We start from the raw sequence: 51,854 nt of genomic DNA, 5'->3' as shown, positions 1-51,854 counted from the left end.
CCCCACAGGCGAAGCCGGAGCCGGGGCCTGGATCGCCCGGGCTTCCCGCGTCCGGGCCCCGCGCGCCCGCTCGCCGTCCGCGTCCGGTGCCCCTCCCCCGCCGTGTTCCTCCGTCTGCGGCACGGGCGCGCCCGGCGCCGAGCCCAGCACGGCCTGCGGTACCACGAGTACGGCCTGGACCCCGCCGTAGATGTTGGTCTGGAGGCGGACCCGGATGCCGTGCCGGCGGGCGAGCTGGGAGACGACGTAGAGGCCGATGCGGCCGTCGGCCAGCAGGCGGCCGACGTTGACCTGGTCGGGGTCGGCGAGCAGGTCGTTCATCCGGCTCTGTTCCTCGACGGGCATGCCGAGCCCGCGGTCCTCCACCTCGACGGCCAGACCGGAGGTGACGAGGTTGGCGCGCAGCAGCACCTGGGTGTGCGGGGCGGAGAACACGGTGGCGTTCTCGACGAGTTCGGCGAGCAGGTGGATGACGTCGGCGACGGCGTGTCCGCGCAGCTCGCCGTCGATCGGCGGCACCAGCTTGACCCGCGAGTACTGCTCGACCTCGGCGATGGCGGAGCGCAGCACCTCGGTCATGCAGACCGGGTTGCTCCACTGCCGCCGGGAGACCGCCCCGCCGAGCACGGCGAGGTTCTCGGCGTGGCGGCGGATGCGGGTGGCGAGGTGGTCGACGTGGAAGAGGCCCTTGAGGAGGTCGGGGTCCTCGATCTCGTTCTCCAGCTCGTCGAGGATCGAGATCTCGCGGTGCACGAGCGACTGAAGACGCCGCGCGAGGTTGACGAAGACCTCGAGCTTCTGTTCGCTGCCGGCCTGGCTGGAGAGCTGGGCCGCCCGGACGACGGCGTCGGCGGCCGCGTCGTGGGCGCGGGACAGGTCGGCGGCGAGCAGTTCGAACTCGTCGGCGTCGGCGGGCGGGCGGCCGCGCGTGGTGCGCCGGGGCGGGACCTCGCCGCGGCGCAGCATGTCGAGCAGGGCGCGCAGGTCGGCCGCGTCACGTGCGCTGTCCTGGCGCAGGGCGTCGAGGCGGTCGGTGACGGAGCGGGCGGCGCGGTCGGCGGCCACCGCGGCGATCAGGATGCCGGCGGTGGTCACACCGACGGCGCCGGCCAGCACGGCCCACAGGGTCGGGCCGGGCCGGGTGCCGGTGGAGCGGACGGCGAACAGCACGGCCGCGCAGGCGCTGAGGGCGACGGCGGTCGGGGGGAGCACGGCGAGCCGGAGGAGCTGGGGCCGTATGTGTGTCTCGGCCGGTGCGGGAGCGGTGCGGGCGACCGGTCGTCCGTGCCGTCCGCCCTCACGGCGGTCTGCGCGTGCGGCCGGTGCGCGGAGGTGAGACATCGGGGTCCTCGTACTGTGTCCGTCGGGCGTGGTGGTGCGGGGGGGTGCGCGGCTCGGGCATGCGCCATCGCGGTGTCGGTCGAGAGAGCCGGAAATTCGGCCGCACGTCGTCCGACGGACACTCACAGTAGTCGGCAACGCATCATGTGCGGTGGGCAGTTGACAAAGTCACCCGGCCAGGGTCCCGCTCTGGTATGAGGTCTCGCACGCAGGACCGATAACACGTCGACACTGTCGGTGCCGGAGTCGAAAGAAGTCGATCAGACCTGGTCACGGCCGGTCTTGAACAGAAGGCGAGGCCCCGGGAGTTCCTCACCCCCGGGACCCCGCCGTCGTACCGGCCCCCGACGGGCCGTCACACCCCCACCCCTCCACGGCGGCTCCGAGCCGTCCGACGGCTCCTCCTCGGCACACCCGAAACATCACTCTGCGTATCAGCGTTGGCTCGGGGTGGCGTGTCTCGGGGCAGGCTCCACGGGAGGGTCACCCCTCGTCGCACGGGTCGAGTTCGCCGCGCGGCCGGCCGCCGTCGGAGCCCTGGGGCGCGTCGACCGTGCGCCCGGACGCGAGGTCGTCGCCCACGGGCGCGCCGGACGGATCCACCACCGGCCCTCCCCCGCCGGCTCCGTCCGGCGCCCCTTCGGAGGTCCCGCCCCGGCGCGGCCCGGACAGCACCTTCACGATCGCCGCCCCGGCGGCGAGGCCGAAACTCCCCGCGTCCACCGCCGAGGCCCCCAGCCAGGTCATCGCGAGACCGGCGCCCGCGCCTCCGAGAGCACCGAGGACCACCACCTGATTTCCATAAGCCGTCCGGGACGGTGACGCTTCCTCGCCCACGAGTGCGGACCGCACCAGGTGCAGCATCATTTCGACCCGGGACCAGAGCCTGGAGGTCCTGCTCACCGATTCCTCCTTGCACGCCGACGGGAGTTCCCTCGCTTCATAGGAGCAGGCCACAGGGTGTCCCACCATCCGTCATGCCAAAGCCAGATGAAACCCGGCTCCTGAACAACTCGCGGTGGGACGGCGTATCACCAAGTTGGGACAATCACTGTCCCGGCTTGGCTTGGGACACCTATCCTGGTGGACGTTTCGGGACGCTGCCGGACAGCGTCCCCGAAGTCGGGGGAGTCAATGGATCAAGAGGCAGAGGGTCGTATCGATCCCTCTCCGGCCAACAGCAAAGAGGATCTCGCGCGTTTTCTGCGCATGCTCCGCGCCAGGGCCGACAGCCCTTCGTACCGGGATCTCGAGAAATCCGCCGCCGCCCTGGGAAGGGGACGGGCACTGCCCCGCACCACGCTCGGTGAGGTCCTGCGCGGACGCAGGTTCCCCAGCAAGGCCTTTCTGCTGACCTTCGTCGAGTTGTGCGGAATCCAGCCGGGCGAGATGCAGGCGTGGGAAAACACCTGGAATCGACTGGCGGTGCAATACAAGGTCACCGAGCCGACGGAGGGCCGTGAGGCGCACCCTCCGCAACTCGTCGTCCACACCAGGAAGCAGATCAGCGAACTGGAAGAACAGGCATCACAACTGCGCACCCGTCTGCGACACCAGAGCCAGGCCCTCGAACAGGCCGCCAGGGCGTGGACGGCCGTGGGCGCGGCGCTGCAACGCCAGGGCCACTGGGCGGAGGCGGAGGCCGTCTACGCCACCGTGGTCGAGTTGCAGCGGGTCTCGCCCGCCTCCGACGCCCAGGCCCTCGTCCGCGCGCAGCGCGGCATCGTGGAGGTGCTGATCGCGCAGGGCCGGTACGGCGACGCGGAGATGGCGGCGGAACTGCTGACCGGCGAGTGCGCGAAGGAGCTGGGCGCCGACCACTTCGAGACGCTCGGCGCCCAGCAGCTGCTCGCCGCTCTGCGCTCCTCGCCGCCCCCGGCGGCGGGCGCCGCGAGGCCGGAGCCGGCGGACGGCTCCGAGGTTGTGGTCCTGGTGGGGTCCGAGGTGGCGGAGCAGCGGCCTGCCCCGCCCGCCTCCCGAGGCCGGGTGGCGGGCGCGCTGCCCGCGATCTGGAACCTGGAGCCGCGCAATCCCGAGTTCACCGGCAGGGAGAACATCCTGCGCGCGCTGCGGCAGCGGTTCGGCCAGGGCGGCCCCTCCATGGTCCAGACGTTACGGGGGCCCGGAGGGGTCGGTAAGACCCAGATCGCCGTGGAGTACGCCCACCGGCACTCGGACGCGTACGACCTCGTCTGGTGGGTCGCGGCCGAGGACCCCTCGCTCGTCGGCGAGCAGATCGCCGCGCTCGCCGTCGAACTGGGGCTCGTCGAGCAGGGCACCGACACGGCGACGGCGGCCGCCGTCGTGAAGTCGCAGCTGCGCGGCCGGGACCGCTGGCTGATCATCTTCGACAACGCCGAGGAGCGAGCGGCCGTCTCCGAGTGGTTGCCCGGCGGACCCGGGCACGTGCTGATCACGTCACGGGCCGGTGGCTGGGAACGCGTCGCCGCCACGGTGCCGGTCGACGTCATGGGGGAGTCCGAGTCCGTCGCCCTGCTCCAGGCCCACTGCCCCGAACTCAGCCGGAGCGAGGCGGAGTCGCTGGCCGAGGAACTGGACTACCTTCCCCTCGCCCTGTGCCAGGCCGGCGGTTTCCTGGCCGAGACGGCCACCGAGGTCGGCGACTACGTCCAGCTGCTGCACACCCACCCCGCCGCCCTGCTGAGCGAGGGCGAGGCGGGGGACTACCCGCGGTCCCTGGCCGCGGTGATCGGGCTCAGTCTCGACCAGCTCACCCGGGCCGACCCCATCGGGCTGACCACCGTGCGGGTGTGCGCCCTGCTCGCCCCCGAGTCCATTCCGGTGCGCTGGCTCATGGCGGTGGACGACATCACCGCGGGCGACGACGAGGCCCTGGCGCCGCTCGCCGAGGTCGCGGGTGACGAGATGCTCCTGCGCCGCGCCATCGGCACAGCCGTCCGGTTCGGCCTGGCCAAGAGCAACCGCGACGGCGTCCGGCTCCACCGGCTCGTCCAGGGGGTGATCCGCGATCTGCTGCCCGCCAGCTCACGGGAGCGCATCCGCCGCCACGCGCGCGCCCTGCTGGTCGCCAACCGCCCGGGCGACCCCGAGGACCCGGCGACCTGGCCGGAATGGGCCCGCATCGTGCCCCACCTGCTCGGCGTGGAGCCGACCACACCGACCGACCCGCACCTGCGCACGCTCTCCTGCGACACGTCGTGGTACCTGATCGAGCGGGGCGACGCGGACGCCGGAGCCCGGCTCGCGCGCTCCCTGCGCGAGGCCTGGCTGCGCGACCTCGGCCCCGACGACGTGCATGTCCTGTGGGTGACCCGGTGCCTCGCCCGCGCCCTGCGCGAACAGGGCCGCTACGAAGAGGCCCGGGTCCTGTACGACGACACGCTGCCGCGGTACCGGCGTGTCCTGGGCCGGAAGCACACCGACACCCTCCGGCTGGCCCACGGCTCGGCGATCAACCTCAGACTCCTCGGACGGTACGAGGAGGCCAGGGCCCTGCAGGCGGCGACGCTCGACGCGTACCGCCAGGTCCTGGGCGAGGACCATCCGCACTCCCTGCACTCCGCCAACCACCTGGCGGTCGACCTCGGCACACTGGGCCACCACGACGAGGCCAGACGGCTCCACGAGGACACGCTGGCCCGCTACCGGCGCGTCCTGGGCGACGACCACCCCGACACCCTGCGGTCGGCGAACCACCTCGCGGCCGACCTCATCGCCCTCGGCGAGTACGCCGAGGCGCGGGCGCTGGACGAGGACACGCTGGAACGCTGCCGGCGCACCTTCGGCGAGGAGCACCCCTACACGCTCCGTGCCGCCGTCTCCTACGCGACCATCCTGCGCAAGCTGGGGCGTCTGCAACCGGCCCTGGCTCTCCAGGAGACGACGCTCGCCCGCTCCCGCCAGATCCTGGGCGCCGACCACCCGCAGAGTCTGCGCGCCGGGCAGGCCCTGTGCGAGATCCTGCTGCACCTGCACCGGCTCGACCGCGCGGCGGAGCTCCAGGAGGAGACCGTACGGCGCTATCGGCGCGTGCTCGGCGACGATCATCCGGAGACGAGAAACGCGGTGGATCTCCTGGAAAAGATCAGCGAACGTCGTACACCCGGGCGGAAAAAATGACCATGCCGCGGCGACGAAAAGCGGCCGGATTCCGCCAATAATGGTCACACCGATAGCCAGACGGCGCGCGGCGCACTTACGATTGTCGGGGCGTCAACTTCCGATCATTTCGCGAGAGTGAATGGGCGAGCACCGGAAACAGCGGTATCCGGTGCCACGGATAGCACACACCGGATTCCGGTTCGGGGGAGTTCCGTGCACTTCCATGCCCGCTAGTAGCGTGCCTCCCGTCATGTCGTCCCGAGTAAGGAATGAGTCATGCCGGATGTCAAGATCGCGTTGGCGACCACCAGGCCGCGTCCGGAGATCAACGTCGATCACGACATGCCGCTGCTTCTGGCGGCCCTGAACGAGGAAGGCGTCAAGGCCGTTTCCGTCAACTGGGACGACCCGGAAGCCGCGTGGGAGGAATTCGACCTCGTGGTGATCAGGTCCACCTGGGACTACACCTGGCGGTCGGTGGAATTCATGGAATGGGTGGAGCGGGTCAGTTCCCTGACCACTCTTCTCAACCCGCCGTCCGTGGTGCGCTGGAGCGCGGACAAGTACTATCTCTCCCGCCTCGCGGAGGCGGACGTCCCGGTGGTGAGGACCCACTACGTCGCGCCGGGCACGGAGCCCGCCCTGCCGGCCTCGCACGAGTTCGTCGTGAAACCCGCGGTCGGAGCGGGCGCGCGCTACGCGGCCCGGTATCAGCCGGCCGACCGCGACACGGCCCTGCAGCAGATCCGCCGCATGCACGGCGAGGGCTTCACCGCGATGGTCCAGCCCTACATGACGGCGATCGACTCGAGCGGCGAACGCGCCCTGGTCTTCTTCGACGGAGCCCTGCTGCACGCCATCCGGAAGAACGCCGTACTGGCACCGAACGTCCCGTTCGACCAGCGCAAGGTCGCCCACCCGGGCCTGGAGCCGTGGAACCCCACGCAGCACGAGGTCGAGGTCGCCCGGAGCGCGCTGTCGGTGGTACCGGACGGACAGCGCCTGTTCTACGCGCGCGTCGACATGGTGGACGACGAGAACGGCCGGCCCACCGTGATGGAGCTGGAACTCGTCGAGCCGAACCTCTTCCTCGCGGTGCAGCCCGATTCCCTGCCCACCGTGACACGCGCCATCGTCGACACCGCCGTACGCGCCAGTGAGCTGAAGGACCGTCAAGTAGCGGAATCGCGCTGAGAGATCGCGCCACAACGGGGAGGGCAGCGGTGGTCACGGCCGACGAGTCGCACGATGAGGCTGCTCTCCCCTATCGCTGTCCGGCGCACCTGGGAGAACCCCCGCAGTTCCCGGTCCTGCGCCAGGGGCCGGGCATCGACCGCCTGCCCACCTCCACCGGGGACAGCGCGTGGCTGGTGACCAGCCACGACGGCGTGAGGACCATGTGCGGTGACCCGCGCGTGGGCAAGTCGCACGCGGATCCCTCGCGGGCGCCCCGCCTGTGGGACGCCGCGCTCATGGAACCGCAGAGCGGTCACGCGGACGAGTTCGCGGTCCACTCCCGCTGGCGGCACACGCTGTCACGGCACTTCAGCAGCCGACGTGTCGCGGAGCTCAGGCAGCACGTGGAGGAGGTGCTGGGGCGGATCGTGGCGGACCGGCTCGCCGAAGGGCCGCCGATGGACGTGCGCACAGGTCTGGCCCAGCCCTTCGCGGCGACGGTCATCTGCGACCTCCTGGGACTTCCGCACGCCCTGCGGCCCGCTCTGGTCGCGTGGTCCGACACGGCCCGCGCACACGGCATGGCCCGGGAGGCGGCCGCCCGTCGCGGCGCCCTCCGGCAGCGGATCGACCGGGCACTCGACGACGTCCGGGCCGAGGCCCGCGACTCCACGGCGGACGACACCCTCCTCCAGGACCTGGCGCTCGCCCGGCCGGAAGCCCACCGGCTCACTCGCGAGGAGTGGGCGGACGCCGTCCTGGACGTGTTCCTCGCCGGCTACGACACCATCTCCACCCGCATCGTCCACGGCACCGCCTACCTCCTCGACCATCCCGAGCAGCTCCGGGCGCTCACGGGCGACCCGGCGCTGATACCGGGGGCGGTGGAGGAGATCTTCCGTCTCGCGGTGCCGGGCGGCAGCTGGATACCCCGCTACGCGCGCACCGACATCCCCCTGCCGCACGCCACGGTCGCGGCGGGCGACCTGATCGTCCTGTCCTTCCAGTCCGCCAACCGGGACGAACGCGTCTTCCCCGACGCCGGGCGCTTCGACATACACCGGCACCCCAATCCGCACATCGCCTTCGGGCACGGCACCTTCTACTGCCTGGGCGCCGCGCTCGCCCGGCTCGAACTGGGCGTCTACCTCGCCGCACTCGCCCGCTTCCCGGGGCTCGGCACGGCGTCTCCGGGGCAGCGGCACGTACTGGCCGAGGCGACCGTGACGGGCGGACTCGAGCACCTCCTGACCACCTGGGACACCGACGGCCCCGTCTGATCGTCCGGCACCGTCGGTGCGTCACCGCTGTCCGGCGCCGTCGCGCGTCACCAGCGTCTCGGAGGACGACCGCGCGCCCGGCCTCGGACCGTCCGGGCACGGACCGTCCGGGCACGGACCGTCCGGGCACGGACCGTCCGGGCACGGGCCGCCCGGGCACGGGCCGCCCGGGCACGGGCCGCCCGGGCACGGCCTCTCCGCTCAGCCCGCCGGCACCGCCTCCGGGGTCTCGCCGCCCTCCGCCGCGCCCTTCGAGCCGTCACCGTCCGTGTCGGCCTCGGGCGTCGCCACCACCTCGACCAGGGGCCGCCAGCCGCCCGCCGGGGCCAGTGCCACGTCCCGCCACCACGGCTCGGCCGGGACGGTCCCGGTGGTCGGCTCGAAGGGCTCGCCGGGCCGGGGCAGCGCGAGGGGCGCACCGGCCGCGCGCGCGGCGGCCAGGGTGCCCTCACCGGGTTCGGCCCACGCGTGCGTGGCGAGGTTGAACGTGGCCCAGTGGATGGGCAGGAGCACACCCCCGGGGCCGCCCTGGAGGTCGAGATGGGCGCGCAGGCCCTCCTCGGGCGTCATGTGGATGTCGGGCCAGAGCTCGGAGTACGCGCCGATCTGGATCATCGTCGCGTCGAACGGGCCGTGCTCGGCGCCGATGTCCCGGAAGCCCTCGAAGTAGCCGGTGTCACCGCTGTGGTAGATGCGGTGCTCGTCACCGGCGACCACCCAGGAGGCCCACAGGGTGTGCTGGGTGTTGCGCAGTCCGCGCCCGCAGAAGTGGCGGGCCGGGGTGGCGGTGAGGGTGAGTCCGCCGACCTTGGTCGCCTCGTGCCAGTCCAGCTCGCGCAGCCGGTCCGCGGACACGCCCCAGTGCTCCAGGTGGGCGCCGACCCCGAGCGGGACGGCGAACAGGGTGTCCGTGCCGGCCAGCGCCTTGATCGTGGGCATGTCCAAGTGGTCGTAGTGGTCGTGCGAGATGACCACGACGTCGACCGGGCCCAGGGCGGCGAGCGGGAGCGGGACGGGGTGCAGCCGCTTGGGGCCCGCGAAGGGGAAGGGGGAGCAGCGCTCGCCCCAGACCGGGTCGAACAGCACGCGCTGCCCGTCGATCTCCGCGAGCACGCTGGAGTGGCCCAGCCACGTCAGACGCAGATCAGTGGCGGGCGGCTTGGCGAGGTCGGCGACGGTGGTGGCGTGCACCGGGACCGTGCCGGCGGGGGCGCGGCGGGGGCGGGAGTCCTTGTCGAAGTACGCCTTGGCGAAGTCGAGGGCGGAGCCCGAGGGGCGGGTGCGCGCCGGGCCGCCGGGGTTCTGGAAGACCCCGTCCTTGAAGTGGGGCGATCTGCGGATGCGCGCCAGGCGCTCACCGCTCGGGTCCGCGCCGAAGGCCTCGGGCTGCAGCGCGCGGAGCCCGGGGCTCAGGGTACGGAAACCGGCCACGGTACCTCCAGGTGGAGTCGCTGAGGATTCCCATTATGGTCGGCCCGGGCGGCGGCGCCGGACCGCCCCCCGCCTCCCGTCCCGGGCCCCCGCCGCCCCGCGCCGACACGGCGGCCCGACCGCGAACTCGTGGGCGGGCCCCGGCTGTTTGTGGACGCGAGGCGCTCCGATCGCTCCCGTCGACGACGTCGGCGCAGGTCGCGGGCCCTGTGTAGGGTGACCGCGTGGCAAGAGTCCGGTTGAGTGTGGCCGAGCGGCGCGAGGAGTTGCTGAAGGCCGCCATCGAGCAGATCGAGGCGCGGGGCGTGGCGGCGGTCAGGATCGCCGACGTGGCCGCGTCGCTCGGCGTGAGCAACGCGCTGGTGCTCTACCACTTCTCGACCAAGGAGAAACTTGTCGCCGACGCGTTCGCGTACGCCGCCGAGGACGACCTGACGCGCCTGCGCGGGCTGCTCGGCCGCCGCACCACCGCCCTGCGCCGGCTGCGGTCGGCCGTGCGCTGGTACGCGCCCACCGGCCAGGCCAAGGGCTGGCGGCTGTGGATAGAGGGCTGGGCGGTGTCCCTGCGCGAGCCCGCCCTGCGCGACGTCGCCCGCCACCTCGACCGGCAGTGGAAGGCCGCGCTCACCGAGGTCATCGCCCAGGGGGTGGCAGCGGGCGAGTTCCGCTGCCCCGACCCTTTCGGCACCGCCCTGCGCCTGACGGCCCTGCTCGACGGTCTCGCCGTGCAACTGACGTCCTACAAGGGTGCGGTGTCCCGGGCCCGGGCCCGGGAGTGGGTGGACGAGGCGCTGGCCCGGGAACTCGGGCTGGAGGCGCGGGCGGTGAGCGTCCAGGGGCGCTGAGGGCCGCGGAGGGGCGCGGGCCGGGGTGCGCCCCTGGTGGACCCCGCCTCAGTCCAGTTCGTACACCGCCGTCACCGTCGCCGTCGCCCGGATCAGACCCGTCGCCACCGGTACGCCGGCGCCGATGGCGACGGCGTCCACGGCCGCCGGGACGGGGCGCGGGTGGCCGGCGGCGTCCTCGCTGAAGGAGACGAGGCGGCCGAGACGGTGGCCGCTGAGGCGGGCGTACTGGACGGCCTTGGCGTGGGCGTCGTCGTGCGCGGCCTGCCGGGCGCGGGCCTGGAGCGGGGCCGGGTCGGAGACGCCGAACGAGACGGAGTTGATCCGGCCCGCCTCACCGGCGGCGTCGGTGATCGCCTGGAGCACGGCCCCGGTCCGCTTCACCTCGCGGACCGTCACCGAGAAGGACTGTCCGGCCTGGTAGCCCGTCGGACGGGAGGTGCCGTCCGTGGTGTCGTGGACCGGGCCGAGGGTCACGTTCTCGGTGCGGATGTCGCGGTCGGCCACCCCTTGGGCGCGGACGGCCGCCAGCAGCGCGTCCGCCGCCCTGGCCTGCGTCTCGACGGCCCGTTGCGGGGTCTCGGCGACGGTCTCGACGCCCGCGGCGACGACGGCGAGGTCGGGGGCGGCGCTCGCGCTGCCGTCGCCGGTCACGGTGACGGTGGCGGGGCTGGGCGCGAGGCGGGCCGGAGCCGCGGGGCGCGCCGCCAGCGCGGTCGCGGTGGGCACGGCGACGGCCGGGAGGCCGAGGGCCAGGAGGGTCACGACGGCGACGGCGGCCGGTGTGCGGGGACGGCACATGCTGGATCGTTCCTTCGGGCGTGGGCGTGGGGGCGACGTACGGTCATCCCAGCACCCGGCCCGGTCGGCGCGGGGGCGCCACTCCCGCAGGCTCACCTCACCGGTCGAGCACTGGCGCCCGCCCACCACACGGACCGAGCACGCCCGCCCGCCTACGGACCGAGTGCGCCCGCCCACCTCACGGGCGGAACGCGGCCGGCCGGCGGCACGGGGCGGCCGGCCGCGCTCCGCCGGGGCTCACGCCACCGAGGCGATCCATGTCCTGATGTCGTCCGGCGACAGCGCTCCCTTGGCGGTCACGTGGTCGCCCGAGGACTCCCCGCGCAGCCGGCGACCGATCCACGGCACCAGGAACTCGCGCGCCCAGTGCACGTCGTCGCGCCGCACCTCGAGGGTGCCGCGCGGCGGGAGCGGCGGCCAGGACTGCTCGGGGTCGGCCGGCACCTCCAGTCCGAGGACCTGTCCGGCGCGCAGCGCGACGCGCGTGTGCCCCTCGGGAGAGAGGTGGAGCCGGTCGTGGTCCCAGGCCCGGCGGTCCTGGATCGACTTCAGGGACCACAGGTCGAGCACCGGGCAGCCGTACCGGTCGGCGACCGCGCGCACATGCCCGTTGTAGGTGGCGATCTTGCCGCGCAGGTGCTTGAGCACCGGGATGCCGCGCGTGTCGAAGCCGGTCGTCACCATGACCGTCCCGGCCACCGCGGTCAGTGCGGCGATCGCCCGCTCGAAGCGCTCGGCGACCTCGTCCGGGTCGGTGCCGGGACGGAGGATGTCGTTGCCGCCCGCACAGAAGGAGACAAGGTCGGGCGCGAGTCCGACGGCCTGGGGAAGCTGGTCCGCCACGACCTGGTCGAGCAGCTTCCCGCGCACCGCCAGATTGGTGTACCGGAAGTCGCCCTCGGGCCGCCGGTCCGCGAGGAGCACCGCGAACCGGTCGGCCCAGCCGACGAACGCCCCGTCGGGGCCGGGGTCGCCGACGCCTTCGGTGAAGCTGTCCCCCACCGCCACGTACGACCCGATCACTGATCTGCTGTCACTCTTCGAATCGTCTGCCACAACAGTGCATGATTCACCTTCGAATGTGACTTACGCGACCGTAGGAAGGGGTTGACGGGCGGTGAGATAAGCCACTCCTAAAGAATTCACCAATGTGGGAATAAGGTCTGCCGTCAGCCGTGTCGACGCAGTGACCACACCCGGAAGTCGCTGATCCGGAAGTGGCTCCACGTGGTGCGGAACGCGAAGTGCCCCGCGGTGTACGGCTCCGGGTCGGTGTAGTCGAAGACGAGCCGCCCGTTGTTCCACCACCGGACGGTGGAACCGTCGGAGACGATGCGGACGTGGTTCGGCTCGTTCGCCACCAGCAGCGGCTCGGTGTAGTCGTAGACCAGCGGCCGGACCCCCGCCTGGCCGACGTAGCGGCGCAGCCGGGTGGTGGTGTTGGTGTTGGCGCCGTAGCCGACGTAGTACGTCTTCAGGTGGTCGTACTCGGCGAGCGCGCCGTTCCTCTCGGTGGCGAAGAGGTCGTCCGGGGAGCGGGCGTCGACGGCGTTCCAGAAGTTGTTGAGATCCGAGACGCGGTCGTTGGCGCCGCCCGCTGAGACCGGCGTGGCGGTGTACTCCAGGACGTACGGCCCTTCGAGCCGCTGCTTGAACCAGATGGTCGCGCCGGCGGGCACGTCGACCTCCAGGGTGCCCCGGGAGGCGGTGACGGTGCCGCCCTTCTCCAGTTCGACGGCCCACTGGCGCAGACCGTGACGGAAGTCGTCGTGGGCGATCAGGCGGCGGTGGCGGGGTGCGGCGCTCGCCTCCGCGGCGGGGGCGAGCGCGGCCAGGGCCGCACCGGCGGCCAGGGCCCCGAAGGCCCTGCGGGAAGTGGTCACGGGAGAGGGCTCCTTCAGGGGGTCGTGACGTGGGGCGCGGGGACGCGGCGGGTCTCGGTGCCGAGGTAGTAGTCGGTGTACGTCGACTGGAGATAGCCGCGCACGGTCCAGCCGAGGCGGTACCCGGGGTTCTGGGCGAGCGTGTAGAGGCGCGTCTTCGTCGGCTCGGTGGTGGTGTACAGGCGCAGGGCGGTGTGGTCGGCGGTCTCGGCGAGGATCTCCTCGCGCCAGTCGCCGAGGATGTCGCCGTAGAACGGGGTGGCGTTGCGGGCGCCGGAGACGACTCCGGACGGCTCGAAGATCTTCGTGCTGGTCTGGGTCGCCGGGTCCCACTTCTCGACGTACGTGTAGTCGAGGTTCTCCGACGCCTTGTCGCCGTCCCACCAGATGCGGAAGTTGACGCTGGGCGTGGTCGTGGAGACCTTGCCGTCCTGGACGTTGTAGACGCCCGCGCCCGGCGCGGTGACGTCGGCGGTGGACGTCCAGTACTCGTAGCCGGGGTGGTCGGGGTCGATGTCGCCGGTGCTGCCGCGGCCGACGTCGATGTCGGTGTCGTTCACCCAGTCGGCCGGGTGCTGCCCGGTGACCAGGCGCTCGCCGGTGTCGGCGTCGTAGTAGTACCAGGGGAAGTTCGGGACGACGCCCAGCTCGGCCTGCTGGATGGCGAAGCCCTCCAGGCCGGGGCGGTCGGGGTCGAGGTCGGCGATGTGGAAGCGGTCGCCGTGCCCGGCGCCGTCGACGACGTAGCGCAGGGTGCCGTCGCTGTTGACGACGTAGTTGCCGTCGGCGATCTCGTCCCGGCCGTCGCTGTCCACGTCGACGGTGCGGATCTGGTGGAAGCTGGTCGCGCCGCTGTCGGAGGGTACGACGTACTTCCAGCGGCGGGTCAGGTCCGTGCCGTCGAAGTCCCAGGTCTGGAAGAGGATCCGGAAGGTGCCGCGCTTGGCGCCTACGCGGGTGACCAGCTTGGTGACCAGGCTCGGGTGGACGCCGTCGAGGTAGGCGATGCCGAAGTGGCCGCCGGAGGGCCCGTCGGCGACGAAGTCGTCGGGGACGGGCTGCCGGGTGCGCTCGGTGCCGGTGGCGCCGTCGATCACGGAGACGAACTGGTTCGCGGGCGAGGCGGCGGTGACCCGCCCGCCGTCCGCGAAGGTGGTGCCGTCGGCCGTGTGCACCAGCACCTCGGCCTTGCCGTCGCTGTCGAGGTCGTACACGGTGACGTTGTCGTCGTTGCGGTAGCCGCCGATCGCGGTGGATCCGCTGATCGCGGCGGGCGCCGGGTCGTTGGCGCCGTTCCCGCCGACCTGGGTGTAGGAGCCGGGGCCGAGGTCGACCCGCCAGAGCCGCTCGCCGGTGAGGGTGTAGGCCTCCAGCAGGTCGGACCTGTCCCGGGTCTGGGAGAGCCGGCTGACGACGAGCTCGTAGCGTCCGTCGCCGTCGAGGTCGCCGGGCCAGGCGTGCTGGACGGTGTAGCCGTCGGCCGCGGCGAGCGGGATCTCGGCGTATCCGTCGGCGAAGTCGAGGGCGGCGGAACTCGGCCGCTGCTCGTGCCCGTTGACGACCGCGCGCACGGTGTAGGTCCCCGTGCCCGGGGAGTCGTCCTGGTAGGTCGTCGACTTCCTGATCGGCTCGCGGTTGAGCCGGCGGCCGTTCTTGTACACGTTGAAGGCGATGGCGTCGCCGTAGCGGGCGTACTCGGTGCCGAGCAGGCGCCAGCTGAGGAAGGTGCCCTCGCCGGACGGTACGGCGACCAGGCCGCGGTCGAGGTTCTCGACGATCCGGCGCGGCTGCTCGGCGGCCTGGCCGGCGGGCGCGGAGAAGAGCCCGGCCAGCAGGGCGGCGGCGGTGACGGCGACGGCGACGGTTCTTCGGCGTCGGGTGGGGTTCACTTGTGGTCCTTCACGATGAGAGTGGTCGCGTGGTCGGCCACCCCGCGACGGCCCGGTTCGCCGTCCACGGTGCCGAACGACGTTCGAGGGATCGGACATGCGGAAGGGTCGCGGAAACCGCTTGCCCCCTGACGGGATCACTGTGTCCCGACTTCGTCCCCGCTGTCGACGGTCCGGCGGGACCTGCCATACGACCGCAACACAGTGATCATGAACGCGCAAAGACACCGAAGGCCGGACCCGGGGGAACGGGTCCGGCCTTCGGTGGCGTGCCGGGCGGGTGGTCGTGCGAGGGGTCAGCCGACGGAGACCCCGTGCGCGCGGAGGTAGGCGACCGGGTCGATGTCCGAGCCGTAGTTCGGCGTGGTGCGGATCTCGAAGTGCAGGTGCGGGCCGGTCACGTTGCCGGTCGCGCCGGACAGGCCGATCTGCTGCCCCGCGGAGACGGTCTGGCCGGCCGAGACGGAGAGCGAGGACAGGTGGGCGTACTGGGCGTAGTAGCCGTCGGCGAGCTTGATGACGACCTGGTTGCCGTAGGCACCGCCCCAGCCGGCGGAGACGACCGTGCCCGCGCCGACGGCCTTCAGGGAGGTGCCGGTCGAGACGACGAAGTCGACGCCGGTGTGGTAGCCGCTGGACCACATGCTGCCGGACATCCGGTACGGGGTGCCGATGGCGGCGCCCGCCGCGGGGAGGACGAAGCCGCTGGAGGCGGTGGTGTTCTCGGCCGACTGCGTGGTCGACTCGGCGGAGGAGCCGGAGGAGCCGGAGGACTTCGCCGACGTCGAGGACTGCGTGGACTTCGACGACTGCGACGTCTTGGAAGACTGCGACGACTTCGACGAGGAGGAGGAACCGGACGACGTGGACGGCGACTTGGTGGTGCCGGTCGTGGCCGCCTTCTCGCCGATCGACAGCTTGAGGCCCGGGTGGATCAGCGACGGGTTCGCGCCGACGGCCTCACGGTTGTCCTCGTACAGCTCCTGCCAGCCGCCGCTGACGCTCTGCTCGTCCGCGATCTTCGCGAGGTAGTCGCCGGCCAGCACCGTGTAGGTCCGGGTCTCGGTGGCGGACTTGGTGGCGGACTTGGCGTCGGCGGTGGCCTGCTGCGCGGCCGGAGCGGCCTGGACGGCCTTCTCCGCGACGGAGGAGACCGACTGGGCCGCCGACGGGGCCGGTGCGGCATGGGCGCCGGCGGCACCCATGAGCGGGAGGGCGAGCGCGGCTCCGCCGGTTCCGGCGACGGCGATGGAACGGGAGAAGCGCGGGGTCTTGGGGCGGCGGTGCTTACCCTTCGCGGGCATGGCGAATTCCTCTCCGGCGCCTGCGAGGTGAGCTGTCGGGTGCGGGCTGGAGATGCCCGGCCGTGCCGAGGCACGGCTTTACCCCTAGCCGTTCCGGAGACCGGAACAGGCGGTACTACCTGTGGGTCCCCCGCTCCTGCCACGTACGGGTGAGTGTGTGCGGGCTCCGAGCGGCGGCAGGATTGGGCGTCCGTCCGGATTGGTGTGGAACGTAAGCGACCAAGACGCACAGGGACAAGCAGAGGTTGCGCTGTTCACGCCTTTCTCTTGATCCTCTGTGAGAATTCCCCGTCACTTTCCGTGCACCACGGCGCCCGGACTTTTCGCAATACCCCTGAGAAACACCTTGATTACGTGAGCATGACGGGCGACGCACCGTCACGGATATGACGCTCCTCACGTGACGCGTATCCAGGGGCCCTTATGTGAGGGCGAGTTGTGATGAAGGAATCCAATCCGGACAGAACTCTCAGATGCGACGCAGTCGGATAACCGCCGCATCGAGGTCGCCCCGCAGCCCGGTACGCAACCCGTGGTGCAGCAGCACCGCCCCGCGGTGCACTTCGCCCGTTTCAAGACATTCGTACGACTCTGCCGGGTTCAGGCCGCGCAGCCGCAGCGCCGGTGCCGGCTCGCCGTAGCGCTGCGCCTGGAGCCAGGCGAGGACGACGCTCTCGTCCCCGCGCACGTACTGCACGGCGCTCAGGCCGCCCTCCGGCGGCCGCAGCCGGTACAGGTCGCCGTGCTGCACGAGGGGCCGGATCTCCTTGTAGAGCTCGACCCAGCCGCGCGCCTCGGCGAGCTCCTCCTCGGTCCACTCGGAGAGGTCTCCGCCGACGCCCAGCACACCGGCCATGGCACTGACGAACCGGAAGCGCAGCGAACTGGTCCGGCCGTTGAGCTGGGTGTTGGGGCTGTCGGTGACCCAGGCTGCCATGATCCGCGCCGGGTGCACCTGACTGAAGCCGTGCTGGATGGCGAGCCGGTCCAGCGGGTCGGTGTTGTCGGACGTCCACACCTGGTCGGTCCGGCCGACGATGCCGAGGTCGATCCGCCCGCCACCGCCGGAGCAGGACTCGAAGGCGACGCCCGGGTGAGCCGCCCGCAACCGGTCGAACAGGGCGTACAGGGCGCGCACATGGTCGACCCAGAGCCGCTGCGGGTAGGGGTCGTCCGGCCAGCCGGCGTCGGTGAAGCAGCGGTTGAAGTCCCACTTGACGTAGTCGATGGGCGCGCTGGACAGGAGGGTGTCGAGCTGCTGCCAGAGGTACTCCTGGACGTCCTCGCGGGCGAGGTTGAGGACGAGCTGATTGCGGAACTCCGTCCGCTTCCGTCCGGGCTGGAACTGGACCCAGTCGGGGTGCGCCCGGTAGAGGTCGCTGTCCGGATTGACCATCTCGGGCTCGACCCAGATACCGAACCGCATCCCGAGCCCGTGGACCTGGTCCGCGAGCGGCTTGAGGCCGTTCGGGAAGCGGTCGGGGTTGGGGCTCCAGTCGCCGAGCCCCGCGTGGTCGCCGGTGCGGGCACCGAACCAGCCGTCGTCGACCACGAACAGCTCGACGCCGATGGCCGCGGCGCGACGCGCGAGGGCCGCCTGCTGCTCCTGCGAGATGTCGAAGAAGGTGGCCTCCCAGGAGTTGAACAGCACGGGCCGGTCCCGCTCGGCGTCCGGGATCACGTACGCGCGCTGGTAGGCGTGCCAGGCGCGGCTCGCGCCGCCGAAGCCTGCGTCGCTCCACAGACCGGCGAAGAGCGGCGTGGTGAAGGACTCCCCCGCCGCCAGCCGCAGCAGGCCCGAGTCGTCGTACCCGGCGCCGCCCGTGATCTGCACCCGCGCGTCGGGCAGTTGGGCCACGGCGATCCGCCAGGAGCCGGACCAGCCGAGGGCGCAGCCGTAGACCTCGCCGCGCTCCTCGGTCGCGTCGGTGTCCAGGGCCACCCAGGGCAGGTGCTGGTGGCCGGTGTGGCCGCGGCGGCTGCCGATGACCTTCTCGCCGTAGGTGAGGGGGGCGCGGGTGAGACGGGACTCGGCGGCCCAGCGGCCGTGCAGCTGGGACAGGCGCCAGCCGTCGCGGTCGGGCAGGGTCCAGGTGGCGGAGTCGGCGCGCAGCAGCTCCAGGGGCTCGTCGCCGTCGTTGCGCAGGGTCGTCCAGCGCTCCACGACGTCGTCGCGCATCCGGTAGTGGAGGGTGACGGCCAGACCGGCGTCCCGGAAGCACAGCCGCAGTTCGTCGCCCTCGGTCTCGTGTCCGGTGAAGGTCCACTCGGTTCCGCGCCGGCCGACGGTGCGCACGGACAGGGCGGGGCGGGCGAAGCGGGCGCCGCCCTCGACCGGATACTCCTCCCGGCCGTCGAGCGGGGACTCGAAGGACCAGTAGTCCGGCAGCGGGCGCACGGCGAGCGCCTCGGCGTCGGCGAGGGCGAGCCGGGGGCCCCAGTGCAGGTGCACGAGCTCGTCGGCCTCGGTGACATGGACGGCGTAGCTGCTGTGCGGCCCGGAAAGGAGCCAGGTACGGCCGTCGGCGGCGGACTCGGGCATCACGATCTCCCACTGATTCGAACAGGTGCGATCAAGCACCAACATCATCAGGGGCCGGTGTCCCGCGGAGCAACGCCTGTGGAAAACCATTCGGGGCCACCGGGGACGCCCGCCTGTGGACAACCCGTTGGCCCCGGGAATCCTTACCGTATGGTCGGGGAAGTGTTCCGTCGGCCACCCGAGCCGCGCCGAGCGGGACCGACGACCGGAGGAGCACCTGTGACGCAGCAGATCCCGTCGACCGAGCCCGAGCTGGCCGGTGTGCGCAACTTCCGGGACGTGGGCGGCCTGCCGACCGTCGACGGACGCCGGGTGCGTCACGGCGTGCTGTTCCGCAGCGGCCACCTCGCGCACGCCACCGACGAGGACACCGTGTTCCTGTCCTCCCTCGGTCTGCACACCGTCTTCGACTTCCGCAACGCGGCCGACCAGAAGCTGGAGGGCCCGGACGTCGAGCTGCCGGGCGTGCGCAATGTGAACCTGCCGCTGTCGGACCCCGCGGACGGCGCCGAGTTCTGGAGGATGGTCCGCGACGGCGACATCGAGCAGCTGCGCGCCATCCTCGCGGACGGCCAGGCCGCGGACCGGATGATCGTCTCCTACCGCACGATCATCAAGGAGCGCACCGCCGAGCACTCCCAGGTGGTGCACGCGCTCGCCGAGGACAGCGTCCCCGCCCTGATGCACTGCGCGGCCGGCAAGGACCGCGCGGGCCTGTCCATCGCGGTGACACTGCTCGCCGTGGGGGTCGAGCGGGAGGCGATCCTCGACGACTACCTGAAGTCGAACGCCACGCACCGCCGCTACAAGGTGCGCCGCAGCGGCACCTCCCCCTCGGCCTACTCCCCCGAGGTCATGGAACTGCTCAGCCCCCTCTTCGACGCCCGCGCGGAGTACCTCACGGCCGCGTTCGAGACCGTGGAGGAGACGTGGGGCGGCGTGGACGCCTATCTGGAGCAGGGCCTCGGGCTGACCCCGGCGACCCGGGAGCGGCTGCGCGAGCGCCTCCTCGACTGAACCCCGCCGCCGGGGGCTCCTACTGGTTGCCCCTACTGGTTGGCCCCCACCTCGAAGAGCAGCCAGATGAACGCCGCGACGACGTGCCCCACCGCGATGTAGATGATCAGCCGGATCCAGAGGCTGCGCGGGAAGCGCTCCTCGATGTCGCTCATGGCGTTCCTCCAGAGGTCGGGCCCAGGCACAGCGCGGCCGTCGGGCTCTGCAACAGGGTGTGGACGAAGAGCAGCTCGACCCCGTCGGGGTCCTCGGCCGCGATGCGGTGCGGGGTCAGCGAGTCGAAGTGCGCGCTGTCGCCCGCGCCGAGCAGGTGCGTGGTGTCGCCGAGGCGCAGCCGCAGCCGCCCGGTGAGGACGTACAGCCACTCCTCGCCGGGGTGGACGCGCACGATGTCGCCCTGCGAGCCGTGGGGCACCCGCACCCGCAGGGCCTGCATCCCGCGCCCGGGCGCCCCGGCCTGCCAGTACGTCCAGCCGCCCGCCGCCGTCGGTTCCATGTCGGCGGCACGCAGCACGGCGTCCCGGTCGGCGACCGTCTCGCCGAGCAGCTCCGAGACGGTCGTACCGTAGACACGGGCGAGCGCCAGCAGCATCGGCAGCGAGGGCTGTCGCCGCCCGGTCTCCAGGCGGGAGAGGTGGGCGGGCGACAGGCCCGCGGCGCGGGCGGCGGTCTCCAGGGTGAGGAAGGCGCGGCGGCGCAGGGCGCGCAGCTGAGGCGCCACGACGGACAGACCGTCGGCGGGCAGGCCGTCGGCGGCGGTCTGTCCGCCGACGGGCGGGCCCCCGGAGGCCGGTCCCTCGGCGGGCGGGCCCTCGGCGGGCGGGCCGTCGGAGGCCGGTCCCTCGGCGGGCGGTCCCTCAGAGGCCGGTCCCTCGGCGGGCGGTCCCTCGGCGGGCGGGCCCCCGGAGGCCGGTCCCTCGGAGGCCGGTCCCTCGGCGGGCTCGGCTCCGGGCTCGGAGGCGGGAGAGCTCATGACTCCATTCAGCCCGGCTTTTGCCTGTACGGCAAATTTGTTGCCTCAGAGGCAAAGCGCCCGCCTCGCGGGGCCAGGAACCACGCTAGCGGTTGGCCACCGCCTGCTTGATCAGCGTCTTGCCGAAGTCCCACACCAGCCCGCCCCCGGCGTGCGCGTCGTCCATCACCTCGGTGAAGGCGTCGACGAACCGGTCCACCTCCTCCTCCCCCACGATCAGGGGCGGAATCAGCTTGATGACCTCGAGCTCGTCGCCGGAGACCTGGGTGAGGATCCGGTGCCGTCGCAGCAGCGGAACGACCACCATCTGCGCGAACAGGCCCTTGCGGGCGGCCTGGAGCATGGTCCAGCGGCCGCGCAGCTTCAGCGACCTGGGCCGGCCGAACTCGATGCCGATCATCAGGCCCCGGCCCCGGACGTCGGCGAGCAGCTCGTACTTGTCGATCAGCGCCGTGAGCCGGGATTTCAGCAGCTCGCCCGTGGCGCGGGCACGTGCCACGATCCGCTCGTCCTCCATCACGGACAGCACCGCGAGGCCCGCCGCCATGGCCTGGGCGTTGGCACCGAAGCTCGCCGAGTGGACCAGCACCCGGTCCATGGACGAGTAGACCTTCTTGAAGATCCAGTCCTTGCCGAGGGTGGCGCCCACCGGCACATAGCCGCCGGAGAGCGCCTTGGCCACGCACACCAGGTCGGGCTCGACACCCTCCTCGTGCTGGTGGGCGTAGAAGTCGCCGGTCCGGCCGAGGCCGGTCTGCACCTCGTCGGCGATGAGCAGCGCCTTGTGCCGGTGCAGCAGTTCCTGGGCGGCGCGCAGATAGCCGGGCGGGGCCTCGTGGACGCCCTTGCCCTGGATCGGCTCGACGATCAGGGCGGCCACGTCGCCCTTCTTCACCTCCCGCGCCAGGGCGTCGAGATCGCCGAGCGGCACGGCGGTGTCGGGCAGCAGCGGCGCGAATCCGTCCCGGAAGCCGGACTCGCCGTTGACGGACAGGGAGCCGGTGGTCAGCCCGTGGAAGGCGTGGTCGCAGTACAGGACGCGCGGCCTGCCCGTGGCGTACCGGGCGAACTTCAGCGCGGTCTCGACGGCCTCCGTCCCGCTGTTGCCGAAGAACACCCGGTCCAGATGCGGGCTGTGCGCGAGGAGTCTCTCGGCGAGCAGTCCGGGCAGGGGCGGGCAGTCGAAGCGGGTGAGGTCGGCGAGCTGCGCGTCCAGGACGTCGTGCAGCGCCTTGCGGACGACGGGGTGGTGGCGGCCCAGGCCCATCACCCCGAACCCGGCGAGCATGTCCAGGTAGTCGTTGCCGTCCGCGTCCCAGAAGTAGGCGCCCTCGGCCCGCTCGTAGACCTTGTCGAAGCCGATGGTGCGCAGCACCCGCGGCAGTTGGTGGTTGAGGTACCGGGAGTGCAGCTCGTAGCGCTCGGCTCCGCGCTCGGCCAGCAGGGCGCCGAGGTCGAACTCCTTGGTCATACGTCGTTCTCCTTGCCAGGGCCGGCGTGCTGCCGGACGGGGTCCTCGGCGCCCTGGGCGGCCAGGCTCGCGCCGATCCGTCCGGCGATCTCGACGGGGGTGAGACCGATGTCGGCGAGCACCTCGGCGCGCTTGGCGTGGGCGAGGAACTGCTCCGGGATGCCGAACCGCCGTACGGGGACGTCGACCTCGGCGTCGCCCAGGGCCAGCGCCACCGCCGAACCGACGCCGGCGGCACGGCTGTTGTCCTCGACGACGGCCACCAGGCGGTGTGCGGCGGCGAGGCCGGGCAGGGCCGGGTCGACGGGTTTGACCCAGCGGGGGTCCACGACCGTGCAGCCGATGCCGCGGGACTCCAGCAGCTCGGCGGCCTTCAGGCACACCGGCGCCATCACGCCGACGGCCACCAGCAGCGCCTCCGCCCGTGCGGCGCGGTGCAGGACGTCCATGCCGCCCACGCGGTCGATCGCCGGGATCTGCGGCCCGGCCGACTCCTTGGGGAATCGGACCAGGGTCGGCGCGTCGTCCACCGCCACGGCCTCCCGCAGCTGCGCGCGCAGTTGGCCGGCGTCGCGCGGGGCGGCGATCCGCAGGCCCGGGACGACCTGGAGGACGGACATGTCCCACATGCCGTTGTGGGACGCGCCGTCGACGCCGGTCACGCCGGCCCGGTCGAGCACGAAGGTCACCCCGCAGCGGTGCAGGGCCACGTCCATCAGCAGCTGGTCGAAGGCGCGGTTGAGGAAGGTGGCGTAGACGGCGACGACGGGGTGCAGGCCGCCGGTCGCCAGGCCGGCCGCGCTGACCGCCGCGTGCTGCTCGGCGATGCCGACGTCCCACACCCGGTCCGGGAACCGCTCGGCGAACCGTCCGAGTCCCACCGGATGCAGCATGGCCGCGGTGATCGCCACGACGTCGTCGCGCTCCTCACCGATGCGGACGATCTCGTCGCCGAACACGGACGTCCAGGACGGGCCGCCGGCGGGTGTGAGCGGGGCGCAGGTCAGCGGGTCCATCGCGCCGACGGTGTGGAAGTGGTCCTCCTCGTGGGCGAGGGCCGGTCCGTAGCCGCGGCCCTTCTCGGTGAGGCAGTGCACCAGCACCGGCCCGTGGAAGCGTCTGGCCCGGCGCAGCGCCGACTCGACGGCCCTGACGTCGTGCCCGTCGATCGGACCGACGTACTTCAGGCCGAGGTCCTCGAACATGCCCTGCGGGGCGAAGGCGTCCTTGAAGCCCTTCTTCGCCCCGTGCAGCGACTCGTAGACGGTGTGCCCGACGACGGGTGTGCGCAGCAGGACGTCCTTGCCCCAGGCCAGGACCTTCTCGTAGCCGTCGGTGGTGCGCAGGGTCGCGAGGTGGTCGGCGAGTCCCCCGATGGTCGGCGCGTAGGAGCGCTCGTTGTCGTTGACGACGACGATCAGCGGCCGGTCCTTGGCGGCGGCGATGTTGTTCAGCGCCTCCCAGGCCATGCCGCCGGTGAGCGCGCCGTCCCCGATCACCGCGACGACATGCCCCTTCTCCCCCCGCACCCGGCGGGCCTTGGCGAGCCCGTCGGCCCAGCCGAGGGCGGTGGAGGCGTGGCTGTTCTCGATGACGTCGTGCTCGGACTCCTCGCGGGAGGGGTAGCCGGACAGGCCGCCCTTGCCCCGCAGCTTGGAGAAATCCTGACGTCCTGTCAGAAGTTTGTGGACATAGCTCTGGTGGCCGGTGTCCCACAGGATGCGGTCGACCGGTGACTCGAAGACCCGGTGGAGCGCGATGGTCAGCTCCACCACGCCCAGGTTGGGCCCGAGGTGACCACCGGTCCTGGCGACCGCGTGCACCAGGAACTCCCTGATCTCGTCGGACAGTTCACCGAGTTCCGCCTCGGACAGCGCCTTCAGGTCGCGTGGTTGCCGAATGCTCTCCAGGATCGTCACGCTCGGGCCCCCTTCGGTCCGTGCTGGTCACCTCACGGTGACGGCCGGCTCCCCCGCCGCCGCGCCGTCCCGTTCCATCTGTTCGGCGATCTTCATGGCCTCCTCGATGAGGGTCTCGACGATCTTGGACTCGGGGACGGTCTTGATGACCTCGCCCTTGACGAAGATCTGGCCCTTGCCGTTGCCGGAGGCGACGCCGAGGTCGGCCTCGCGGGCCTCGCCCGGGCCGTTCACCACACAGCCCATGACGGCCACCCGCAGCGGGACCTCCATGCCGGTCAGGCCCGCGGTGACCTCCTCGGCCAGCTTGTAGACGTCGACCTGGGCGCGGCCGCAGGACGGGCAGGAGACGATCTCCAGCCGCCGCTCCCGCAGCCCCAGGGACTGGAGGATCTGGATACCGACCTTGACCTCCTCCGCGGGCGGCGCGGACAGCGAGACGCGGATGGTGTCGCCGATGCCCTGGGAGAGGAGCGCGCCGAAGGCGACCGCGGACTTGACGGTGCCCTGGAACGCGGGGCCCGCCTCGGTCACGCCGAGGTGGAGGGGGTAGTCGCAGGCGGCGGCGAGCTGCCGGTAGGCCTCGATCATCACGACCGGGTCGTTGTGCTTGACGGAGATCTTGATGTCCCGGAAGTCGTGCTCCTCGAAGAGGGAGGCCTCCCACAGGGCGGACTCGACGAGTGCCTCGGGGGTCGCCTTGCCGTACTTCTGGAGCAGACGGCGGTCGAGCGAACCGGCGTTGACACCGATCCGGATCGGGGTGCCGTGCTCCTTCGCCGCCTTCGCGATCTCCTTGACCTTGTCGTCGAACTGCTTGATGTTGCCGGGGTTGACCCGCACGGCCGCGCAGCCGGCCTCGATCGCGGCGAAGACGTACTTCGGCTGGAAGTGGATGTCGGCGATGACCGGGATCTGCGACTTGCGGGCGATCGTCGCGAGGGCGTCGGCGTCGTCCTGCGTGGGGCACGCGACCCGCACGATCTGGCAGCCGGACGCGGTCAGCTCGGCGATCTGCTGGAGCGTGGCACCGATGTCGGACGTACGGGTCGTCGTCATCGACTGCACGGACACCGGGGCGTCCCCGCCGACCGCCACGGAGCCGACCTGGATCCGACGCGACACGCGCCGCTCGGCGACCGGCCGGACCGGCACCTCGGGGACGCCCAGGGAGACGGCGGTCACGGGGTCACTCCCGGTTCCCGGAGACCGTCTCGCGCATCGCGCGCAGCGACTCCTTGAGCGAGCCCATGGTGGCGAGGACGGCGGTGGGCTCGTAGCCGCAGTGCGCCATGCAGTTGGCGCACCGCGGGTCCTTGCCGCGGCCGTACCGGTCCCAGTCGGTCTTCTCGATGAGTTCGCGGTACGTCGGCACGTACCCGTCGCTCATCAGGTAGCAGGGGCGCTGCCAGCCGAAGAGGGAGTAGTTGGGGATGGCCCAGGCGGTGCAGGGGAAGTCGACCTTGCCCTCCAGGAAGTCGAGGAAGAGCGGCGAGTGGTTGAGCCGCCAGCGGCGGCGGTTGCCGCCCGCGAAGGCCTTCTTGAACAGCTCGCGGGTCTGCTCCACGCCCAGGAAGTGCTCCTGGTCGGGCGCCTTCTCGTAGGCGTAGGCGGGCGAGATCATCATCTCGTCGACCTTGAGGTCGTCGTTGAGGAAGTTGAGCACCTCGACGATGGTCTGCGGGGTGTCGGTGTTGAAGAAGGTCGAGTTGGTGGTGACCCGGAAGCCGCGGCGCTTGGCCTCCTTGATCGCCTCGACGGCCTCGTCGAACACGCCCTCCTTCGCCACCGACTCGTCGTGCCGTTCCCGCAGCCCGTCGATGTGCACGGCGAAGGCGAAGTAGGGGGAGGGCGTGAACCGGTCCATCTTCCTGCGCAGCAGCATCGCGTTGGTGCAGAGGAAGACGTACTTCCTCTTCGCGACCAACTGCCGCACGATCTCGTCGATCTGCGGGTGCATCAGCGGTTCGCCGCCGGCGATCGAGACCATGGGGGCGCCGGATTCGAGCACCGCCCCCACGGCCTGGGCGACGGGCATGCGCTGCTTGAGCACTCCCGCCGGGTGCTGGATCTTGCCGCAGCCCTCGCACTTGAGGTTGCAGGCGAAGAGCGGTTCCAGTTCTACGATGAGCGGGAACTTGTCCCGCTTGCGGAGCTTCTGTTCAGCCAAGTACGTAGCGACCTTGATGGACTGGCGCAGCGGCATGGCCATCTGGCTCACCTCCGGGGGAGCAGCACACTACGGTGCCATTCGAAGAATGCAGGCAGGACGGAGCGAAGGACACGGAAAGCCGATATTCCACCGCGCACCGTGCCGATCCGGACGAGTTCATGTTCAGGAGCGTCCACGACCACCCGGACAGCCGCAACCGGGCGTGTGCCCGCCCGGACGGCGCTCAGGAGCGTGGCCGCCGACTCCATGTCGACCGCGATCGCGCCGGTGGCGAGCAGGTCGGACCGCTCGGGACCGCGCACGACGTGGTCGGAGCCGGTGACGGGCCCGGTGTGCACGGTGCGCCCGGGCAGGGTGCGCGCGAGTTCCTTGACGAGCAGCTCGGTACCGACGCACGGCACACCGCCGCGCGGGTCACGGGTCTCCTCGGCGACGACCAGGTCTCCGGGGTGCATGCCGGGGGCGAGCCCCGCGCAGAAGCCGGTGGCCAGCACGGCCGCTCCGCCGAGCACCGGGTCGGTGAGGATCCGGGTGACGGACCGCTCGGCCGCCCTCGGCCCCATGCCGGTGCGCAGGACGGTGACCGGCCCGCCCGCTCCCGACCGGTCGCCCATGCGCAGGGCGAGGTGTTCGATGCCGAGCGCGCAGGCGATCAGCAGCGGGGCGGGAGCGGGCCGCGCGTTCATCAGCCCCCCTCGGCCTCGACGGCACCCGGTGCCTTCGGGGCGAAGGGGTCCCCGTGGACGTACCGGCCGAGCGCGGTGAGCGGGAACACCTGCCGGTAGAGGTGGTAGTTGATGGAGAAGTCCCACGGGAAGCCGGTGCCGGTGAACTGGGGCTCGTCCCAGGAGCCGTCCTCCCGCTGGGTGTCGGCGAGCCAGGCGACGCCCCGCCGGACCGCCGGGGACTCCCGCTCCCCCGCCGCCAGCAGCGCCATCAGCGCCCACGCCGTCTGGGAGGCGGTCGAGGCGCCCCGGCCGCTCCACCGGCCGGCGTCCCGGTAGGAACGCAGGTCCTCGCCCCAGCCGCCGTCGTCGTTCTGCACCCGCTCCAGCCAGGCCACCGCTCTGCGGATCGCCGGGTGCCGGGCGGGCAGCCCGGCGGCGGCCAGCGCGGGGACGACCGATCCGGTGCCGTAGACGTAGTTGACGCCCCAGCGTCCGAACCACGAACCGTCCGGCTCCTGTTCGGCCAGCAGCCACCGGATGCCCCGCCGGGTGCGCGGGTCGTGCGCCAGGCCCTCGACGGCGAGCATCTCCACGACGTGCGCGGTGACGTCCGCGGACGGCGGGTCGATGACCTCGCCGAAGTCGCAGAACGGCAGCCGGTTGGGGAACGGGCTGGTGTTGTCGACGTCGAAGGCGCCCCACCCCCCGTTCCGGGACTGCATGCCGAGGTTCCAGCGCACTCCGCGCGCGATCGCCTTCTCCACCCGCTCCGGGTCGTGGTGGGCGACCCGGCGCAGCGCGAGGACGACCTCGGCGGTGTCGTCGATGTCGGGGTAGTTGTCGTTGTGGAACTCGAACGCCCAGCCGCCGGGGGGCAGTTCGGGCCGCCGTACGGACCAGTCGCCGGGGCGCACGATCTGCTCGCCGAGCATCCAGTCGGCCGCCTTGACCAGTTGGGGGTGGTCGGCGGGCACCCCCGCGTCGGCGAGCGCGATGGTCGCCAGGCAGGTGTCCCACACCGGCGACTGGCAGGCCTCGATCATCCGGGCCCCGTCCTCGCGGTGGACGGCGTACCGGTCCAGGGACTCCAGTCCCGCCCGCATCACGGGGTGCCGCAGGTCGTAGCCGAGCAGGTGCAGGGCGATGACCGAGTACACGGCGGGCGGCTGGATGCCGCCCCAGCAGCCGTCGTTCTCCTGCCGTTCGATGATCCAGCGGGCGGCGGAGTTCATCGCGGCCTCGCGCAGCCGGCGCACCGCGACCGTGCGGTAGCCGCGCACGACCTTGTCCAGCCGCTGGAACAGCCCGTTCCAGCTGTTGACCGGCGCGAGGGGCCCCGGCGGGTTGGGCCGGGCGGGGTCGGTGTGCAGTTCGTCGAGCCGGAAGGGCGCCGGGCGCACCGGGCGCTTGGCGGAGACGACGGTGAGCGGGACGATCGTCTGCCGGGCCCAGCAGCCGAAGTGGTAGATGCTGAGCGGGAACCACTTGGGGAAGTACAGCAGTTCCGGGGGGAGTTCGGGCAGGTCCTCCCACTTCCACCAGCCGAACAGCGCCAGCCAGATCCGGGTGAAGACACGGGCGGCGGCGATGCCTCCCCGGTCGCGGACCCAGGCGGAGGCGCGCGCCATGTGCGGCGCGTCGGGCGCGTCGCCGGCCAGACGCAGGGCGACGTAGGCCTCGATGGTGGCGGAGAGGTCGCCGGGGCCGCCGTGGAAGGTGGCCCAGGTGCCGTCCTCGCGCTGCTCGCCCCGGATGAAGAGGGCGGCGGACCGGGTGGTCGGCTCGTCGCGGATGCCCAGGAACTGGCGGAGCAGCAGGTCCTCGGCGTCCATCGTGACGTTCGTCTCGAGGTCGCCCTTCCACCAGCCCTCGGCGTTCTGCCGGGCGAGCAGGAAGTCGGTCGCGCGCCGCATCGCGCGCACGGCGGCCTCGTGCACCCCGGCCGCCACGGGGGTGGTGATGTCGCTTTCGCTGGCCGCGGCAGCGCGGGGCGGCAGCGCCCCGGTGCTTCCGTCGGTCGTCGCTGTCATGGCTTCCCCTTCGTGCAGTCGTGCGAAGTCGTGCTGCTGTGGGTCCGCCGTCGGCCGGTGCGCCGTCCCGCCTCGCTGCACCGGCCGGCGACTACGCGAGGGCTATTCGACCGATAGGGATCATCTCTTTCGTACGACGACGAAGTCGGCGAGCGCCGCGAACCGGGCCCGCACCTGCTCGGGCATGTCGACGGCGTCCAGGGCCCCAAGGGCGACGGTGTGCTGGCGGCGCGCCTCCTCGGCGGTCCACTCACGGCCGCCGGCCTCCTCGATGAGCGCGGCGCGGGCGGCGAACTCCTCCTCGGAGAAGTGCGCGAAGTCGCTGCTCCTGGCGTCGGCGGCGAGGATCTCGCCGAGCCGCGCGGAGGCGGGGCCGCCCGCCGCCAGCGCGGCCACGACCGGCAGGGACTTCTTGCGCTGGCGCAGGTCGCTCCAGGTCTGCTTGCCGGTGGAGACCGGGTCGCCCCAGATGCCGAGGAGGTCGTCGACGGCCTGGAAGGCGAGGCCCAGGTGGTAGCCGTACTTCTCCAGGGCGTCGGCGGTGCGGTCGTCCGCGCCGCCGAGCACGGCGCCGATGGAGCTGGCGCAGGCCAGCAGGGCGCCGGTCTTGTTGCCCTCCATCTCCAGGCACTCCTCGACACTGACGCGGTCGCGGTGCTCGTAGGAGATGTCCTGCGCCTGGCCGTCGATCAGGGCGCGGGTGGCGGTGGTCAGACGGCGGGTCGCCCGGCCGGCCTCGACCGTGCCGAGCTCCAGCAGGACCTCGTTGGCGAGGGCGAACAGGGCGTCGCCGACCAGGATGGCCTGGGCGGGGCCGTGCACCTTCCAGACGGTGTCGCGGTGGCGGCGCTGCTCGTCGCCGTCCATCAGGTCGTCGTGCAGCAACGAGAAGTTGTGGACCAGTTCGACGGCGACCGCGCCGGGGACGCCGGTCGCGGGCGCGGCGCCGGTGACCTCGGCGGAGAGCACCGCGAGCGCGGGGCGCACGGCCTTGCCGCCGTCCCCGTCGGTCGGGTTGCCCTGGGCGTCGATCCAGCCGAAGTGGTAGGCGGCGACCGTGTCCATGGGCGGCGCCAGACGGTCGACGGCCGCCCGCAGCACCGGTGTGGCCAGGGTCCGGCCGCGCTCCAGGAGCGCGGTCACGTCCACCGCGGTCTCTCGGGCGGCGGCCGTCGGCGCCGGGGACACAGGGGGCACGGTTTCTCCTCTTGTTGCGGTACCGGAGGGGGTGCGGGGATGTGCCGAGCCGTGCTGATCGAACCTCACCGGACGCCACCTCGCAGGGGGGCGCCGGTTCCCCCCGGTTCTCGGCCGGGGGTCCGGGGGGTGTTCCCCGGGACGATGCAGTGGGCCGCCTCCTCGTCTGCGAAGAGGTGGCGGGGGCGGGGCCGGCCCAGGGCGCCGAGCGCGGCGTCCGCCGCGTTCACACCGCTGCGGACCGCACTCTCCATGGTCGCGGGCCACCCTGTGGCGGTCCACGCTCCGGCCAGGTACAGGCCGGGGGCCTTGGTGCGGGCGCCGGGCCTGAGCCGTCCGACGCCGGGGGTGGGGGCGAACGTCGCCGTGCGCTCCCGGGTCACGAAGAAGTCCTTCACCTCGGCCTCGCGCGTGCGCGGCAGCAGTCGGCGCAGCTCGGGCAGGTAGCGCTCGCGCAGCGCGGCCACGGGCCGGTCGATGTCGTCCCGCGCGGCCGACTGCGACAGCGCGAGGTACTGGCCCTCGCGCAGCCCCGAGGCGTCGGTGCGGTCGAACACCCACTGCACCGGCGTGCCCAGCGCGGCGAGGAAGGGCGCGTCCAGCACCTTGCGGTCGTAGACGACGTGCACGTTGAGGATGGGCGCGGTGCCGATGTCCAGCAGCCGCTCGGGCGCCTCCAGCGCTCCGGGCGGCAGCAGGTCGAACGTCTCGCGCTGCGGTACGGCGAGGACGACCGCGTCCGCGCGGAGCGTCTCGCCGTTCACCTCGACGCTCCAGCCGCCGTCGGCGTCGGGGGAGACCGAGCCGACGCGGGCGCGGACCTCGGTCCGCACGCCCGCGGCGTCAAGGGCCCGGCGGGCGAGCCGGTCGTGCAGTTCGCCCAGCGGGACGCGGGCCCATCCGATGTCGGCCGCGCCCGGGTCGGACAGCAGACCGGTCTTGAACACCATCGCGGCGAGCCCGAGCGAGGTGTCGCCGGCGACCGCGTTGAGGGTGGCGACGCCGACCAGGTCCCACAGGGCCTCGACGGCGCGCGGCGACTGGCCGTGCGCCGTGAGCCAGCTGCCGAAGTCCTGGGCGTCGAGCGCCGGGTCGGCGAGGTCGAGCCCCTTGAGCGCCAGCGCGGCCCGGCCCACCCTGGCGCGTTCGGCGAGCGAGAGGTGCGGGTACCCGGCGAGGCTGCGTCCCAGGTGGAGGGGGACCGGCAGCGCGTCGCGCCGCAGCCTGCCGAGCCGCCGCCCCTCGGGCCGGGCGACGTCGACGACGGGCACGTCGAGACGTTCCTGCAGCGGTGCCAGCGCCGCGCCGTCGATCCGGTCGAGGAACCAGCGGTAGGCGGTGCAGCAGCGCAGGTAGACGTGCTGTCCGTTGTCGACGGTGAGTCCGCCGCGGTGGAAGGAGAAGGCCAGGCCGCCCAGCCGGGGCCGGCCTTCGAGCAGCGTGACGCGTACGCCCGCGTCGGCGAGCGCGAGCGCGGCGGTGACGCCGGCGAGCCCGCCGCCGACCACGACGGCGTCCCGAGCGGACGTCTCCGCGCCGCCCGGGAGCAGCTCGTCCCTCATGGCGCCCCCTCCCCCGCACGCCCGCCGTGCCGCGGGAACGGTGCCCGGCAGGCCGTCGCAGTCAGGGACGCCGCGCCGCGCCGGAGGGTTGCGTGCCGTTTTTCCCCGGTGCCGTCACCCCGGTCCGCCGGATCGCTGGTGGGGCCCATCAGATCTGCCTCCTGACGGCCAGCCGGGACACGTGCCGGGTGTCCAGACCGGACAGCCCGCGCACGGCGACATAGGCCTTCTCCCGCCCGGGCAGGGAGACCCGGCCGCGCAGGACCGCCTCGGGGTCGCGCTCGATGCGGTCGAGGAGACGGCGGTAGATGCCGGCCATCGCGGCGACGCAGGCGCCGCTGCGCCGGTCCAGCATGGGCAGCAGCCGGTAGCCCTCGGCGAAGAGGGCCCGGGCCCGTCGCACCTCGAAGTGCACGAGGCCCGCGAAGTCGGAGCCCTCCGGCGGTCGCGCCCCGTCGAAGCCGGCCGAGCAGCCGAACTTCGCGAGGTCGTCGGCGGGCAGATAGGTGCGGCCGCCCACGGCGTCCTCGCGGACGTCCCGGAGGATGTTGGTGAGCTGGAGCGCGAGCCCCAGCGTGTCGGCGTACTCAGGAGCGCGCTCGGCGCCGCGCGCCCCCGGTTCTGTGCCGAACACACCGAGCGAGAGCCGGCCGATGGCGCCGGCCACGCAGCGGCAGTACGCCTTCAGGTCGTCCCAGGTCTCGTACGTCTCGCCGCGGACGTCCATCAGGACGCCGTCGATCAGCTCGTCCAGGCCGCCCAGCGGGATCGGGAAGACCCGCGCGGCATGGGCGAGGGCGACCGCGACGGGGTCGGTGTCGTCCTCCTCGACCTCGCCCGCGCGCACCCGGGTGAGCAGCGCCCGGGTGTCCTCGAGCCGGGCGGTCTTGACCTCGGCGTCCAGCGCGCCGTCGCCGATGTCGTCGACCCGGCGGGAGAACGCGTACAGCGCCGACATCGCGCGCCGCTTGGGCGTGGGCAGCAGCCGGATGCCGTACGCGAAGTTGCGCGCCTGCTGTCCGGTGACGGCCTCGCAGTAGCCGTAGGCGGCGAGTACCGGTGCGGACACGGTGGGCGGAGAGTCCACGGTCCGGATCACCCCTCTTCTCGCAGGGTCGCGCCCGCCTCGCCCAGCAACCGGAGCTTGCCGGGCCTGGGCGGGCCGGGAAGGACGTCGTAATCGGCGGCGGCGATCGCGTGGATCGCCGCCCTTCCGCCCGCCACGAACCCCGCGAGCAGCAGTCTCAGCCTGCCGTGGACGCTGCCCACCAGCGGGGCGCCCTCGGCCAGCAGGTCGCGGGCGCGTTGCGCCTCGTACGCGATCAGGGCGCGCACCGAGGCGCCGGCGGTGGCCGCGGCGAGGTCCGCCTCCCGGACGTGGAAGCGCTGCATGTCCGCGGCGGGCAGGTAGATCCGGTCGCGGCCGAGGTCCTCGGCCACGTCCTGGAGGTGCTCGACGATCTGCAGCGCGGTGCAGACCGCGTCGGAGCGGCGGACGCGCTCCGGGGTGGAGGTGCCGGTGACGGCGAGGACGAGCCGGCCCACGGGGTTGGCGGACAGTTCGCAGTACGCGAGGAGGTCGTCGTAGGTCGCGTAGCGCGTGACGAGCTGGTCCTGGCGGTTGGCGGCGATCAGGCCGAGGAAGGGCTCGGGGGTGAGGGCGCGGCGGCGGACGGTCGGCTGGAGGCGGCGCAGCAGGGGGTGGCGGGGCGTGCCGTCGAAGACGCGGCGCAGATCGGCCTCGAAGGCGTCCAGCAGGGTGAGGCGGTCCTCGGCGTCGGCGGCCGGGACGCCGAGCAGTCGGGCGTCGGCGCCGCCCGGGGCCAGGTCGCCGTCGCCGATGTCGTCGACCAGACGGGCGAAGCCGTACACGGCCATGAGGTCGTCGCGCCAGGCCCGGGGCAGGAAGAACGGGGCCACGGGGAAGTTCTCGTGCGCGGCCTTGGCGAGGGTGTCGCGCTCCGGGTCCACCGGGCGCGACGTGGTCGGCGCCGTCATCGTCGGCTGCCCGGGGCAGGGACGGCGCATGCTGCGTTACGCTGGGGAGTTTCCGTAGCCATTGCCGTCACATCTCCCGTTCTACACCGACAACCCGATACCCACTATTTCGGACACGCCGCCCAGCCGTCCGCACGGCAGCCCTGTCCGAGGGTGTCGCGCAATATCGCCCCACTTGACTCGTTTCGGGACCGGTCCAGCTTACGTTGTACAACGCAGCGGGCTTCGCGGGGGTGGCCCGCAGATCACAACAACACACCGATTGGCGTCAAGCTTCCTGTGCCGGGGCGGAGTTGACGTTTCCTTTGCAGACGCGGGGCCCCGCCGGGCAGTTCCGGCGGGGCCCCGGTCGCGTCGGGCTACTTGCCCGTGAACTTCTCGTACTCCTTGAGGACCTCGTCGGTCGGGCCGTCCATGCGCAGCTCGCCGCGCTCCAGCCAGAGCACACGGTCGCAGGTGTCGCGGATCGACTTGTTGCTGTGGCTGACGAGGAACACCGTGCCGGCCTCCTTGCGCAGCTCCCGGATCCGTTCCTCGGAGCGCTTCTGGAACTTGCGGTCGCCGGTGGCGAGGGCCTCGTCGATCATCAGCACGTCGTGGTCCTTGGCGGCGGCGATGGAGAAGCGCAGCCGGGCCTGCATGCCGGAGGAGTAGGTGCGCATCGGCAGGGTGATGAAGTCGCCCTTCTCGTTGATGCCGGAGAAGTCGACGATCTCCTGGTAGCGCTCCTTGATCTGCTCGCGGGACATGCCCATCGCCAGACCGCCGAGGATGACGTTGCGCTCGCCGGTGAGGTCGTTCATCAGGGCCGCGTTGACGCCCAGCAGCGAGGGCTGGCCGTCGGTGTAGACCTTGCCGCTCTCCGGGGGCAGCAGGCCGGCGATGGCCCGCAGCAGGGTGGACTTGCCGGAGCCGTTGGAGCCGATGAGGCCGATGGCCTCGCCCCGGTGGGCGACGAAGGAGACACCGCGCACCGCGTGCACCTTGCGCACCCCGCGTTCCTCGCCGCCGCGCTTGACGATCCGGCTCAGGGCGGCGGTGGCGCTGCCCTTGCCGGTGCGGGCGCCGTTGACGCGGTAGACGATGTGCACGTCGTCGGCGATGACGGTGGGGACGCGCTGTCCCGGTAGCTGGTCAGCCACGGCCGTACCTCTCCTCCGCCTGCCAGAAGTACACGAAGCCGCCGATGGCGAAGAGGGCCGCCCAGCCGCCCGCCGCCGCCCAGACGTGGTCGGGGAGGTTCTCGGCGCCGTACTCCTCGATGAGGGCGAAGCGCATCAGGTCCATGTAAATGGCCGCGGGGTTCCACTGGAGGACGTTCGCCATCCACTGCGGCTTGTCGGCGAGGAAGACCGGGATGGAGAACATCACGCCGGACGCGTACATCCAGGTGCGCATCACGAACGGCATCAGCTGCGCGAGGTCGGGGGTCTTCGCGCCGGCCCGGGCGAAGATCAGCGCCAGGCCGGTGTTGAAGAAGAACTGGAGGACCAGCACCGGGACGATCAGGATCCAGGAGGCGTCCGGGTAGCTGCCGAAGACGATCGCCACCACGAACAGCACGATCATCGAGTACAGCAGCTGCTGGAGCTGCTGGAGCGCGAACGAGATCGGCAGCGAGGCGCGCGGGAAGTGCAGGGCGCGGACCAGTCCGAGGTTGCCGGAGATGGCGCGGACGCCCGTCATGACCGAGCTCTGCGTGAAGGTGAAGACGAACACGCCCGTGACGAGGAACGGGATGTACACGTCCTTGTCCATCCCGCGGCCCGCGTCGAGGATCAGGCCGAAGATCGCGAAGTACACGGCCGCGTTCAGCAGCGGAGTGGCCACCTGCCACAGCTGGCCCAGTTTGGCCTGGCTGTACTGGGCGGTCAGCTTCGCCGAGGAGAAGGCCAGGATGAAGTGGCGCCGCCCCCAGAGCTGGCGGACGTACTCCCGCAGCGTGGGCCTGGCCCCGCTCACGGCCAGCCCGTGCTTGGCGGCCAGCTGCGCCGCCGTGAGGCCCTCGTCGGGCGACGGGGGCGCGCTCACCGCGACTCCGCCGTCATGCGTTGTCTCACTCACCAGTAGGAAACTTTCGTCTTCGGGATGCACAGCCTGGACGGGCTTGGCATGAGCCGGGGGGCCTCGGCACGCTCCGGGCCCTCGGGGACGAGCTTGTCAGATGACGGGAGGCCGGCCCAGTCGGGTCAGCCGCCACACCGTACGCCACTTCATGGGCCTGCGCGGTCCGCACGGGGTGGTCCATCCTTCCCGGAACCCGCCGAACCACGCCTTCAGCGCGGACCGCGAGGGGCGGCGCGCCAGTGTGAGCAGCAGCCAGACGCCGAGGTAGACGGGGACCAGCGGGGCGGGGAGGTTGCGGCGGGCCAGCCAGACCCGGTTGCGGGCGACCATGCGGTGGTAGACCGCGTGCCGCGAGGGCGCGGTCGTCGGGTGGTACAGCACCATGTCGGACCGGTAGTCGATCATCCAGCCCGCGTCGAGGGCCCGCCATGCCAGGTCGGTCTCCTCGTGCGCGTAGAAGAACTCGTCCGGGAGTCCGCCGACCTCGGCGAGGACCCGGGTGCGGACGGCGTTGGCGCCGCCGAGGAAGGTGGTGACCCGGGAGGAGCGCATCGGGTCCGAGGCACGCAGCCGGGGCACGTGGCGGCGCTGGGTGACGCCGGTCTGCGGATCGGCGATGCGGAAGCTGATGATGCCGAGCCCCGGATCGGCCGCGAACGCCTCGCGGCACAGCTGAGCGGTGTCGTGCTGGGCGAGGAGGCCGTCGTCGTCGAGGAAGAGCAGGACGTCGACGTCGCGGCCGCTGGGGCCGAAGGCCTCGATGCCGACGTTGCGGCCGCCGGGGATGCCGAGGTTCTCGGGCAGTTCCACGGTGCGGACCCCGTCGGGGACGGCGGGGACGGGTGAGCCGTTGCCGACCACGACCACCTCGACCGGGTCGCCGTCCTGCTTGGCGACCGAGTCGATCAGGGCTCTCAGCTCGTCGGGGCGGTTGCCCATGGTGATGATCACCGCGCCGACCTTCAGGGACGCGCTCACTTCAGCCTGCTCGACGCGAGGATGGACACCAGGTGCAGCAGTGTCTGCAGGAGCGCGATGCCGGCCAGGACGGCGACGCCGAGCCGGGAGAAGAAGAGGTCCCCGCGCACCTGGTCCACGATCGCCAGGACCAGGATCAGCAGCGACGCCTCGATGCCGAGGATCAGCCGGTGGAACTTCAGCGCCGCGGCGGCCCGGCGGGCCAGGGCCATGCCGGAGGAGCGCATCTCGGCGGCGGTCTCCTTGACCGGCGGCTTCCCGGCCTGGTGACGGGCGACGCCGACCAGGTCGGTCTCGGCCTTGATCAGGATCGCGCCGACGGCGGCGAGGGTGCCGAGGAACGCCCAGAGCCAGTCGATCCGGCCGGTGCCCCACGGGTCGGCGGCGCGCAGGCCGAAGCCGACGAGTACGGCGGCGTCGGTGAGGTACGCGCCGACGCGGTCCAGGTAGACCCCGTTCAGCGAGTACTGCTTCTTCCAGCGCGCGATCTCGCCGTCGACGCAGTCCAGCAGCAGGTAGAGCTGGACGCACACCACGCCGAGCACGGCGCCCGTGATCCCGGGCACCAGCAGGGCCGGGGCCGCGAGGACGCCGAAGACGGTCATCAGATACGTGAGCTGGTTGGGCGTGACCCTGGTGTTGACCAGGTAGCGGTCGACCCGCAGGGACACCTCGCGCATGTAGAGGCGTCCCATCCAGTGCTCACCGCTGCGCCGGTCCTTCACCCCCGGGGGGTGCACGACCGGTCTGAGTTCAGCTACCGATGGCCTTGACATAGTCGGCGTAGATGTCCTTGATCTGTTCGGTCTTGAGGTCGAGGTGTTCGAGGATCGTGTAGCGGCCGGGCCGCGTCTCGGGGGCGAACTCCACGGCGCGGACGAACTCGTCCGGGGTGAAGCCGATCTCCTCCGGCAGGACCGGCAGCCCGTGCCGACGCAGCACCTCGGCCATGTAGGCCGACTCCTCGTGGGCTCCGCGCAGGTACATCGCGAACGCCGCGCCCAGGCCGCACTGCTCGCCGTGGGCGGCGGCACGCTGGGGGAACAGCAGGTCGAAGGCGTGGTTGATCTCGTGGCAGGCGCCGGAGGACGGGCGGGAGTCGCCCGACACGGACATGGCGATGCCGCTGAGGACCAGCGCCTCGGCGAGGACCTGGAGGAAGTCGGTGTCCCCGATGCCGCCGGGGTGCCGCAGCACGGCTTCGCCGGCCTGCCGGGCGATCGCGGCGGCCAGGCCGTCGATCTTCTCGCCCTTCACCTGGTGAGCGAGCTCCCAGTCCGCGATCGCGGAGATGTTGGAGACGGCGTCCCCGATGCCCGCCCGCACATAGCGGACCGGGGCCTCGCGGATCACGTCGAGGTCGATGACGACGGCGATCGGGTTCGGCACGCCGTAGGAGCCGCGGCCCGCGTCGTTGTCGAGCGTGGCGACCGGGGAGCACAGGCCGTCGTGGGCGAGGTTGGTGGGGACGGCGACCAGGGGGAGGCCGACGCGCGCCGCGGCGAACTTGGCGCAGTCGATGATCTTGCCGCCGCCGAGGCCCACGACGGCGTCGTAGTGGCCGGCCTTTATGTCGCTCGCCAGCCGCACGGCGTCGTCGAGGGTGCCGCCGCCGACCTCGTACCAGGCGGCGCCCGGCATGGAGGGGGCGATCCGCTCGCGCAGCCGGGCGCCCGAGCCGCCGCTGACGGCGACGGCGAGCTTGCCGGAGTGCGAGATGCGCTCGTCGGCGAGGACGCACGCCAGGTCGTCGAGGGCACCCGGGCGGATGTCGACGACGACCGGCGAGGGGATGAGCCGGGTCAGTACTGGCACGCGATCTCCCGTCCCCGGGCGAGGTCGTCGTGGTTGTCGATCTCGACCCAGTCGACCTCGCCGATCGGCGCGACGTCGATCCGGAAGCCGCGGTCGACGAGCTCCTGGTAGCCGTGCTCGTAGAACTGCTGCGGATCGGTCTCCCACACGGTCTTCAGCGCGTCCCCCAGTTCGGCGGCCGCGTCGCCCTCGATGAGGGTGACGCCGATGTACTCACCGGTGGCCTCGGCGGGGTCCATCAGCTTGGTGATCTTCGTCATGCCCTTCTCGGCATCGACGACGACCTTCATCTCCTCGTCGGCGAGGGACTTCACCGTGTCGAGGGCGAGGATGATCTTCTTGCCGTCGCCGCGGGCGGCGAGCAGCGTCCTCTCGACGGAGACCGGGTGGACGGTGTCGCCGTTGGCGAGGATCACGCCGTCCTTGAGGGCGTCACGGCCGCACCACAGGGAGTAGGCGTTGTTCCACTCCTCGGCCTTGTCGTTGTCGATGAGGGTGAGCGTGAGGCCGTACTTCCGCTCCAGGGCCGCCTTGCGCTCGTACACGGCCTCCTTGCGGTAGCCGACGATCACCGCGACCTCGGTCAGACCGATCTCGGCGAAATTGCCGAGCGTCAGGTCCAGGACCGTCGGTTCGCCCTCTATGCCCGCGGGCCCCACCGGCACCAGCGCCTTGGGCAGGGTGTCGGTGTAGGGGCGCAGACGCCGTCCGGCGCCGGCCGCCAGCACGAGGCCGATCATGCGGGTTCTCCTTCGTCGTGTACGGCGGGGGCCCCTGAGGACACCCAGAAGCGGATGCTCTCGGCGAGCACCACGAGGGCGACGGCCACGGCCAGGACCGTGAGCGCCACCGTGAACTGCGAGGCGGTGAGCAGGGCGGCCAGAACCGTGACGAGCAGTGTCCGCCCCTCCTGCCCCCCGACGGCGCGCACCAGCCAGGCCGGCGGCGCTCCGGCGTCGCCGCGGATGCGGTACACCGTGTCGTAGTGATGGTAGGCGACGGCCGCCACCAGCCCGAAAGCCGCGGGCAGCGCCCCGTTCACATCGGCCCGGGCGGCGAGGACGAGGACGGTGAGGTACTCCGCGGCGCGGAAGAGCGGCGGGACCAGCCAGTCGAGGGCGCCCTTGAGGGGCTGGGAGAGGGCGAGGCCGGAGGTGAGGGCGTAGACCACCGCGCCGGCGGCGGCCGCCCAGGGGCTGCCGGACGCGACGCTCGCGGCGAGGACGCCGACGCCGAACGCCGCCGGCAGCAGCGGGGAGCTCGGGCGGAAGCGGGTGTTCGGGCTGCGCCACCTGCCCACGAAGGCGGCCAGGGGGCCGTTGTCCGCGAGATCGGCCAGCGCCCGCGCGGCCCGGTCCGTGCGCTCGGCCCTGCGGGTCACCGAACGCAGCACGCGTCCCGCCGTGGTGTAGGTCGCCGCCAGGGCACAGCCGATCAGCAGTGCGTAGAAGGTGATGCGGGGGGTCGTCGCGGCCGTGAGGACGGCGATCATGGCCCATCGTTCGCCGATGGGCAGGACTATCATCCGCCGCGCCCAGACCGTCCAGCCGACGCTGTCGAGCTTGTCGGAGAGGGCGGCGGTGGGGCTGGTGTTGGCGGCGGCGTCGTGGTTGGCCTCGTTGAAGGAGAAGTCCACGACGTGCCGGCAGGTCTGGAGGACCATCGCGCCGAGCGCGAGGGCCCATACGTCGTCACTGCCGCCGCGGGCCGCGCCCAGCGCGAGGCCGGCGTAGTAGGCGTACTCCTTGGCCCGGTCGAAGGTGGCGTCGAGCCAGGCGCCGAGGGTGGAGTACTGCAGGGAGTAGCGGGCGAGCTGGCCGTCGGTGCAGTCCAGCACGAAGGAGAAGATCAGCAGCAGGCCGGCGGCGACGAATCCGCCCCGGGTGCCGGTGGCCGCGCAGCCCGCCGCGATCAGCGCGGTGATCAGGGAGGCGGTGGTGACCTGGTTCGGGGTGAGGCCGCGGCGGGCGCACCAGCGGGCGAGGTACCGCGAGTAGGGGCTGACGCAGAAGGTGGTGAAGAAACCGTCGCGGGACTTCACGGCCGACCTCAGGCGTACGGCCTCGTCGTCGACGGCGGCGACGGCCTGCCGTGCCTCGTTGCGGGCCTGCGGGTCGGCGGGGACCTCCGCGACCAGGCTGCCGAGCTCGGGCCGGTGGACGTCGGCGCCGTCGGCGTCGAGAGCGCCGACGACGCGGTCGGCGAGGCTGTCGAGGCTGTCGACGTTCCCCACGCTCGACTTCGCTCGCGCGGGGGCACCCCCACCGGCCGTGCCGCCGCTCGCGGAGTTCTCCCGGGCCAGCGCCCGGGTCAGGGCCTGCCGGCCGGCGGGCTGGGCGGTGACGGCGCCGGGGATCGCGGCGAGCGGGAAGCGGGGGTCGGTGAGGCCGAGGCGCAGCGCGTGCGGATGGCCCACGAAGCGGGTGTCGACGAGCGCGACGCGCTGGTCACCGGGGACGGCGGCGAGAAGCGTCTCGGCGTCGGCGGTGCCGGCCGCGGTCCGGACGTCGAAGCCGAGGGACCGCAGGTCCGTCTCGATCGACGATCCGGGGACCGGCTGACCGGTGAGGATGGCGGTCGGCAACCGAACTCACTCCCTGGGTCCCGACGCGTCCACGTCGGTCATCTGCATGGTGGGGCGCCCTCCGGTACCAGCCGGGCGGCATGTCGGCAGAGGCTATCGGATGCCGGGAAGACCGTGTTCACCGGCCGTTCAAGGACGGATCACACGGTCTGACAGCACGTGTGCACCGCCCTTTGCCGAGATCATCATGGGTGATCGGCGGCCCGGCCGACAAACCGTGCCGCCGATCACCCGCGCGGGACGGCCGGACAGCAGGTGGCGCCACCGTGAACCGGGAATCGTTTTCGCAGGTCAGAGCAGATGACAACGGTGTTCAGTGCCGCGTTGCCGGATACCCCCCACCCGTAGTTGACTGGGTGCCGGACCGCTGACAGGAGGGCTTGCTCCATGGGGGCTGGGCACGACCACGGCCATGCGCACACGCAGGTGCCGACCACCGCCACGGCCGCCGCGGCGTACCGCGGCAGGCTGCGGGTGGCGCTGTCGATCACGCTCACCGTGATGGTGGTGGAGATCGTGGGCGGCGTGCTCGCGGACTCCCTCGCCCTGATCGCTGACGCGGCGCACATGGCGACGGACGCGCTGGGCCTCGGCATGGCGCTGCTCGCCATCCACTTCGCCAACCGCCCCCCGAGCACGCACCGCACCTTCGGCTACGCCCGGGCGGAGATCCTCGCCGCGCTGGCCAACTGCCTGCTGCTGCTCGGGGTGGGTGGCTACGTCCTGTACGAGGCGGTCCAGCGGTTCCTCGCGCCCGCCGCCACCGAGGGCGGGCTGATGATCGTGTTCGGCGCGGTGGGCCTGGTGGCGAACACCATCTCGCTGACGCTGCTGATGCGCGGCCAGGCGGAGAGCCTGAACGTGCGGGGCGCGTTCCTGGAGGTGGCGGCGGACGCGCTGGGCTCGGTGGCGGTGCTGGTGTCGGCGGTGGTGATCCTCACCACCGGCTGGCAGGCCGCCGACCCGGTCGCCTCGCTCGTCATCGGCCTGATGATCGTGCCGCGGACCCTCAAGCTGCTGCGCGAGACCCTGGACGTCCTGCTGGAGTCGGCTCCGAGGGACGTCGACATGGCGGAGGTGCGGACGCACATTCTGGCGCTGGACGGGGTGGAGGACGTGCACGACCTGCACGCCTGGACGATCACCTCGGGGATGCCGGTGCTGTCCGCGCACGTGGTGGTGCGCTCGGACGTGCTGGACGCGATCGGCCACGAGAAGATGCTGCACGAGCTCCAGGGCTGCCTCGGCGACCACTTCGACGTGGCGCACTGCACCTTCCAGCTGGAGCCGGGCGGGCACGCCGAGCACGAGGCGCGGCTCTGCCACTGACGCGAGCGGGACGGGCCCCGGGCCGCCGTCTCCACGGGTGACCTCGCCGGTCATCATTTCGCACCTTCGTTCGGAACGGTTCCCGGGGCGCCTTGCCGGGCAAGATCGCCCAGGGGGTCCGGTCGCCGGACGCGGGACATGCGGGCGCTCACGCGAAGTGCGGGGAGCGCGGACGCGTACGGCAGACTGAGGAGGCGAGGACCGATGCTAAGGATGGGTATGCCGATCACTTCTGCCACCACGACGACCGGCTCGTCGAGCGGCACCGCTGACGCGATTCTGCTGGAACTCGTCGACGAGGACGGCGTGACCATCGGCACAGCGGAGAAGCTCGCCGCCCACCAGGCGCCGGGGCAGCTGCACCGGGCGTTCTCCGTCTTCCTCTTCGACGAGCACGGCCGGCTGCTGCTCCAGCAGCGGGCGCTCGGCAAGTACCACTCCCCCGGTGTGTGGTCCAACACCTGCTGCGGCCACCCCTACCCGGGCGAGGCCCCCTTCGCGGCGGCCGCGCGGCGCACCTTCGAGGAGCTGGGGGTGTCCCCGTCGCTGCTCGCGGAGGCGGGCACGGTCCGCTACAACCACCCGGACCCGGCCTCGGGCCTGGTGGAGCAGGAGTACAACCACCTGTTCGTCGGGATGGTGCAGTCCCCGCTGCGGCCGGACCCGCAGGAGGTCGGCGACACGGCCTTCGTGACACCCGCCGAGCTGGCCGAGCGGCACGCGAGGGACACGTTCTCCTCGTGGTTCATGACCGTGCTGGACGCGGCCCGGCCGGCCGTCCGGGAACTGACGGGTCCGTCGGCCGGCTGGTGAGGCGGGGGTGTCCGGATCACTCCCCGCAGGGCCGGATCACCCCTGGACGGTGTCCGCGGGCTTGAGCGGCAGGGCGGCCCAGATGACCTTGCCGCCGCTCGCCGTGTGCTCGACGTCGCACACCCCGCCGGCCTCCCGGGTGATCTCCCGCACCAGAAGCAGCCCCCGGCCGCCGGTCTGGCCGTGGTCGGCCTCCAGGGCGGTGGGGCGGTAGGGGTGGTTGTCCTCCACGGACACCCGCACCCACGCGGCGCCGACGGCGACCTCCACCGCGAGCACCGGCGACAGCAGCGCCGCGTGCCGGACGGCGTTGGTCACCAGTTCCGAGACGATCAGCAGGAGCCCCTCGGCGAGGTCGTCCGTGACCGGCACCCCTTGACGCAGCAGCAGGTCCCGCACGGCGTGTCGCGCCTGCGGGACCGAGACCTCCACGGGGGCGGCGGTGAACCGCCAGACCCCCTCGTACGGCAGCGGTCGCGGCACGTCCGTCCCACGGGGTCCGAGAGGTGCGCCTGCGTCGCCCTGAGGGCGTGGGCCGGGCCCGCGCCCGCGGTCGTCCATCGTCCGGTCGCCACCCTTGCGCTCGATTGTCGCCACACCCCTGAGTGTTGGTAACCCGGCGGCGGGCGCCGGATGACTGAACAGAAGTCAGCACTTATCGAGCGTTCTCGGCGTTTCCCGCCCGTGATTCTCTGCGCCTTGTCGGCTTCTGTCCGGTGTGCACCACCTTCGTGCACTCTTCAGGTTGTACGGGTTTGCCGGGGCGCTCGCCCGTTTCGTACCCCGTCCCGCCCGTCGCCCCGTCCGGGCGGCGACGATGACACCGATCCGAAGCGGTGACGCCCACCCGGACGCGGTCGGCCGAGCGCGCGAACGGGCGGTTAGCATCCGGCGCATGGAGCCCGAGCTGCTGCACGGCGTCACCGACGGGGTCGCCACCGTCGTCCTGCACCACCCGGCCAAGCGCAACGCCATGACGGCCGCGATGTGGCGGGCGCTTCCCCCGTTGCTGGACGGGCTCGCCGCCGACCCGGGCGTGCGGGCGCTCGTGCTGACCGGCGCGGGCGGCACGTTCTGCGCCGGAGCCGACATCTCCACGCTCCAGGGGTCGCCCGACGAGGCGCAGGGACTGGCGGTGCGGGCCGAGGAGGCTCTCGCCGCGTTCCCGAAACCGACGCTGGCGGCGGTGAAGGGCCACTGCGTGGGCGGCGGCGCGCAGCTCGCGGCCGCGTGCGACCTGCGGTTCGCCGAGGAGGGGGCACTGTTCGGGGTGACACCGGCGAAGCTCGGCATCGTCTACCCGTCCTCCGCGACCCGGCGGCTGGTCGCGCTGGTCGGTCCGGCCACCGCCAAGTACCTGCTGTTCTCGGGGGAACTGATCGACGCGGAGCGGGCGCTGCGCACCGGGCTGGTGGACGAGGTGCTGCCGGCCGGCGCGCTCGACGAGCGTGTGGCGGAGTTCACCCGGGTGCTGACGTCCCGTTCGCAGCTGACGCAGGCCGCCGCGAAGGAGTTCGTGAACGGCCGCACGGACCGCGACGCCCACTGGGCCGCGCTGGCCCGCGCCGACGGCGAGACCGCGGAGGGCGTCGCCGCGTTCCTGGAGCGCAGGGAGCCGCGCTTCACCTGGACCACGTCGGGGTGAGAGGCGGTCCCGCGGGACCTTCGCACCGCCCGTCGACGACGGACGGGCATGTCCGGGCGTCGCGGAGGTACCCGTTGACTCCCGGCCGTGGCGGCCGGGAGAGGAGAGGAGACTCACGTGTTCCGTGCGATCGCAGACGTGCTGCGGCAGATCGGTGGCGCCGTCGCCACCGTGGTGACCCTGCCCTTCAGGGCCGTGGCCCGGCTCTTCGGGGGCGCCTCCGCCTCCACGCGGCACGGCAGGGCCTGAAGCCGTGGGGCCCTCACGCCGCCGGGGGGCGAAGGCGTTCCCGGCCGCGTGAGGGCGCTGCCGCCCGCCCGGCCCGCCGGGAGTCCGCCCTGATCCCCGATTGTCGGCGCGGCCTGCCACAATTGCCGCGCAACCTCAGTGGAGAAGGCGGTACGGGATCGTGACGACACCCGGGTCCATCGAAGTAGGGTCCATCGAAGGCAGGATCGCCGAGGAGCTCGGCGTACGGGAGCGGCAGGTGAAGGCCGCCGTGGAACTGCTCGACGGCGGTTCGACGGTGCCTTTCATCGCCCGCTACCGCAAGGAAGCGACCGAGATGCTCGACGACGCGCAGCTGCGCACGGTCGAGGAGCGGCTGCGCTACCTGCGGGAGCTGGAGGAGCGCCGGGCGGCGATCCTGGACTCCGTGCGCGAGCAGGGCAAGCTCACCGGCGAGCTGGAGGAGCGGATCCGCGGCGCCGAGACCAAGGCCCGGCTGGAGGACATCTACCTGCCCTACAAGCCCAAGCGGCGGACGAAGGCGCAGATCGCCCGGGAGGCCGGGCTGGAGCCGCTGGCCACGGGACTGCTCGGCGACCCGGGCGTCGAGCCGCTCGCCGCGGCGACCGCCTTCGTCGACGCCGGCAAGGGCGTCGCCGATCCGCAGGCCGCGCTGGACGGGGCGCGGGCGATCCTCACCGAGCGGTTCTCGGAGGACGCCGACCTGATCGGCGAGCTGCGCGAACGCATGTGGGTGCGCGGGCGCCTCGCCGCGAAGGTGCGGGACGGCAAGGAGGAGGCGGGCGCCAAGTTCGCCGACTACTTCGACTTCGCCGAGCCGTTCACCGAGCTGCCCTCGCACCGCATTCTGGCGATGCTGCGCGGTGAGAAGGAGGAGGTCCTCGACCTCGTCCTGGAGCCGGAGGAGCCGACGGACGGGCCCTCGTCGTACGAGGGGATCGTCGCCCACCGGTTCGGCATCGCCGACCGGGGCCGCCCCGCCGACAAGTGGCTGACCGACACCGTCCGCTGGGCCTGGCGCACCCGGCTCCTGGTGCACCTCGGGATCGACCTGCGGCTCAGGCTGCGTACGGCCGCCGAGGACGAGGCGGTCGACGTGTTCGCGGCGAACCTGCGGGACCTGCTGCTCGCCGCCCCCGCGGGCACCCGCGCGACGCTCGGCCTGGACCCCGGCTTCCGCACGGGTGTGAAGGTGGCCGTGGTGGACGCGACCGGCAAGGTCGTCGCCACCGACGTCATCCACCCGCACGTCCCGGCGAACCGGTGGGACGAGGCGATCGCCAAGCTGGCGCGGCTGGCGAAGGAGCACGCGGTCGAGCTGGTCGCGATCGGCAACGGCACGGCGTCCCGTGAGACCGACAAGCTCGCCGGTGACCTCATCACCCGGCACCCGGAGCTGAACCTCACCAAGGTGATGGTGTCCGAGGCGGGCGCCTCGGTCTACTCGGCCTCGGCCTTCGCCTCGCAGGAGCTGCCCGACATGGACGTGTCGCTGCGCGGCGCCGTGTCGATCGCCCGCCGCCTCCAGGACCCGCTGGCCGAGCTGGTGAAGATCGACCCGAAGTCCATCGGGGTCGGCCAGTACCAGCACGACCTGTCCGAGGTGAAGCTGTCGCGTTCGCTGGACGCGGTGGTGGAGGACTGTGTGAACGGCGTCGGTGTCGACGTGAACACCGCGTCCGCCCCGCTGCTCGCCCGGGTCTCCGGCATCACCTCCGGCCTCGCCGAGAACATCGTGGCGCACCGCGACGCCAACGGCCCGTTCACCTCCCGCAAGGACCTGAGGAAGGTGCCCCGGCTCGGCCCCAAGGCGTACGAGCAGTGCGCGGGCTTCCTGCGGATCCGCGGCGGCGAGGACCCGCTGGACGCCTCCAGCGTGCACCCCGAGGCGTACCCGGTGGTCCGGCGGATGGTGAAGACGACCGGGCAGGAGGTGGCCGCCCTCGTCGGCAACACCTCGGTGCTGCGGTCGCTCAGGCCGGACGACTTCGTGGACGACACCTTCGGTCTGCCGACCGTCACCGACATCCTCAAGGAGCTGGAGAAGCCCGGGCGCGACCCGCGGCCCGCCTTCCGGACGGCCACCTTCAAGGAGGGCGTGGAGAAGATCTCCGACCTGTCCTCCGGCATGGTCCTGGAGGGCGTGGTGACCAACGTGGCCGCCTTCGGCGCGTTCGTCGACGTCGGTGTCCACCAGGACGGCCTGGTCCACGTCTCCGCCATGTCGAAGACGTTCGTCAAGGACCCGCGGGACGTGGTCAAGCCGGGGGACATCGTCAAGGTGAAGGTCCTCGACATCGACATCCCGCGCAAGCGGATCTCGCTGACGCTCCGGCTGGACGACGAGGCGGCCCCGAAGGGCGCCCCGGGCGAGGGCCGGCCGCAGCGCGGTGGCGGGCGCCCGCCGCAGCAGCGGCAGCAGTCCGGCCAGCGCGGCGGCGGTCAGCGGGGCGCGGGCGGCGGTCAGCGCGGCGGCGGTGCCCGGCAGGCTCCGGCGCCGGCGAACAGCGCGATGGCCGACGCGCTGCGCCGGGCGGGGCTGGTCGACCCCAAGAAGGGCCGGAGCTGAGCGAGGGGGGCCGGGCCCCGGCGGCGTTCCGGGACGGCCCCCGCTCGTACAGTGACGGTATGAGCACCTCTCGCGTCCTCACCTGGGCGGTCACGGCGAGCGGCGGGTACGAGACGGCGTGGGCCGACGCCGGTGAGGGTGCGCTCGGTGCGCGGGGGCGCGCGGTGGGCACGGCGCCGGAGCCGTACTGGGTCTCCTACGAACTCGACACGGCCGAGGGGTTCGTGACGCGGCGGCTGGCGGTGACGGTCGAGACGGCGGAGCGGACGCGGTCGCTGGATCTGCGGCACGACGGCCGGGGCGGGTGGACGGCCGACGGTGAGCGGCTGCCCGGATTCGAGGACGCCCTCGACTGCGATCTGGGGCTGTGCCCGCTCACCAACACCATGCCGGTGCTGCGGCACGGACTGCACCGGGCGCCGGGCGAGCGGCGGTTGCTGATGGCGTGGGTGTCGGTGCCGGCGCTGACCGTGCGGCCGTCCTGGCAGACGTACACGTACCTCGGGCCGGGCGAACGGGGCGCGCGGGTGCGTTTCGTCTCCGGGACGTTCCGGAGCGACATCGTCTTCGACGAGGACGGGTACGTCGTCGACTATCCGGGGCTGGCGAGGCGCCTGGCGTGAAACCCGGTTTGCCGGTGATCATCGCAGCGACAGACTGGCGGGATGAACGCATCCGATCCCAAGGCGGACCTCCTGAAGTGCCTCCAGGACGCCCGCGACGTGCTGGTGTGGAAACTCGACGGGCTGTCGGAGTACGACGTGCGCCGGCCCATGACGCCGACCGGCACGAATCTGCTGGGTCTGGTCAAGCACCTGGCCGGGGCGGAGGCACTGTACTTCGGGACGGTGTTCGGGCGGCCGTTCGCGGGGACGCCGTTGTGGATCACCGGGGACGCGGAGCCGAACGCCGACCTGTGGGCGCGGGCCGACGAGACCCGCGAGGAGATCGTCGGGCTGTACCGGCGGGCCTGCGCGCACGCGGACGAGACGGTCGCGGCGCTGCCGTGGGACGCGGTCGGCCGGATCCCGGGGGGCAAGGGGGGCGAGGTGACGCTGCATCGGATCCTCGCCCACATGATCGGCGAGACGCACCGGCACGCCGGGCACGCCGACGTCGTGCGGGAGCTGGTCGACGGAGCGACGGGAGAGCGCCCGGGCGGCGCCAACACGCCCGACGGCGACCCGGCGTGGTGGACGGCGCACCGCGAGCGGGTGGAACGGGCGGCCCGGGAGGCGGGCCGCACCGGGTGAGGCTACCGTTCGGTCACCTTGCCGTCCGCGACCTCCAGGCGGCGGGTGACGTGGACCGCGTCCAGCATGCGCCGGTCGTGGGTGACCAGGAGCAGGGTCCCCTCGTAGGCGTCGAGGGCGGCCTCCAGCTGCTCGATGGCCGGGAGGTCGAGGTGGTTGGTCGGCTCGTCGAGGACGAGCAGGTTGACGCCGCGTCCCTGGAGCAGCGCGAGGGCGGCGCGGGTGCGTTCGCCCGGTGAGAGGGTCGCCGCCGGGCGCAGCACATGGTCCGCCTTCAGACCGAACTTGGCCAGGAGGGTGCGCACCTCGGCCGGTTCCGTGTCCGGTACGGCGGCGGAGAACGCGTCGAGCAGCGCCTCGGGGCCGTGGAACAGCCCGCGCGCCTGGTCGACCTCGCCGACCAGGACGCCCGAGCCGAGGGCCGCGTGGCCGGCGTCCAGCGGGACACGGCCCAGCAGCGCGGCGAGCAGGGTCGACTTGCCCGCGCCGTTCGCGCCGGTGACCGCGACCCGGTCGGCCCAGTCGATCTGGAGGGTCACCGGGCCGAAGGTGAAGGCGCCGCGCCGCACCTCGGCGTCCCGGAGGGTGGCGACGACCGCGCCGGAGCGCGGGGCGGCCGCGATCTCCATGCGCAGCTCCCACTCCTTGCGGGGCTCCTCGACGACCTCCAGGCGTTCGATCATGCGCTGGGTCTGGCGGGCCTTCGCGGCCTGCTTCTCGCTGGCCTCGCTGCGGAACTTGCGGCCGATCTTGTCGTTGTCGTTGCCCGCCTTGCGGCGCGCGTTCTTCACGCCCTTGTCCATCCAGGAGCGCTGCGTCTGCGCGCGTTCGTGCAGGGCGGCCTTCTTGTCGGCGTACTCGTCGTAGTCCTCGCGGGCGTGCCGACGGGCCACGTCCCGCTCCTCCAGGTACGCCTCGTAGCCGCCGCCGTAGAGGTTGATCTGCCGCTGGGCGAGGTCGAGTTCGAGGACCTTGGTGACGGTGCGGGCGAGGAACTCGCGGTCGTGGCTGACGACGACGGTGCCGGCGCGCAGGCCGGTCACGAAGTGTTCGAGGCGCTCCAGGCCGTCGAGGTCGAGGTCGTTGGTGGGCTCGTCGAGGAGGAAGACGTCGTAGCGGGACAGGAGGAGGGAGGCGAGGCCCGCGCGGGCGGCCTGGCCGCCGGACAGGGACGTCATCGGCTGGCCGAGGTCCACGCCGAGACCGAGGGAGTCGGCGACCTCCTCCGCGCGTTCGTCGAGGTCGGCGCCGCCGAGGCCGAGCCAGCGCTCCAGGCTCGCCGCGTAGGCGTCGTCGGCGCCGGGAGCGCCGTCGACCAGGCCCTGGGTGGCCTCGTCCATCGCGCGCTGCGCCTCGGCGACCCCGGTGCGGCGGGCGAGGAACTCCCGCACGCTCTCGCCGGGGCGGCGCTCCGGCTCCTGGGGCAGGTGGCCGACGGTCGCGGTCGGCGGGGAGAGCCTGAGCTCGCCCTCCTCCGGCGCGGTGAGGCCGGCCAGGAGCTTCAGCAGGGTGGACTTGCCGGCGCCGTTGGCTCCGACCAGCCCGATCACGTCACCGGGGGCGACGACGAGGTCGAGCCCGGCGAAGAGGGCGCGGTCGCCGTGGCCGGCGGCGAGGTTCTTGGCGACGAGGGTGGCAGTCATCAGACGGTAGATCCTAGTGGGCGCGCGGTGCCGGGGGCGCGGGGGTTCCGCCCCGTGGCCGGTGGGCGCGCGTACGGGCTACCGTCAGGGCGTGGGCAGGCACGGGAACGGCGATGTGATCGTGGTCGGCGGCGGGGTCATCGGGCTGGTGACGGCGGTGGTCCTCGCCGAGCGGGGCCGGCGGGTGCGGGTGTGGACGCGGGAGCCGGCCGAGCGGACCACCTCGGCCGTCGCGGGCGCGCTGTGGTGGCCGTACCACATCGGGCCGGTGGCGTCGGCCCGGGCCTGGGCGCTGCGCTCGCTGGAGGTGTACGAGGAACTCGCCGGGCGGCCCGAGGTCACCGGGGTGCGTCTGGTCGAGGGGGTCATGGGCGGGACGGAGCCGGGCGCCGTCGCGGCCTGGACGGCCGGCCGGCTGACCGGGCTGCGTCCGGCGACCGCCCGGGAGTACCCCGCCGGGAGGGGCCTGTGGGCGCGGCTGCCGCTGATCGACATGGCGGTCCATCTGCCGTGGCTGCGGGAGCGGTTGCTGCGCGCGGGCGGCACGGTCGAGGAACGCGCCGTGAGCGATCTGGCGGAGGCCGACGCGCCGGTCGTCGTCAACTGCACGGGCCTGGGCGCCCGTGATCTGGCCGCGGACACCTCGGTGCGGCCGCAGCGGGGGCAGCTGGTCGTCGTGGAGAACCCCGGGATCCGCACCTGGCTGGTCTCCACCGGTCCGGACGGTGATCTGGCGTACCTCTTCCCGCAGCCGGGGCGGCTGCTGCTGGGCGGCACCGCGGAGGACGACAACTGGTCGCCGGAGCCGGATCCGGCGGTGGCCGCGGCGATCGTACGGCGGTGCGCCGCCTTTCGCCCGGAGGTCGCGGGGGCGCGGGTCCTGGAGCACCGGGTGGGGCTGCGGCCCGTACGGCACGCGGTGCGGCTGGAGCGGGAGGCGCTGCCGGACGGGCGGTCGGTGGTGCACCACTACGGGCACGGCGGCGGTGGGGTGACCGTGGCGTGGGGGTGTGCGGAGGAGGCGGCCGGGCTGGCGTTCCCGGGCGGCTCGGCCGGGAACCGGACCTGAGACCGGACCAGGGACCGGACCAGGGACCGGACCGGAGACCGGACCAGGGACCGGACCGAGGACCGGACCGAGGACCGGACCGGAGACCGGACCAGGGACCGGACCAGGGACCGGACCGAGGACCGGACCGGAGACCGGACCGAGGACCGGACCGGAGACCGGACCAGGGACCGGACCGAGGACCGGACCGGAGACCGGACCAGGGACCGGACCGAGGACCGGACCGGAGACCGGACCAGGGACCGGTCGCGGCCCGG

At 72.5% G+C, this 51,854-nt stretch carries 43 protein-coding genes, 1 pseudogene and 1 riboswitch; of the genes and pseudogenes, 13 read left to right on the top strand and 31 right to left on the bottom strand.

Annotation, left to right across the window (positions count from 1 at the left end; all coding sequences use genetic code 11):
• The coding region (locus ACFV9M_RS20840; RefSeq protein ID WP_385102502.1) for a sensor histidine kinase at window positions 1-1,341 on the bottom strand (1,341 nt) is incomplete at its 3' end.
• 483 nt (window positions 1,342-1,824) lie between these two features.
• Entirely contained in the window at window positions 1,825-2,244 is a 420-nt protein-coding gene (locus tag ACFV9M_RS20835; RefSeq protein ID WP_385068797.1) for a hypothetical protein, read from the bottom strand.
• A 306-nt stretch (window positions 2,245-2,550) separates the two neighbouring features.
• Here ACFV9M_RS20835 and fxsT point away from each other — a divergent pair, with 306 nt between their 5' ends.
• The 3 genes from fxsT to ACFV9M_RS20820 all read left to right on the top strand — a co-directional run bounded on the left by fxsT (window position 2,551) and on the right by ACFV9M_RS20820 (window position 7,880).
• Complete coding sequence (fxsT, locus tag ACFV9M_RS20830; protein WP_385068795.1) at window positions 2,551-5,442, top strand: FxSxx-COOH system tetratricopeptide repeat protein; 2,892 nt, start codon at window positions 2,551-2,553, stop codon at window positions 5,440-5,442.
• Between the two features lie 258 nt (window positions 5,443-5,700).
• A complete protein-coding gene (locus ACFV9M_RS20825) occupies window positions 5,701-6,618 on the top strand; it encodes a RimK family alpha-L-glutamate ligase (RefSeq protein ID WP_385068793.1) in 918 nt (305 codons plus the stop codon).
• Between the two features lie 29 nt (window positions 6,619-6,647).
• On the top strand, window positions 6,648-7,880 hold the full coding sequence (locus tag ACFV9M_RS20820) for a cytochrome P450 (RefSeq protein WP_385068791.1): 1,233 nt from the start codon (window positions 6,648-6,650) through the stop codon (window positions 7,878-7,880).
• Window positions 7,881-8,081: 201 nt separating this feature from the next.
• On the opposite strand, the gene ACFV9M_RS20815 is transcribed toward ACFV9M_RS20820, so the two are convergent.
• Complete coding sequence (locus ACFV9M_RS20815) at window positions 8,082-9,311, bottom strand: MBL fold metallo-hydrolase (protein WP_385068789.1); 1,230 nt, start codon at window positions 9,309-9,311, stop codon at window positions 8,082-8,084.
• A 224-nt stretch (window positions 9,312-9,535) separates the two neighbouring features.
• Here ACFV9M_RS20815 and ACFV9M_RS20810 point away from each other — a divergent pair, with 224 nt between their 5' ends.
• A complete protein-coding gene (locus ACFV9M_RS20810; protein ID WP_385068787.1) occupies window positions 9,536-10,156 on the top strand; it encodes a TetR/AcrR family transcriptional regulator in 621 nt (206 codons plus the stop codon).
• Between the two features lie 48 nt (window positions 10,157-10,204).
• Here ACFV9M_RS20810 and ACFV9M_RS20805 read toward each other — a convergent pair whose 3' ends face one another.
• The 6 genes from ACFV9M_RS20805 to ACFV9M_RS20780 all read right to left on the bottom strand — a co-directional run bounded on the left by ACFV9M_RS20805 (window position 10,205) and on the right by ACFV9M_RS20780 (window position 18,575).
• Window positions 10,205-10,957, bottom strand: a complete 753-nt coding sequence (locus tag ACFV9M_RS20805; RefSeq protein WP_385068786.1) for an SIMPL domain-containing protein — start codon at window positions 10,955-10,957, stop codon at window positions 10,205-10,207.
• A gap of 237 nt (window positions 10,958-11,194) precedes the next feature.
• Window positions 11,195-11,980, bottom strand: a complete 786-nt coding sequence (locus ACFV9M_RS20800) for an SGNH/GDSL hydrolase family protein (RefSeq protein WP_385068857.1) — start codon at window positions 11,978-11,980, stop codon at window positions 11,195-11,197.
• Window positions 11,981-12,126: 146 nt separating this feature from the next.
• A complete protein-coding gene (locus ACFV9M_RS20795) occupies window positions 12,127-12,840 on the bottom strand; it encodes a DUF6250 domain-containing protein (protein ID WP_385068784.1) in 714 nt (237 codons plus the stop codon).
• Between the two features lie 14 nt (window positions 12,841-12,854).
• Window positions 12,855-14,729 (bottom strand): hypothetical protein, encoded by a 1,875-nt coding sequence (locus ACFV9M_RS20790; protein ID WP_385068782.1) that lies wholly within the window; start codon window positions 14,727-14,729, stop codon window positions 12,855-12,857.
• Between the two features lie 296 nt (window positions 14,730-15,025).
• Window positions 15,026-16,033 (bottom strand): peptidoglycan DD-metalloendopeptidase family protein, encoded by a 1,008-nt coding sequence (locus tag ACFV9M_RS20785; RefSeq protein WP_385068781.1) that lies wholly within the window; start codon window positions 16,031-16,033, stop codon window positions 15,026-15,028.
• 4 nt (window positions 16,034-16,037) lie between these two features.
• Window positions 16,038-16,195: riboswitch (cyclic di-AMP (ydaO/yuaA leader) on the bottom strand.
• Window positions 16,196-16,502: 307 nt separating this feature from the next.
• Entirely contained in the window at window positions 16,503-18,575 is a 2,073-nt protein-coding gene (locus ACFV9M_RS20780; protein ID WP_385068779.1) for an alpha-galactosidase, read from the bottom strand.
• 219 nt (window positions 18,576-18,794) lie between these two features.
• On the opposite strand from ACFV9M_RS20780, the gene ACFV9M_RS20775 reads away from it, so the two are divergent.
• Window positions 18,795-19,592, top strand: a complete 798-nt coding sequence (locus tag ACFV9M_RS20775; protein ID WP_385068777.1) for a tyrosine-protein phosphatase — start codon at window positions 18,795-18,797, stop codon at window positions 19,590-19,592.
• 32 nt (window positions 19,593-19,624) lie between these two features.
• Here the strand turns inward: ACFV9M_RS20775 and ACFV9M_RS20770 are convergent, their stop codons facing one another.
• The 20 genes and pseudogenes from ACFV9M_RS20770 to ACFV9M_RS20675 form a co-directional block, all read right to left on the bottom strand.
• Window positions 19,625-19,747, bottom strand: a complete 123-nt coding sequence (locus tag ACFV9M_RS20770; protein ID WP_385068775.1) for a DUF6126 family protein — start codon at window positions 19,745-19,747, stop codon at window positions 19,625-19,627.
• On the bottom strand, window positions 19,744-20,337 hold the full coding sequence (locus ACFV9M_RS20765) for a helix-turn-helix domain-containing protein (RefSeq protein ID WP_385068855.1): 594 nt from the start codon (window positions 20,335-20,337) through the stop codon (window positions 19,744-19,746). Before ACFV9M_RS20765 ends, ACFV9M_RS20770 begins: the two co-directional genes overlap by 4 nt.
• Window positions 20,338-20,650: 313 nt before the next feature.
• Entirely contained in the window at window positions 20,651-22,036 is a 1,386-nt protein-coding gene (locus ACFV9M_RS20760) for an aspartate aminotransferase family protein (RefSeq protein WP_385068773.1), read from the bottom strand.
• Complete coding sequence (gene dxs, locus ACFV9M_RS20755; RefSeq protein WP_385068772.1) at window positions 22,033-23,955, bottom strand: 1-deoxy-D-xylulose-5-phosphate synthase; 1,923 nt, start codon at window positions 23,953-23,955, stop codon at window positions 22,033-22,035. Before dxs ends, ACFV9M_RS20760 begins: the two co-directional genes overlap by 4 nt.
• A gap of 27 nt (window positions 23,956-23,982) precedes the next feature.
• Window positions 23,983-25,140, bottom strand: a complete 1,158-nt coding sequence (ispG, locus tag ACFV9M_RS20750; RefSeq protein WP_385068770.1) for a flavodoxin-dependent (E)-4-hydroxy-3-methylbut-2-enyl-diphosphate synthase — start codon at window positions 25,138-25,140, stop codon at window positions 23,983-23,985.
• A gap of 4 nt (window positions 25,141-25,144) precedes the next feature.
• Window positions 25,145-26,167: an adenosyl-hopene transferase HpnH gene (hpnH, locus tag ACFV9M_RS20745; protein ID WP_385068769.1), complete on the bottom strand. Its 1,023-nt coding sequence runs from the start codon at window positions 26,165-26,167 to the stop codon at window positions 25,145-25,147.
• Between the two features lie 5 nt (window positions 26,168-26,172).
• The gene (locus ACFV9M_RS20740) at window positions 26,173-26,814 is read right to left on the bottom strand and encodes a 1-hydroxy-2-methyl-2-butenyl 4-diphosphate reductase (protein ID WP_385068767.1); all 642 of its coding nucleotides are present in this window, start codon (window positions 26,812-26,814) and stop codon (window positions 26,173-26,175) included.
• The gene (gene shc / locus ACFV9M_RS20735) at window positions 26,814-28,826 is read right to left on the bottom strand and encodes a squalene--hopene cyclase (protein ID WP_385068765.1); all 2,013 of its coding nucleotides are present in this window, start codon (window positions 28,824-28,826) and stop codon (window positions 26,814-26,816) included. Before shc ends, ACFV9M_RS20740 begins: the two co-directional genes overlap by 1 nt.
• Window positions 28,827-28,946: 120 nt before the next feature.
• Window positions 28,947-30,014, bottom strand: coding sequence for a polyprenyl synthetase family protein (locus ACFV9M_RS20730; protein WP_385068853.1), 1,068 nt, complete (start codon window positions 30,012-30,014; stop codon window positions 28,947-28,949).
• Between the two features lie 74 nt (window positions 30,015-30,088).
• A pseudogene (gene hpnE, locus ACFV9M_RS20725) lies at window positions 30,089-31,654 on the bottom strand (hydroxysqualene dehydroxylase HpnE); the annotation flags it as partial.
• Window positions 31,582-31,734 (bottom strand): DUF6380 family protein, encoded by a 153-nt coding sequence (locus ACFV9M_RS20720; protein ID WP_385068763.1) that lies wholly within the window; start codon window positions 31,732-31,734, stop codon window positions 31,582-31,584. The gene ACFV9M_RS20720 and the pseudogene hpnE, both read right to left, overlap by 73 nt.
• Entirely contained in the window at window positions 31,734-32,684 is a 951-nt protein-coding gene (gene hpnD / locus ACFV9M_RS20715; protein WP_385068761.1) for a presqualene diphosphate synthase HpnD, read from the bottom strand. Before hpnD ends, ACFV9M_RS20720 begins: the two co-directional genes overlap by 1 nt.
• A complete protein-coding gene (hpnC, locus tag ACFV9M_RS20710; protein WP_385068759.1) occupies window positions 32,681-33,583 on the bottom strand; it encodes a squalene synthase HpnC in 903 nt (300 codons plus the stop codon). Before hpnC ends, hpnD begins: the two co-directional genes overlap by 4 nt.
• A 359-nt stretch (window positions 33,584-33,942) precedes the next feature.
• Window positions 33,943-34,725: an ABC transporter ATP-binding protein gene (locus ACFV9M_RS20705; RefSeq protein ID WP_385068757.1), complete on the bottom strand. Its 783-nt coding sequence runs from the start codon at window positions 34,723-34,725 to the stop codon at window positions 33,943-33,945.
• Window positions 34,718-35,647: an ABC transporter permease gene (locus ACFV9M_RS20700; RefSeq protein ID WP_385068755.1), complete on the bottom strand. Its 930-nt coding sequence runs from the start codon at window positions 35,645-35,647 to the stop codon at window positions 34,718-34,720. Before ACFV9M_RS20700 ends, ACFV9M_RS20705 begins: the two co-directional genes overlap by 8 nt.
• 96 nt (window positions 35,648-35,743) lie before the next feature.
• Window positions 35,744-36,628: a glycosyltransferase family 2 protein gene (locus tag ACFV9M_RS20695; protein WP_385068753.1), complete on the bottom strand. Its 885-nt coding sequence runs from the start codon at window positions 36,626-36,628 to the stop codon at window positions 35,744-35,746.
• Complete coding sequence (locus ACFV9M_RS20690) at window positions 36,625-37,404, bottom strand: CDP-alcohol phosphatidyltransferase family protein (RefSeq protein ID WP_385068752.1); 780 nt, start codon at window positions 37,402-37,404, stop codon at window positions 36,625-36,627. Before ACFV9M_RS20690 ends, ACFV9M_RS20695 begins: the two co-directional genes overlap by 4 nt.
• Complete coding sequence (locus tag ACFV9M_RS20685; protein WP_385068751.1) at window positions 37,382-38,443, bottom strand: iron-containing alcohol dehydrogenase family protein; 1,062 nt, start codon at window positions 38,441-38,443, stop codon at window positions 37,382-37,384. The genes ACFV9M_RS20690 and ACFV9M_RS20685 overlap by 23 nt, the downstream gene beginning before the upstream one ends.
• The gene (locus tag ACFV9M_RS20680; protein ID WP_385068749.1) at window positions 38,431-39,183 is read right to left on the bottom strand and encodes a sugar phosphate nucleotidyltransferase; all 753 of its coding nucleotides are present in this window, start codon (window positions 39,181-39,183) and stop codon (window positions 38,431-38,433) included. Before ACFV9M_RS20680 ends, ACFV9M_RS20685 begins: the two co-directional genes overlap by 13 nt.
• Window positions 39,180-41,027 (bottom strand): DUF5941 domain-containing protein, encoded by a 1,848-nt coding sequence (locus tag ACFV9M_RS20675; protein WP_385068748.1) that lies wholly within the window; start codon window positions 41,025-41,027, stop codon window positions 39,180-39,182. Before ACFV9M_RS20675 ends, ACFV9M_RS20680 begins: the two co-directional genes overlap by 4 nt.
• Before the next feature lie 387 nt (window positions 41,028-41,414).
• Between ACFV9M_RS20675 and ACFV9M_RS20670 the strand changes: the two genes are divergently transcribed.
• Window positions 41,415-42,356 (top strand): cation diffusion facilitator family transporter, encoded by a 942-nt coding sequence (locus tag ACFV9M_RS20670; protein WP_385068746.1) that lies wholly within the window; start codon window positions 41,415-41,417, stop codon window positions 42,354-42,356.
• A 219-nt stretch (window positions 42,357-42,575) separates the two neighbouring features.
• Window positions 42,576-43,169, top strand: a complete 594-nt coding sequence (gene idi / locus ACFV9M_RS20665; protein ID WP_385068744.1) for an isopentenyl-diphosphate Delta-isomerase — start codon at window positions 42,576-42,578, stop codon at window positions 43,167-43,169.
• Window positions 43,170-43,205: 36 nt separating this feature from the next.
• Here idi and ACFV9M_RS20660 read toward each other — a convergent pair whose 3' ends face one another.
• Window positions 43,206-43,730 carry an ATP-binding protein gene (locus ACFV9M_RS20660; protein WP_385068852.1) on the bottom strand — a complete coding sequence of 175 codons (525 nt, stop codon included), beginning with the start codon at window positions 43,728-43,730 and terminating at the stop codon, window positions 43,206-43,208.
• A gap of 334 nt (window positions 43,731-44,064) precedes the next feature.
• Between ACFV9M_RS20660 and ACFV9M_RS20655 the strand changes: the two genes are divergently transcribed.
• The 5 genes from ACFV9M_RS20655 to ACFV9M_RS20635 all read left to right on the top strand — a co-directional run bounded on the left by ACFV9M_RS20655 (window position 44,065) and on the right by ACFV9M_RS20635 (window position 48,885).
• On the top strand, window positions 44,065-44,814 hold the full coding sequence (locus tag ACFV9M_RS20655; RefSeq protein ID WP_385068742.1) for an enoyl-CoA hydratase/isomerase family protein: 750 nt from the start codon (window positions 44,065-44,067) through the stop codon (window positions 44,812-44,814).
• Between the two features lie 117 nt (window positions 44,815-44,931).
• The gene (locus ACFV9M_RS20650) at window positions 44,932-45,063 is read left to right on the top strand and encodes an LPFR motif small protein (RefSeq protein ID WP_385068740.1); all 132 of its coding nucleotides are present in this window, start codon (window positions 44,932-44,934) and stop codon (window positions 45,061-45,063) included.
• A gap of 160 nt (window positions 45,064-45,223) precedes the next feature.
• On the top strand, window positions 45,224-47,632 hold the full coding sequence (locus ACFV9M_RS20645; RefSeq protein ID WP_385068738.1) for a Tex family protein: 2,409 nt from the start codon (window positions 45,224-45,226) through the stop codon (window positions 47,630-47,632).
• A 59-nt stretch (window positions 47,633-47,691) separates the two neighbouring features.
• Entirely contained in the window at window positions 47,692-48,255 is a 564-nt protein-coding gene (locus ACFV9M_RS20640; RefSeq protein WP_385068736.1) for a putative glycolipid-binding domain-containing protein, read from the top strand.
• A 42-nt stretch (window positions 48,256-48,297) separates the two neighbouring features.
• Complete coding sequence (locus tag ACFV9M_RS20635; protein WP_385068734.1) at window positions 48,298-48,885, top strand: DinB family protein; 588 nt, start codon at window positions 48,298-48,300, stop codon at window positions 48,883-48,885.
• 2 nt (window positions 48,886-48,887) lie between these two features.
• Here the strand turns inward: ACFV9M_RS20635 and ACFV9M_RS20630 are convergent, their stop codons facing one another.
• The gene (locus ACFV9M_RS20630) at window positions 48,888-50,528 is read right to left on the bottom strand and encodes an ABC-F family ATP-binding cassette domain-containing protein (protein ID WP_385068732.1); all 1,641 of its coding nucleotides are present in this window, start codon (window positions 50,526-50,528) and stop codon (window positions 48,888-48,890) included.
• A gap of 91 nt (window positions 50,529-50,619) precedes the next feature.
• Here ACFV9M_RS20630 and ACFV9M_RS20625 point away from each other — a divergent pair, with 91 nt between their 5' ends.
• Window positions 50,620-51,597, top strand: coding sequence for an FAD-dependent oxidoreductase (locus tag ACFV9M_RS20625; protein WP_385068730.1), 978 nt, complete (start codon window positions 50,620-50,622; stop codon window positions 51,595-51,597).
• Window positions 51,598-51,854: the final 257 nt, after the last annotated feature.

It is taken from the genome of Streptomyces sp. NPDC059895, assembly GCF_042731035.1.
Classification (GTDB): Bacteria; Actinomycetota; Actinomycetes; order Streptomycetales; family Streptomycetaceae; genus Streptomyces.
This window is presented reverse-complemented; position numbering and strand designations above follow the sequence as displayed.

What these genes read in the sequence shown, in the direction of transcription:
- fxsT (WP_385068795.1), top strand. Translation starts at nt 2,551, where the DNA reads ATGCTCCGCGCCAGGGCCGACAGCCCTTCGTACCGGGATCTCGAGAAA.
- ACFV9M_RS20825 (WP_385068793.1), top strand. Translation starts at nt 5,701, where the DNA reads ATGCCGGATGTCAAGATCGCGTTGGCGACCACCAGGCCGCGTCCGGAG.
- ACFV9M_RS20805 (WP_385068786.1), bottom strand. Translation starts at nt 10,957, where the DNA reads ATGTGCCGTCCCCGCACACCGGCCGCCGTCGCCGTCGTGACCCTCCTG.
- ACFV9M_RS20785 (WP_385068781.1), bottom strand. Translation starts at nt 16,033, where the DNA reads ATGCCCGCGAAGGGTAAGCACCGCCGCCCCAAGACCCCGCGCTTCTCC.
- ACFV9M_RS20780 (WP_385068779.1), bottom strand. Translation starts at nt 18,575, where the DNA reads ATGCCCGAGTCCGCCGCCGACGGCCGTACCTGGCTCCTTTCCGGGCCG.
- ACFV9M_RS20770 (WP_385068775.1), bottom strand. Translation starts at nt 19,747, where the DNA reads ATGAGCGACATCGAGGAGCGCTTCCCGCGCAGCCTCTGGATCCGGCTG.
- ACFV9M_RS20760 (WP_385068773.1), bottom strand. Translation starts at nt 22,036, where the DNA reads ATGACCAAGGAGTTCGACCTCGGCGCCCTGCTGGCCGAGCGCGGAGCC.
- hpnH (WP_385068769.1), bottom strand. Translation starts at nt 26,167, where the DNA reads ATGGCCATGCCGCTGCGCCAGTCCATCAAGGTCGCTACGTACTTGGCT.
- ACFV9M_RS20740 (WP_385068767.1), bottom strand. Translation starts at nt 26,814, where the DNA reads ATGAACGCGCGGCCCGCTCCCGCCCCGCTGCTGATCGCCTGCGCGCTC.
- shc (WP_385068765.1), bottom strand. Translation starts at nt 28,826, where the DNA reads ATGACAGCGACGACCGACGGAAGCACCGGGGCGCTGCCGCCCCGCGCT.
- ACFV9M_RS20720 (WP_385068763.1), bottom strand. Translation starts at nt 31,734, where the DNA reads ATGGGCCCCACCAGCGATCCGGCGGACCGGGGTGACGGCACCGGGGAA.
- hpnC (WP_385068759.1), bottom strand. Translation starts at nt 33,583, where the DNA reads ATGACGGCGCCGACCACGTCGCGCCCGGTGGACCCGGAGCGCGACACC.
- ACFV9M_RS20690 (WP_385068752.1), bottom strand. Translation starts at nt 37,404, where the DNA reads ATGTCAAGGCCATCGGTAGCTGAACTCAGACCGGTCGTGCACCCCCCG.
- ACFV9M_RS20680 (WP_385068749.1), bottom strand. Translation starts at nt 39,183, where the DNA reads ATGATCGGCCTCGTGCTGGCGGCCGGCGCCGGACGGCGTCTGCGCCCC.
- ACFV9M_RS20670 (WP_385068746.1), top strand. Translation starts at nt 41,415, where the DNA reads ATGGGGGCTGGGCACGACCACGGCCATGCGCACACGCAGGTGCCGACC.
- idi (WP_385068744.1), top strand. Translation starts at nt 42,576, where the DNA reads ATGCCGATCACTTCTGCCACCACGACGACCGGCTCGTCGAGCGGCACC.
- ACFV9M_RS20660 (WP_385068852.1), bottom strand. Translation starts at nt 43,730, where the DNA reads ATGGACGACCGCGGGCGCGGGCCCGGCCCACGCCCTCAGGGCGACGCA.
- ACFV9M_RS20655 (WP_385068742.1), top strand. Translation starts at nt 44,065, where the DNA reads ATGGAGCCCGAGCTGCTGCACGGCGTCACCGACGGGGTCGCCACCGTC.
- ACFV9M_RS20640 (WP_385068736.1), top strand. Translation starts at nt 47,692, where the DNA reads ATGAGCACCTCTCGCGTCCTCACCTGGGCGGTCACGGCGAGCGGCGGG.
- ACFV9M_RS20635 (WP_385068734.1), top strand. Translation starts at nt 48,298, where the DNA reads ATGAACGCATCCGATCCCAAGGCGGACCTCCTGAAGTGCCTCCAGGAC.
- ACFV9M_RS20630 (WP_385068732.1), bottom strand. Translation starts at nt 50,528, where the DNA reads ATGACTGCCACCCTCGTCGCCAAGAACCTCGCCGCCGGCCACGGCGAC.